The sequence below is a fragment of the Xanthomonas sp. NCPPB 1128 genome, from assembly GCF_001043115.1.
Lineage (GTDB): Bacteria > Pseudomonadota > Gammaproteobacteria > Xanthomonadales > Xanthomonadaceae > Xanthomonas_A.
This window is the reverse complement of record NZ_LFME01000031.1, coordinates 1-56613: the sequence shown is the minus strand read 5'-3', so window position 1 is coordinate 56613 and position 56613 is coordinate 1. Positions and strand designations below refer to the sequence as shown.

Below are 56613 nucleotides of genomic sequence, written 5' to 3'. Positions count from 1 at the left end.
GACGAGGTCATCACCGGCTACGGCCGCGTCGGCCACGCCTTCGCCGCGCAGCGCTTCGGGGTGACCCCGGACATGATCACCACCGCCAAGGGGCTGACCAATGGCTGCGTGCCGATGGGCGCGGTGTTCGTCTCCCACGCCATCCACGAGGCGTTCGCGCACGGCCCGGCCAACGCCATCGACCTGTTCCACGGCTACACCTACTCCGGCCATCCGCTGGCCTGCGCTGCCGCGCTGGCGACGCTGGACACCTATGCCGAGGAACAGTTGTTCGACAAGGCGATCGAGCTGGGCCCGGTGTGGGAAGAGGCGATCCACGCGCTGCGCGATCTGCCGCACGTCATCGACATCCGCAACTTCGGCCTGATCGGCGCGATCGACCTGGCGCCGCGCAAGGGCGCGCCCGGTGCGCGCGCCTACGAGATCTTCGAGCGCTGCTTCCACGAAGGCGACCTGCTGATCCGCGTCACCGGCGACACCATCGCGCTGTCGCCGCCGCTGATCGTGGAGCCCACGCACATCGAGCGCATCTTCGCGGTGCTGGCGGACATGATCCGCAGCACGCCCTGATCCCCCCTCACCCAACCCACCGCCCGCGCTCCCCACGCGCTGCGTCTGCCTGGAGAACCGCTCATGCTGGTCGGCGTTCCGAAAGAGATCAAGAATCACGAATACCGGATCGGACTGACCCCGTCCGGGGTCCGCGAACTGGTGCTGCACGGCCACCAGGTGCTGGTGCAGCGCGGCGGCGGCCAGGCCATCGGCCTGACCGATGCCGAGTACGAGCGCGCCGGCGCGCGGATCGCCGAGGATGCGGCCAGTGTGTTCGCGCAGGCCGAGATGATCGTCAAGGTCAAGGAACCGCAGCCGGAGGAATGCGCGCTGCTGCGCCCCGGGCAGTTGCTGTTCACCTATCTGCACCTGGCGCCGGATCCACAGCAGGCCGCGGCGCTGCAGCGCTCCGGCTGCACCGCCATCGCCTACGAGACCGTCACCGACGGCCACGGCGGCCTGCCGCTGCTGGCGCCGATGAGCGAGGTCGCCGGGCGCATGGCGATCCAGGCCGGCGCGCATGCGCTGGAGAAGGCGCAGGGCGGCTCGGGTGTTTTGCTTGGCGGCGTGCCCGGGGTCAAGCCGGCGCAGGTGCTGGTGATCGGCGGCGGCGTGGTCGGCATCAACGCCGCGCGCATGGCGATGGGCCTGCATGCGCGGGTGACCGTGCTGGACCGATCGCTGGAGCGGCTCAAGTACCTGGACGAACTCTACGGCCAGCAACTGACCACGCTGTACTCCACCCGCGATGCGATCGAGCAGTGCCTGCCGCACACCGACCTGGTGATCGGTGCGGTGCTAATCCCCGGCGCCGCCGCGCCCAAGCTGGTGTCGCGCGCACAACTGGCGCTGCTGCGGCCCGGCTCGGTGCTGGTGGACGTGGCGATCGACCAGGGCGGCTGCTTCGAGACCAGCCACCCGACCACGCACCAGCAGCCGACCTACGAGGTCGACGGCATCGTCCACTACTGCGTGGCCAACATGCCCGGCGGCGTGGCCCGCACCTCCACCTTCGCCCTGACCAACGCCACCCTGCCGTTCGTGCTGCTGCTGGCCGAACACGGGCTGCAGGCGCTGCGCGACGACCAGGACCTGCGCAACGGCCTCAACGTGCACGCCGGCAAGCTCACCCATCGCGCGGTGGCGCAGGCGCTGGGCCAGGACTTCGTGCGGCCGCTGGACGCGCTGGGCTGACGCTGTCCATCCGAGGATCGAGCACCATGCGCGACACCCTGTCCCACTACATCGACGGCCACCACGTCGCCTTCCGCGGCGACGAACATGCCGAGGTCTTCGACCCGGCCACAGGCGCCGTCCAGCGCCACGTGCCGCTGGGCGCCGCGCATGCAGTGGAGATGGCGGTGCGCGCCGCCAGTGCAGCCTTCCCCGGCTGGGCGGCAACACCGCCGCTGCAGCGCGCGCGGGTGCTGTTCCGCTTCCGCGAGCTGCTGGAACGCCATGCCGACGACCTGGCCCGCTGCATCAGCGCCGAGCACGGCAAGACCGTGACCGATGCGCGCGGCGAGGTGGTGCGCGGCATGGAGGTGGTGGAGTTCGCCTGCGGCATCCCGCACCTGCTCAAGGGCGAGCATTCGCACGACGTCGGCCGCGGCGTGGACGCCTGGAGCGAATACGCGCCGCTGGGGGTGGTGGCCGGCGTCACTCCGTTCAACTTCCCGGCGATGGTGCCGCTGTGGATGCTGCCGGTGGCATTGGCCTGCGGCAACAGCTTCGTGCTCAAGCCCTCCGAACACGCGCCCTCGGCGTCGCTGCTGCTGGCCGAATGGCTGCACGAGGCCGGGTTGCCGGCCGGCGTGTGCAACGTGGTGCACGGCGCCAAGCCGGCGGTGGACGCGCTGCTGGCGCACCCGCAGGTGCAGGCGCTGAGCTTCGTCGGCTCCACCGCGGTGGCCGCCGACCTGTACGCACGCGGCAGTGCGCTGGGCAAGCGCGTGCAGGCGCTGGGCGGGGCCAAGAATCACCTGGTGGTGCTGCCCGACGCCGACCTGGACGATGTCGCCGACGCCCTGCTCGGCGCCGGCTATGGCTCGGCCGGCGAACGCTGCATGGCGATCTCGGTGGCGGTGTGCGTGGGCGACGCGCTGGCCGATGCGCTGGTGGCCAGACTGGCCCCGCGCGTGGCCGCGCTGCGCCTGGGCGCGGGCCAGGCCGACGCCGGCCACGACGAGCCGGACATGGGCCCGCTGGTCAGCGCCGCGCACCGCGAGCGCGTGCTCGGCTACATCCACAGCGGCGTGGCCGAGGGCGCGCGCCTGGTGGTCGACGGCCGCCCGGCACGGGCGTCCGACCACCCGGACGGCTTCTTCCTCGGCGGCAGCTTGTTCGACCACGTGCGCAGCGACATGCGCATCTACCGCGAGGAGATCTTCGGCCCGGTGCTGTGCGTGGTGCGGGTGGCCGATGCCGCCGCCGCGCTGCGCCTGATCGCCGAGCACGACTACGGCAATGGCGCGGCGGTGTTCACCCGCGATGGCGGCGCCGCGCGCGCGTTCGCGCGGCAGGTGCAGGCCGGCATGGTCGGCATCAACGTGCCGATCCCGGTGCCGATGGCCTTCCACAGCTTCGGCGGCTGGAAGCGCTCGCTGTTCGGGCCGCTGCATGTGCACGGCCCTGACGGCGTGCGCTTCTACACCCGGCTCAAGACCGTCACCGCGCGCTGGCCCGAGGCCGCGGGCGGCGCCGAGTTCGCGATGCCGACGATGCGATAGAGGGCTGGGAATGGGGAATCGGGAATCGGGAATCGAAAAGCGCCGTCTCGTGCACATCAGGCGACGATGCAGCCGCAGCCGATGCTGTTGCCATTCCCCATTCCCCAGTCTCGAATCGCAGTCGTGCCCGGGTGTAGCCTTGCCCCACCCTGGCGTCCGGCCGGGGTCCACCGCCGCCACAGGAGCCGCTCCATGATCAAGGTCAGCGTGATGTACCCGTACACGCCAGGCGCTCGTTTCGACCATGCCTACTACCGCGATACGCACATGCCGCTGGTACAGGCGCGCATGGGCGCCGCCTGCCTGCGCTACACCGTGGACAAGGGCCTGTCCGGCGGCACCCCCGGCAGCGATCCGACCTACGTCGGCATGTGCCACATCTTCAGCGACTCGGTAGACGCGTTCCAGGCCGGCTTCGGCCCGCATGCCGACGAAATCCTCGGCGACATCAAGAACTACACCGACCTGACGCCGGTGATGCAGATCAGTGAGGTGGTTGTCGGGTAAGGCTCGCTACGCGAGCCGGGATTGGAGATTCGGGAGTAGGGATTCGGACAGCGCGCGGCAGTGTCGGACAGGCAGCTTGGCGCTCTTACGAATCCCGAATCCGCCAATCCCCAATCCCAGCCCTCTACAATGCCGCCCCACTCGCCACACCGTGCCGCCCCGTTGATGAACATCGTTGTCAAAGAAGACCTCAAGGCCTACATCGATCCGCTGACCGCCGACGAGTACGCCGCCCTGGAACGCAGCCTGCTGGCCGAGGGCTGCCGCGATGCGCTGGTGCTGTGGGGCGACATCCTGGTCGACGGGCACAACCGCTACGGCATCTGCCAGAAGCACGGGTTGCCGTTCCAGACCGTGCAGAACACCCGCTTCCAGTCGCTGCAGGACGTGCACCTGTGGATGATCGACCAGCACCTGGGCCGGCGCAGCGTCTCCGATTTCCAGCGCGGCGTGCTGGCGCTGCGCAAGCGCGAGATCCTCGCCGAGCGGCGCGCCAGCGCGACCGCTGCGGACGCGCGCGTGGCCGACGCCGCCGACCCGGATGTCGCTGCCGCCGAGGCCGCGAGCGACACCGATACGCCGCCCTGGGCCGATGCGCCGGCGCCGCTGAGCCGCGCCGAGCTGGCGCGCGTGGCGCGGCTCAGCAACAGCCAGGTGGTGCAGATCGAGAAGATCCAGAAGCAGGCCGCCGCCGAGGTGGTGGAAGCGGTCAAGTCCGGCACGATTTCGATCAATGCCGCCGCCGCGGTGGCCAGCCTGCCCGAGGAGGAACAGCGTGCCGCGGCCATGGCCGGCAAGGACGAACTGAAGCAGGCCGCCAAGCGCGCCCGCGAATCCAAGCGCAAGCCGAAGCAGACGCCGCCGGCCGAGGCCGAGGACGCGGCTCCGACAGCGGACGCCGCTGGCGACGCGACGGCAGCGCTGCGCCAGCGCGTGGCCGCCCTCGAAGCCGAGAACCAGGCGCTGCGCGAGGAAGTGGCGGCGCTGCGCGCGCAGTTGCCGGACTGATCCACGCACACAGGCAAGCCCTGCCCTGGCCGGATACCGGGGCCGCCGCATGCAGCCGCACTCACCGTGCACTGCGTAGACTCGCCGCATGAGCGCGTCTCCCAACCTCGCCCTGCCCCCCGATCCGCGCCGCGCGCAACTGCGGCGCATGAAGCTGCTGGCGGTGCTGTTGCTGCTGGCCATGCTGTGCGGCTTCCTGCTCAGCCATGCCATGGGCCTGCACGGCGTGTGGGCCTGGATCGGTGCCTTCTGCGAAGCGGCCACGGTCGGCGCACTGGCCGACTGGTTCGCGGTGGTGGCGCTGTTCCGGCATCCGCTGGGCCTGCCGATTCCGCACACCGCGATCATCCCGCACGGCAAGGCGCGCATCGCCGACAGCCTGGCGATGTTCGTGCGCGATCAGTTCCTGGAGCCGGGCGCGCTGCTGGCCAAGCTCAGCGCCTTCGATCCCGCGGCACGGCTGGGCCAGTGGCTGGCCGAACCGGCGCAGTCGGCGCGGCTGGCCGATCTTGCCCGCGGCTGGGCGTTGCAGGCACTGGACCTGTTGGACGAAGCCGCGGTGCGGCGTCGCATCCACGGCTTCGTGGTGGCGCGGCTGCGCGACTGGGACGCCGCCGCCACCGCCGGCGAGATCCTCGGCCTGCTCACCGCCGACGGCCGCCACCAGGCGCTGCTCGACGAGGCGCTGACCCGGCTCGGCCGCCACCTGGACGATGCCGCGGTCAAGCAGCGGGTCTCGGCGATGATCGTCAAGTACGCCCGCCGCGAGTGGCCCAAGCTGGTCGGTACCGTGGAGTGGGTGAAGCCGGTCGAGGGCATCGCCGACACCCTCGCCGAGCGCCTGGCGCATGCGCTGCTGGAGGAACTGCAGGACGTGCTGTCGCAGCCGCAGCACCCGCTGCGCCAGGACTACGAGCGCTGGCTCGGCGGCTACGTGCAGCGGCTGCGCGCCGACCCGGCCACCGCCGAGAAAGTGCAGGCGCTGAAGCAGCGACTGATCGAACACCCCGGCGTGCAGGAGTACGTGCAGGGCCTGTGGGACCAGATCCATACCGCGCTGCGCGAGGATCTGTCGCGCCAGGACGGCGCGCTGGTGCAGCACCTGCAGCGCGCCCTTGGCGCGCTCGGCCAGTCGCTGGCGCAGGATCCTGCCCTGCGCGAGGCGCTCAACCAGCACCTGCTCGGCGGCGCCGAGCGGCTGACCCAGCGCCTGCGCAGCGGCGTCACCGAGCACATCGCGCAGACCGTGAAAGGCTGGGACGAACGCCATCTGGTCGAGCAACTGGAACTGAGCGTGGGCCGCGACCTGCAGTACATCCGCTTCAACGGCACGCTGGTCGGCGGGCTGATCGGGCTGGCGCTGCACGCTGCCGTCACGCTGCTTGGCTGAGCGTGGCTGTCGAGGATGCAATGCCCCGCTCGCGCGGTCGGCCAGGCGCCGGCGCACGATGCGATGCGATGCAGACACACCGTGTCGCGGACCGCTTGCCCACGACACACCGTGCCATCCACGCAGCAAGGTGTAGACACGCCTCGGCTCTTTCGCCGGCAGGGCTGGCGCGACCGCACCACCCGCGCTAGCGTTGGGGCACGGCCCGCGGGACGTTCGCCGTCACTGTGAACGCCATTCCGCAACCGGCCGGGGGAGTGCCGATGCGCGTGCCGAACGCGCGTTCGCCAAAGGAAGGGGGAGCATGTCAAAAACACGCCGGACACCTGTCGCCGGCCCTGCGCGACTGGCGCGGCTCGCCGCCCTGGCCGTGCTGGCCGTCGGGTTGCTCGCCGCCCTGCTGATCGCGCACGGCGTGCGAGAACGCAACCGCGCACAGGCGCAGGCGCGCTTCCAGCAACTGGCCTCGCACGTGGCCAGCGATCTGCGGCAACGCCTGGACACGTACGAGCACGGCCTGCGCGGCGCGCGCGGCGCGGTGATTGCGGCCGGTGGCGACCGCATCTCCCGCGCGCGCTTCGCCCGCTACAGCGCCTCGCGCGACTACCCGCGCGAATTCCCCGGGGTGCGCGGCTTCGGCTACATCCAGCGGGTGCCACGCGTCGAGGAGGCCGCGTTCCTGCAGCAGGTGCGCGCCGATGGCGCGCCGTCGTTGCAGATCGGCGAAGTGGCCCCGCACCCCGGCGACCGCTTCGTCATCGTCTACATCCAGCCGATACGCTCCAACAATCCTGCCGAGGGCTTCGACATCGCCTCCGAGCCGGCGCGGCGGACGGCGGCGATGGCCGCGGCGCGCTCGGGCGCGCCCACCATTACCGCGCCAATCCGCCTGGTCCAGGCACCGGGGCTGGGCAACGGCGGCTTCCTGCTGCTGTTGCCGGTCTACCGCGAAGGCCTGCCGCTGCAGACCGCGGAACAGCGCTGGCAAGCCACCAGCGGGTGGGCCTACGCGCCACTGAACATCGCCGAGGTGCTGGCCTCCTCCGACGACCACAGCAACGACCTGCGCCTGAGCCTGGCCGACAGCCGGACCCCGACGCAGCCGTTCTACCGCGACGACGCCACGCCGATGCTGGCCGGCGGCCCCGCCGCCGAGCGCACCCTGTCGGTCTATGGCCGCCAATGGCGGCTCAGCGCGCAGGCCACGCCGGGCTTCGTCCGCTCGCTCGACCAGACCTCACCGCTGTTCGCCGGTGCGCTGGCTGCCGGCATCGCCCTGTTGCTCTCCGCCCTGCTCTACGTCTTCCTGACCAGCCTGCGCCGCCGCGACCTGATCCTGCGCGAGCAGGGCCAACTGGCCGCGCTGGTCGCCGGCACCAGCGAGGCGATCGTCGCCGAGGACCTGCAAGGCCGGGTCACTCACTGGAACCCGGCGGCCATGCGCATCTTCGGCTACACCCCGGAGCAGGCGATCGGCCAGCCGCTGCAACAACTGCTGGGCGCGCAGATCCGCGCCCCGGTCGACAGCGGCGATGGCGTGCGCGAACTGCGCCACCGCGACGGCCACCCGGTCAACGTGCTGGCCAGCGTCTCGCCGATCGTCGGCACTGGCGGCGGCACCATCGGCCATTCGCACCTGCTGCACGACGTCACCGAGCAGGTGCGCGCGCAGGCGCGGGTGCTGGAACTCAACGCCACGCTGGAGCAACAGGTGGCCGAGCGCACCAGCGAACTGGTCACCTATTCGGCGCTGCAGCGCGCGATCCTGGCCAATGCCGGCTACGCGATCGTCGCCACCGACCCGGACGGCGTCATCACCCTGTTCAATCCGGCCGCCGAACTGCTGCTCGGCTATGCCGCGCACGAACTGATCGGACGCAAGGCCACCGGCCTGTTCCTGGATCCGCAGCAACTGAGCGCACGCGCCGAGCGCATGGCCGCGCAATCGGGCATGCCGGTGCAGCCCTCCTTCGAGTCGGTGGCGGCGCTGTCCACGCTGGGGCGCAGCGACACCCGCGAGTGGACCTACCTGAGCAAGGACGGCCATGCCTTCCCGGTGCTGCTCACCCTGAGCACGCTGCGCGACGACGACGACCGGGTGATCGGCTACCTCGGCATCGCCGTCGATCTCACCGAGCAGAAACGCCGCGAGCGCGAGCTGCGCCTGGCCATCGACGCGGCCGAGAGCGCCAACCAGTCCAAGAGCGATTTCCTGGCCAACATGAGCCACGAGATCCGCACGCCGATGAACGCGATCCTGGGCATGCTGTACCTGTTGCGGCACAGCGCCCTGTCGCAGGCGGCGCAGGACATGATCCAGAAGATCGAGCTGTCCGCACGCAACCTGCTGGAGATCATCAACGACATCCTCGACTTCTCCAAGATCGAGTCCGGGCGCATCGACCTGGAATCGGCGCCGTTCGATCTCAACGAGTTGCTGGAGAACATCGCCGCACTGATGACCTCGGCGACCAGCGCCAAGCCGGTGGAGATGATCGTCGAGCCGTTGCCGCCGGGCTGCCGCTGGCTGCGTGGCGATGCGCTGCGCCTGAACCAGGTGCTGATCAACCTGGTGGGCAACGCCATCAAGTTCACCGAACAGGGCGAGGTGGCGCTGTCGGTCCGCGCCTTCCCCGGCGCCGAACCCGGCAAGCTCAAGCTGCTGTTCTCGGTGCGCGACACCGGCATCGGCATCCCGCGCGAGAAGCAGAGCCTGATCTTCTCGCCGTTCCTGCAGGCCGACACCTCCACCAGCCGCCGCTACGGTGGCAGCGGCCTGGGCCTGACCATCAGCCGTCGCCTGGTGGAGCTGATGGGCGGGCAACTGGAAGTGCAGAGCGCACCCGGCCAGGGCAGCGATTTCTACTTCGTCATTCCGTTCGCGGTGGCGCCGGCACCAGCCGCCGAGGCCGAACCGGCGCAGGCGCGGCGGGTGCTGATCGCCGACGACCACGACCTGGTGCGACGCAGCCTGACCGACATCGCCAACGGCTTCGGCTGGCAGGTGGAAGCGGTGTCCAGCGGCACCGCCGCACTGGCCGCGGCCGCGCCGGAACGTGCCGAGTTCGACGTGATCCTGCTGGACTGGCGCATGCCGGACCTGGACGGGCTGAGCGTGGCCCAGCGCATCCGCGCGCAATCGGCGCCGGACCGGCAGCCGATCATCGTCATGGTCACCGCCTACGAGCGGCGGATGATCCAGGAGCAGCAGCCTGGCGTCGCCGACGTGGATGCGGTGATGACCAAGCCGGTCACCGCCTCGGCCCTGCAGCGCACCATCGGCATGCTGCTGGCGCGCCGCAACGGCGACCATCCCGCGCCGCAGCCCGGCGACGGCGTCGCACGCCTGGCCGGCGCACGCTTGCTGGTGGTCGACGACAGCGACATCAACCGCGAGGTCGCGCAGCGCATCCTCGAAGGCGAAGGCGCGCTGGTCGACCTGGCGCAGGACGGCGCGCAGGCGCTGCAGCGGCTGCGCCGCGATCCCGGCCGCTTCCACGTGGTGCTGATGGACGTGCAGATGCCGACCATGGACGGCTACGAAGCCACCCGGCAACTGCGCGCCGATCCGGAACTGGCGGCCGTACCGGTGATCGCCCTCACCGCCGGCGCCTATCGCCAGCAGCAAGAACTGGCGCTGTCCAGCGGCATGAACGACTTCATCGCCAAACCGTTCCAGGTCGAGGAACTGATCGCGGTCATCCGCCGTTTCCTGCCGCCGAACCTGGCCGCGCTGCCGCTGCTGCCGCTTGCCCCGCCCCCGTCCGCGCTGCCGGCGGACGACTGGCCGATCAGCGATCCGGCGTTGCTCGATACCGTCCAGGCGCAGCGGCTATGGGGCGAGCGCGATCCGTATCGACGCTATCTGCTGAAGCTGCTGCAGGAGTATCCCGATCCAGCGGCGAGCGTCCGTACCCTGCTGGAGACGCAGCGGCTGGCCGAGGCCATCTCCCTGGCGCACAAGTTGCGCGGTTCGGCCGGATCGCTGGCATTGCCAGCGTTGAGCGTCGCCAGCGCCGCCCTCGAAGAACGGTTGAGCACGGCGCCGACGCAGGCGCAAGCCGAGATCGCCGCGCTGGCCGCGGCGATGGCCGATACCGCCGCCGAAGTGCTGCGCTTCGCCGACGCCACGCAGGTCCCGACGACACCCGCGGCAACAAGCGGCACGGCGGTGGACCCGGCGACACTGCAGGCGTCCTGGTATCAGGTGCTGCAGGTGCTGGACAGCGACGACCCGGACCGCATCGAGCAGACGCTACGGCAACTGGCGCCTGTCCTGCCGCCGGCGCAAACGGCCGAGCTGCAGCAGTTGCTGGAGAACTTTTCCTTCCGCGAGGCCGAGGCCAACGTCAGGCGATGGCTGGCCGATGCACACGATTGAGCGCGCGTAACGAGAGATCACCATGACCCTGCCGTGCATTCTCTGTGTCGACGACGAACCCAGCAACCTGGCGCTGATCCGGCAGCTGCTGCGCGAGGACTACGCGCTGGTGTTCGCCAAGAACGGCGCCGAAGCCTTGCGCGGGGTGGCCAAGCACCGCCCGGCGCTGATCCTGCTGGACGTGGACCTGCCCGACATCGACGGCTACACCCTCGCCCGCACCCTCAAGGAAGATCCGCGCAGCGCGACGATCCCGATCATCTTCGTCACCGGCAAGGACAAGGACACCGACGAGAGCATCGGGTTCGACGCCGGCGGCGTCGACTACATCACCAAGCCGTACTCGCCGAGCATCCTGCGCGCACGCGTGCGCACCCACCTGTCACTGGTCAGCGCCACCAGCCTCGCCGACAGCCACCGCGACGCGATCGAGATGCTGGGCATGGCCGGCCACTACAGCGACTCGGATACCGGCACCCACATCTGGCGCATGGCCGCCTATGCCCGCGCGCTGGCGCTGGCCGCCGGCTGGTCGCGCGAGGACGCCGACCTGCTGGAGCAGGCCGCGCCGATGCACGACACCGGCAAGATCGGCATCCCCGATGCGGTGCTGAAGAAGCCCGGGCCGCTGGATGCCACCGAGTGGCAGGTGATGAAGCGGCATCCGCGGATCGGCTACGACATCCTCAGCCGCAGCAGCGCGCCGCTGTTCCGCCTCGCCGCCGAGGTCTCCCTGTACCACCACGAGCACTGGGACGGCGGCGGCTACCCGGCCGGCGTCTCCGGCACGCAGATTCCCGAATCGGCGCGCATCGTGGCGCTGGCCGACGTGTTCGATGCGCTGACCTCGCCGCGCCCGTACAAGGACGCGTGGCCGCTGGAACAGGCAATGGCGCTGTTCCGCGACAAGGCCGGCAGCCAGTTCGAGCCGCGCCTGGTGCAGTTGTTCGAGGCGATCCTGCCGCAGATCCTGCAGATCCAGCACTACTGGAACGAGCGCGAGGCGGAGGAAGACCCGCCGCAACGCGGCAAGGCGCAGGCCACGCTGCGGCATCACGGCAGCTGATACAAGCCCCTCTCCCCCCCCGGGAGAGGGGTTGGGTGAGGGGACGGCGCGAAGCGACTCGCAGAGATTGAGGACGCGAGGCTTCGCCCGTCCCCTCATCCGCCCCTTCTGGCACCTTCTCCCGGATGGAGAGGAACAGCGCACTACGCTCCGCGACGGGCGTTACCGGTAACGCCCATCGCGGCCGAAGCTGCTCCTACAGAAAGACACACGAGGCACCGCTTTTCAGCGCCGCTGCAGGCGCCAGGCGCGGTGGATGCGCGGGTTGCGCTCGAAATCGGCGTCGATGGTCTGCGCGCTGATCTCCTCGCACACCGCGAACTCGGCCAGCGCGTTCTCGTCCAGCTTGAAGCGGCGGAAATTGTTGGAGAAGTACAGCACGCCCTCGGGCATCAGCCGCGCCACCGCCGCGCGCAACAGCCGCACGTGCTCGCGCTGGATGTCGAAATCCTCGGCGCGCGCGGAGTTGGAGAAGGTCGGCGGGTCGCAGAAGATCACGTCGTAGCGGTTCTTCTCCGCCTCCAGCCAGCTCAGCGCGTCGGCCTGCACCAGCCGGTGCTGGGCGCCGCCCTTGCCGTTGAACGCCAGGTTGTCGGCGCACCACTGCAGGTAGGTGCCGGACAGGTCCACGCTGGTGGTGGAATCGGCGCCGGCCACCGCTGCCTGCACGCTGGCCACGCCGGTGTAGCAGAACAGGTTGAGGAAACGCTTGCCGCGCGCCTGCTGCGCCATCACGCCGCGCAGCGGGCGGTGGTCGAGGAACAGCCCGGTATCCAGGTAGTCGAACAGGTTCACCCGCAGCAGTGCGTCGTGCTCGCGCACCACCAGGAACTCGCCGCGCTGCTCGAAACGACCGTACTTGCTGCCGCCCTTGCCACGCTCGCGGGTCTTCAGCGCCACCTGTTCGGCCGGCACCGCGAACACCTCGCGCGCGGCGGCCAGCAATTCGTTGCGGCGGCGGCGCACGTCCGCGTCGGGAATGCTGTCCGGCGCCGCGTACTCCTGCACGTGCAGGAAGGTACGCGCCTGGCCGCCGTCCTCCTGGTACACGTCGATCGCCGCCGCGTACTCGGGTAGGTCGGCATCGTAGGCGCGATAACAGTCGATGCGCTCGCGCGTGCACCAGGTCTTGAACTTGCGCAGGTTCTTGCGCAGGCGGTTGGCGACCATCTGCGCGCCATCGCTGAGTGCGCGTGGTTCCTCCGTGGCGCCGGCCCGTGGCGCGACCGCGATCGGGTCGCAGACGATCAACGGGCACTCCAGCGCACCGTTGAACATCTGGTACTTCTTGGCTGCGCGCAGGCCGGTGGCATAGGCCAGTTCGTCGCTGCCGCACAGCAGGCTGGCGCGCCATTGCGGCACCGCGCGCTTGAGCGCATCGCCCAGGCGCCGGTACAGCGCCGCGTCGGCGGCCAGGCGCTCGTCGTAGGGCGGGTTGCACACCACCGTGCCCAACGCCTGCGCCGGCGCAAGCAACGCGGCGACGTCGTGCACGGCGAAGGCGATCGCCTCGACCACGCCCGCGGCCAGCGCGTTCTCGCGCGCCGCGCGCAGCGCATGCGGGTCGATGTCGCTGCCGTACAGCACCGGCCGCAACGCGGCGCGACCGGTCTGGGCACGCTGCCGCGCCTCGGCCAGCAGCGTGCGCCATGCCGCCAAGTCGAACCCCAACCAGCGGCTCGGCGTGGCGTCGGCATCGGCGTCGCCGCGCTGCTGCGCCGCCTGTTCGCCGCGCAGCAGGCCCGGCGCGACATCAGCGGCCATCAGCGCGCCTTCGATCAGCAGCGTACCGCTGCCGCACATCGGATCCAGCAGCCCGCCGCCCTGTGCATACAGCGCCGGCCACTGCCCGCGCAGCAGCACCGCCGCGGCCAGGTTCTCCTTCAGCGGCGCCTCGTTCTGCGCCTGGCGCCAGCCGCGCCGGTGCAGCGAGCCGCCGCCCAGGTCCACCGACAGCGTGGCGCGGCCCTTGCGCAGCGACAGATTGAGGCGCAGGTCCGGGTGCTCCACGTCCACCGAGGGCCGTTCCAGGCCCTCGCCGCGCAGCGTGTCCACCACTGCGTCCTTGACCCGCTGCGCGGCGAAGCGCGCGTGGGTGATGCCGGTGCCGGACACATGCGCGTCCACCGCCAGGGTGTGCTGCGGCGCCAGATGGCTGCGCCATGGCAGCGCCGCGACGCCGGCGTACAGCGCCGCCTGGTCCGGGCAGTCGAAGGACTGCAACGGCCACAGCACGCGGCTGGCCAGGCGCGACCACAGCACCGCGCGCTGCGCGTCCTGCAGGGTGCCCTCGGCATTGACCCCGGCAACAGTGGCAGTGGCCTGGGCCACGCCGAGCGCGAGCAGCTCATCGACGAGCAGATATTCCAGGCCCTTGGCGCAGGAGACGAAGAATTTCACGGGATTCGGACCACAACGGACGGGAGAAGGGCGCGACGGGCGCTGCGGCCACATGGGCCATCAGGGCGCACGGCAGACTGCGGGCGGTGCGCAGCGCCTGCGGCGGCGCCGGTGCCGGTTGCCGCGGAATGCGCGACGGAAGGCAACCGCATGCCGTCGAAACGCCGCGCAGAATAGCACAGCGCCGCGACCGCCCCGCCCCATCCCGGCGCCGCTGCAGCGCAAGGCCCGCATTCAATCCGTCGCCGCGCTGCCCCGTGCCTTCAGGACCGTTCCGTCGCGGCCGACCCAACATTGCTGCAGATGGTTCGCACGCGCGAGGCGCTGCAGCCGCGACGGCTGCGCCAGATGCTGCATGAACGCGTCATAGCTGGCCAGGCTCTGCTGCATCAGCCATGAGGGCCGCGGCAACACGAACACCCACGGCGTGCGGACCGGCAAGCTGCGCAGCACCAGGGCCGGGTCGCCCTCGGCCCCGGCGGGCGTCAGCGGCCAGTGCGCACGCACGAATGCGCTGTCGATCGCCCCGTCCTGCGGCAGTCCCTGCTCCGCTCCGTCCAGCGCATCGTCCAGCACGTAACGCGCGCCGTGCTGCTTGAGCACGCCGCCGTTGAGCAGCAGGAACCCCTGCCATTGCCGCAGCAGTTGCAGGAACGGAAAGGCCTGCAGCGGCGCGGTGGTGCCGTCGGCGGCTTGCAGCAAGCGTTCGGCGTGCACGCTGAAGCCATGCAACCACTGCAAGATCTGCTTGAACGTGGTCGGCAACGCCACCAGCCTTTCGCACAGCGGCAGGTGGAACGGAAAATGCCCACTCGCCGGCGTCCACAACGTGGCGGTCAGCGACTGCAGGAACGAGGCATCCCGGTCGACCTCCTTCGGCAGCGGATAGCGCTGCGCGAAAGCCGTCTCGAAAAAATCGGCAGGCAGCGAGAAACGGGTCGCGTCGCACAGCGCCAGCGCGGCCTCAATATCGCGCCTCAGCGCGCCCAGATGCGGTGACATGGATGTCCAGATTATCGGTCGATCAGGCGATGCGGGAATCCTGCCCGGTTGCGCGCAGCGCGGCCAGCGCCAGGCGCTACCGCCAATGGCGCGGACCGGCGACACGCCCTCAATGCGAGGCGACAAAGGCCGCGCCAGGCATGGCCGGCGGCACCGCGAAATCGGCGCGCAGGCGCCGTGCCTCCGCCATCGGTGGCCGGCCGAACAGACGTTTGAACTCGCGGGTGAACTGCGATGGGCTCTCATACCCCACCGCGTGACCGGCGGCCGCGGCGGTCATGCCCTCGCGTGCCATCAGCAGGCGTGCCTGGTGCAGGCGGATCGACTTCAGATACTGCATCGGCGCGACCTGAGTGACCGCCTTGAAATGCGCATGGAACGACGCAGTGCTCATCCCCGCCTCGCGCGCCAGCTGCGCGACGTCGAGCCGCCGGGCATGATCGCGATGGATGCGTTGCAGGGCGCGACCGATGCGGCCGAAGTGGCCTTGCTGGGCCAAGGCTGCGCGCAGCCCGTGGCCTTGCGGCCCGGTCAGCACGCGGAAGTACAGCTCGCGCACGAGCGCGCGGCCGAGGATCGCCGCGTCCAGCGGGCGGCTCAGCGCCTGCAGCAGGCGCTGCACGATCTGTCGCATGGTGTCGTCCATCGGGCTGGACAGCATGCTCGCCGGCGCCTGCGCCAGCGGCACCGGACCGGCCTGGTCGAGCTCGACCAGCAGCCCCGCCGCGAGCTGGAAGTCCAGATGCAGGTACAGCGCCAGCAACGGCCGCTCCGCGCTGCCGTCGGACTGCATGGTGAAGGGCACCGGGACGGCGACGGACAGATAGTGCTGCTCGTCGTAGACGAACACCGACTCCCCAAAATGGCCACGCTTGGCGCCCTGGCAGACGATGACGATGCCCGGGTCGTACAGCACTGGCGTCTCGGTCAGCGGCCGGTCCGAACGCAGCACCCGCACATCCGGCAACGCGGTCAGGTTGTAGCCCTCCTGCGGCGCCAGCGCGCGCAGCAGGTCCACGGAACTGGCGGCAGCAGTCATAGAAACAGGCAAGGATTGCAGAGATCGCGGCATCGGCGCAGCGCATCGATCATCGCATCATTCGCCGCTCATCCCCATCAGGAGCGTGCCATGGCACAGCAGAAGACCTTGCTCATTACCGGCGTCAGCAGCGGCTTCGGCCGCGCGCTGGCCCAGGCGGCACTGGCGGCCGGACATCGGGTCGTCGGCACCGTGCGCAGCGCGCAGGCGCGGCAGGAGGTCGAGGCGCTGGGCGCCGGGGCAGCCGGCCGCGTGCTGGACGTCACCGACGTCGACGCCATTCCCGGCATCGTCGCCGAGATCGAAGCCACGGTCGGGCTGCTGGACGTGCTGGTCAACAATGCCGGCTACGGCCACGAGGGGATCCTGGAGGAATCGCCGCTGGAGGCCCTGCGTCGCCAACTCGAGGTCAACGTGGTCGGCGCCGTGGCGATGATGAAGGCCGTCCTGCCCTATATGCGGCAGCGACGCCGCGGCCACATCGTCAACATCACCTCGATGGGTGGCTTCATCACCCTACCCGGCATCGCTTACTACTGCGGCAGCAAATTCGCATTGGAGGGCATTTCCGAGGCGCTGGGACAGGAGGTCGCCGCGCTGGGCATCCACGTGACGGCGGTGGCGCCCGGGTCGTTCCGCACCGACTGGGCGGGCCGTTCGATGGTCAGGACGCCGCGCAGCATCGCCGACTACGACGCGCTGTTCGATCCGATCCGCGACGCCCGCCGGGCCAAGAGCGGCCACCAGCTCGGCGACCCGGACAAGGCCGCCCAGGCCATGCTGGCGTTGATCGATGCGCCCGCGCCGCCGGCGCACCTGCTGCTGGGCAGCGACGCGCTGGCCCTAGTGCGTGACAAGCTCGACTGCCTGAAGGCGGACATCGCCGCATGGGAGGCGGTGAGCCGTTCCACCGATGCCTGAGCGGCAGCCGCCGCGCCGGCTCTGCGACGTGCAACGTCGGCAACAGCACGGCATCGATGAAGGCGGCAGGCTGCGCAAATCACCGCGCCGAGGGGCTGATGCTGTCGCCGCCCTCCCCCGCCCGCCGCTCGCCGCACCGTGCCCGGCGGCCGACACGTCGACGGCAGCGCATGCCACTCACCACGGCGTCAGCCGCCACGCTTCGGCATCGGCCTGCAAACGCTGCTGCAGGCGCAGCGTGTCCAGGAACTCCGCATCGTGCGACACCACCAGCAGCGCGCCGGGATACTGCAGCAGCACCGCGCGCAACGCGTCGCGGGCCTCGCGGTCCAGGTGATTGTCCGGCTCGTCCAGCAACAGCAGTTCGGCCGGCGGTGTGCGGTAGAAGGCGCAGGCCAGCGCGGTCTTCAGCCGTTCGCCACCGCTGAGCTGGCCGCATGCCACGCCGATGCGCGGCGCGTCCAGGCCGAGCAAGGCCAGCCGCATGCGCAGCTCGGCGAGCGCGAGGCCCGGCGCTACCGCCTGCACCTGCGCCAGCGCGGTGGCGGCCGGGTCCAGCGACGCCAACGACTGATCCAGGTAGGCGCTGGCGGCGTGCACCCGGCAGGTGCCGGACAGCGCCGCCACCTGCCCGGCCAGCGCGCGCAGCAGGGTCGACTTGCCGCTGCCGTTGGCCCCGACCACGCCGATCCGTGCGCCGCCGTGCACCACCAGATCCAGCGGCTGCCGCGTCGCCGGCGCGAACGGCAGTTGCAGCGCCTGCAGCTCGACCAGACGGCGGCTGGCCGCATCGGTCGGCGGCGGCGCGAACAGCGCCACCGGCGCCTCGGGCTGCACCTGGCGCACGGCCTCGGCGATCCGCGCCAGGCTGCGCGCCTGCGTGGCCTGGTGGTCGCGTAGGCGCTTGCCGGCGCTGTCCTGGCTGCGCTGCTTCTGCCGGCCGAGCAGGATCGGCGCCTGGTTGGCCGTACCGGCCTGCTGTCGGCCGCGCGCACTGCGCCGCTGCTGTCGATCGTGCTGCGCCTGCCAGGCGGCGCTATCGCGCGCGTGTTGCAGCTTGTGCTGCGCCAGTTCGGCCTGCGCGGCGTCGCGCTCGCGTGCCCGGCACTGCAGGTAGAACGCGTAGTCGCCGCCGTAGTCGCGCAGCCCGCCAGGCGACAGTTCCAGCGTGCGCTGCATGTCCTGCAGCAGCAGCGCATCGTGGCTGATCACCAGCAGGCCGCCCGGCCAGCGCTGCAGCGCCTCGCGCAGGCGCTGCCGCTGCGCCGCGTCCAGGTGCAGGGTCGGCTCGTCCAGGATCAACACGTCGGCATCGGCCAGCCAGGCGCCGATCAATGCCACCCGCATCGCTTCGCCGCCGCTGAGCGTGGCGGCCAGTCGTTGCGGCTCCAACGCGCCCAGGTCGTGCGCGTGCAGTTGCGCCTGCAGGCGCTGGGCGATGTCCCAGCGCTCGCCGAGCGCGTCGAAATCCGCCACGTCGGCACTACCGGCCTCGATCCGTGCCAACGCCCGCAACGCCGCGCCCACGCCGGCCAGGTCGGCGACCGTGGCGTGCGGCGCCGGCGCGATCTGCTGCGGCACGTAATGCAGGCGGCCGTGGCGCACGCAGCGTCCGGCGCTGGGCGTCAGTTCGCCAGCGAGCAGGCGCGCGAACACGCTCTTGCCGACGCCGTTGCGCCCGACCAGGCCGGTGCGGCGCGCATCGAGCGCGAAGTGCAGATCGGAAAACAGGATCCTGCCGTCGGGCAGAACATGGGTTGCGCTGTCCAGCGCAAGCAGCGGATGCGTCATGGGAACCTCCATGGATGCCGGTCGTGCCCGCCGAGAGATCGGCAGGAAGGACGAAGGCCGTCGCGAAGACGGCGGCATCAATGGCGCATCGGCGGAGTTCCTCGATTGGTGGGACGCGAGACGATGCTAGCGCACCCTGGCCGCGACGGGCCACGGTGCGCCGTGCTGGCTCAGGCCGCGGACAGGAACGCCGCGTGGTAGTCCACCTCGGCCATCGGCGGCAGGCGCTCGCCAAAGGCCAGCGCCTGGAAGTACTCCGCCGGCACGCCCGGCAGGGTCAATCCGGGTTCCGGGCGGAAGCCGAAGCGCGCGTAGTACGTCGGGTCGCCCAAGACCACGCAGCCGGCCGCACCCAGCGCCTGCAGCTGCGCCAGCGCCTCGCGCACCAGCCATGCGCCCAGGCCCTGCCGTTGGTGTCCTGGCCCCACCGACAGCGGCCCCAGGCCGTACCAGTCACGGCTGCCGTCGGACAGGCGCACCGGCGACACCGCAACGTGGCCGACGATGTAGCCCTCGTGCTCGATCACCAGCGACAGGGTCAGCGCGCCGTCCGCGCGCAGCCGTTCGATGATGTCCTGCTCGTCATGGCGGCTGTGCGCCACGCGGAAGAAGGCGACCAGGGTCAGCGCCTCGATCGCTGCCGCGTCGGCCGGCCGCTCGGCGCGCAGCAGCATGTCGTTGCCGGAAGCGCTCACAGGCGCTCCAGCAACTCGGCGAAGGCCTGCGCCGAGGTCGCCACGTGCTCGCCCAGGCGATGGGTGTCGTCGACCAGCAGCAGCCGCGCGGCACGCGCCTGCGCCCAGGCGATCACCTCGCTCGCGGGAATCAGTTCGTCCCGCCATGCGTGCACCACCGAGATCGGCACCGCTGCCGCATCCAGCGCCGGCATGTGGCCCATCCGCGTCGGCGGCACCATCAGGAACAGGCCGCGCACCGGCACGTGCAGCGACACCTGCGCGGCGATGTAGGCGCCGAGGCTGGACCCGGCCAGTACCAGCGGCCCGCGTTGCGCCGCCGCCTGCGCCAGATCGAGCAGACGCTGCAGGCGCGTCGGCACGTCGCCGAGCGGGCTGATGTCGCGGCGCGCGTCCAGGTCGGTGTAGTCCGGGCGCGAGTGGCTCCAGCCCAGGCGTTGCGCGACTTCGGCCAGCGCAGTCACCTTGATCGCGTCCGGCCCGCTCTCGAAGCCGTGCGAGAGGATGCAATGGCCGCGGCTCACAGCGCCACCACCGCATCGCCCAGGCGCAGCGTGCCGCCCTGCACGATGCGCGCGCACAGGCCGCCGTGGCCGCGCATGGCGTTGTAGCCGCCCGGCCCCAGCGCCTGCTCCATGCGCGAGCACGGATCGCACGGCGCAATGCCTTCCAGCTCGATCTCGCCGATGCGGAAGCGGCGCCCCTTCAGCGCGATCAGCGGGATACCAGACACCACCACATTGCGCCGCAGCGTCGCCGGCGCCACCGCGGCATGCCCGGCCAGCGCGGCGATCGCCAGCAGGTGTTCAGCCTGGATCAGGGTCACACCGCGCTTGCCGTTGCTGCCGGCGTAGCGGTCGCCGAACAGGCCGCCCTCGGCATGCGCCACGGCGGCCTCGACTTCGAGCATCGGCACATCGCGTGCCGGGCGCAGGCCGATCCAATCCACGCGTCCGGCGCGCGGCAGTGTGGCCAGCAGGGTCGCCAGCGGGCTTTCGGAATTCAGGGTCATCGGCGAATGCTAGCATCCGCGCATGCCGCCCACCTCGCCGTTGCCGATCCACGATACGCCCCTGCCCTACGTCGGACGGCTGGAAGAGCGCGCGCCGGACAGCATCACGCTGGCGGTGATCCACTGCACCGAGTTGCCGGACCTGGCCAGCGCGCGCCTGTACGGCGAGCGTGTGCTGTATCCGTCGGGCACCGGCAACAGCGGCCATTTCTACATCGACCGCGACGGCAGCGTGCACCGCTACGTGCCGTTGCAACGCATCGCGCATCACGTGCGCGGCTACAACCGGCAGTCGCTGGGCATCGAACTGGTCAACCGCGGGCGCTATCCGCTGTGGCTGGATTCGCGCCACCAGGCGATGACCGAGCCCTACCCGCCGGCGCAGGTGCAGGCGCTGATCCGACTGCTGCAGCAACTGCGTGCGGAACTGCCGCAGCTGCGCCACATCGCCGGACACGACGCGCTGGACCGCAGCCTGGAACCGGCCAGCGACGATTCGACGCGGCAGGTGCAGCGCAAGCTGGATCCGGGGCCGCACTTCCCGTGGCCGCAGGTGCTGGCGGCGGTGGCGCTGGCGCCGTATGCGCCGTCGCCGTGACCGCCTCGGAGGCGGTGGATTGGAACGGCTGATTCGGGCCGCGATGGAGTACCAGACAACGTCGTATTCGCACGCCCCGTAGGAGCGGCTTCAGCCGCGACCTGGCTTCACCAGCAACGGCGCGGTCGCGGCTGAAGCCGCTCCTACGAGATTTTCCACGCGCGCTCAGTGCGCGCCGACGTAATTCTTCTCGCCGGCGGTCACTGCCACGTCCAGGCGATTGCCCACCGGCGCCAGCGGGCACACCACGTGCGGGGTGAACGCGCACGGCGGGTTCTGCGCCAGATTGAAGTCCAGCACGATGCGGTCGCCCTGCGGCGCCGGCACGAACAGATAGCGGGCACCGCCATAACTCTCACGGCCGCTGGTGCGATCGGAGAACGGCAGGAACAGACGCTGGCCGGCGCCATCGCGCAGCACCTGCAGGCGGTAGCGCCGCCCCTGCAGCACGAAGTCGGCACTGCCGACCAGGGCCAGCGGCTGCGGCGTGCCGATCGAGGTCAGCAGCACCATCGCCTGCGGCGCCGGCACCGGATGCCAATCGGCCACCACCCGCCACTGCGGATCGATCGGAAAATAGTCGATGCCGCGGAAGCGCGCGCGCGCCGGTGCCTGCGGATCGCGGAAGCGCCAGCCGAACAGGTTGCCGGTGCGCACCACGTAGAATTCCTGCGCACCCAGCATCAAGCGGGTTTCGGTGCCATGCGCCGCGTCGGTCTCCAGACGCCCGTCGGCGAACGGCTGGCCGTTCACCTGCACCGTCGCGGCCGCCGCGGCCTGGAAATGCACACCCTCCTGCGGATCCACCTGCAGCACGCCCAGATGCGCCGGACCGGCCGGCAACTGCACGTCGTTGTCGGCAGCGCTGCCGACGCTGTGCGCGCCGCTGTGCAGGCGGCCGGAGCCGGTGTAACTCAGCCAGCCAGACGGCGCGCGCAGCGTCGCCAGGCGCTGCGCACGGCCACGCTGCACCGCCTCGCGATAGTGCGTGGCCGATTGCGCGCGCGGCGAGGCATCGGCGCCATCGGCCGCCGCGCGTCGGTCGCCGCAGGCGACCAGGCCCAGCAGCATCGCCAGCCCGCACGCCTCACGCCAGCGCATGGTGCCGCCCCTGTCGCGTGCCATCGTGCATGCGTTCCCGTGTGTGCCGGCGCCGGCCCTAGCCGAGGGCGCGCGGCCGCGCCGGATCGGCGATCCAGCCGCTCCAGGAGCCGGCATACACGCGCGCACCTTGCAGGCCGGCGTGCTCCAGCGCCAGCAGCAGATGGCAGGCGGTGACGCCGGAGCCGCACATCAGCACTACCTCGCGCGGATCGCGGCCCTGCAGCAGCAGCTCCAACTCCGCACGCAGCTCCTGCGCCGGGCGCAGGCGGCCGTCGCGCAGGTTCTGCGCCAACGGCCGGTTGAGCGCGCCGGGCACGTGCCCGGGCAGCGGGTCGATCGGCTCCACCTCGCCGCGAAAGCGTTCGCCGGGGCGCGCATCGAACAACCAGCCCGGCGCTTCGTGCAGGCGCGCGGCGACCTCGTCGGCGCAAACGATGCGTGCCGCATCGAAGGATTGCGGATACGGCGGCAGCGGCGATGGCACGGTGGCCGCGTCGGTTTCCGGCAGGCCCAGCCGGCGCCATTCGGCCAGGCCGCCGTCGAGCACGGCAACACGGCGATGGCCGAGCAGGCCCAGCATCCACCACAACCGCGCCGCGGCCATGCTGCCATCGCCGGCGTCGTAGACCACCACCTGATGCTGCGGGCCGATGCCCCATTGCCCCAGGGTGCGAGCGAAGGCCGCCTCGTCCGGCAATGGGTGCCGGCCCAGGCCGGGACGGCCGAGATCGGACAGATCCGCGTTCAGATCGGCGTAGACCGCCCCGGGCAGGTGCGATTGCACATAGGCCTCGCGCGCGGCCGCAGCCGCGGCGGGGTCGAGCAGCGCCGCCGGCGCGAACCGCGCATCGACCAGGCGCAGCGCGGGATCGCCGAGCGCGGCGGCCAATGCCGGCGCCTCGACCAGGGTGTGCCATGCGGGGGACGTTGCGGTCATGCGGCTTGCTCCAGTCGGCGGCGCAGGTTGAGCAGGATCGCCGCGGTCGCGCCCCAGATCCGCTGGCCTGGCCAGCCGTACTCCAGCACGACACGTGGGCGTCCGCGGTAATCGGTCTCGATGCTGCGCAGGTTGTCCGGCGCCATCAGATAGGCCAGCGGCACCTCGAACACCTCCGCCACCTCGCCCGGGTGCGGCTGCGGCACGAAGCGCGGATCGATCGCCGCGACCACCGGCATCACCCGGAAGCCGCTGATGGTGACGAACGGATCCAGGTAGCCCAGCGGCTCGGCCTGCGTCGCCGCCAGCGCGATCTCTTCCTCGCTCTCGCGCAGCGCCGCGGCCACCGCATCGGCATCGCTGGCCTCGATGCGGCCGCCGGGAAAACTGACTTGGCCGCCGTGGTGGCGCAGGCTGTCGGTGCGCCGGGTCAGCAGCACATGCGTGCCATCGGCGCGCGGCACCAGGCCGGCCAGGACCGCGGCTTCCACCGGCGCGCCGTCCGGCAGCAGATCCTGCAGTTCGTGATGGTTCCAGCCCGGCCCCGCCGGCGGCTGCTGCAGCGGGTGCAGCGCGCGCAGCAGATGCGCGCGTTCGGCCAGGCGCTGTCCCGGCGACGGCGACCAGCCGCGGCCCGGCAGCACCTCGTCCATGTAGCGGCGGCGTTCGGCGTCGCTCATGCCGCGCCAGCCTGCGATCTCGTCGCCGCTGCGCAGGCAGCCGGCGCAATAGCCCTGCGCATCGAGACGGCAGACACCGATGCAGGGCGTGAGCGGGGCATGCGCAACGGGATCCATCGGATTCGACACCTTGCCAGCCTAGCGCGATTCGCCGCGGCCGTCGTTGCCTGCCCAAAAAGATTGCGCCGGCATCGCTGCCGGCGCAATCGTCGTGCACTGAAACAGCGTGCTTACTTGACGCTGACCAGCTTGATCTCGAACTGCACCGCCACGTTCGGCGGGAACGGCGTGCGCGGGTCGGCACCGTAGGCCTTGTCCGGCGGCAGGGTCACTTCCCACTTGGAACCGGCCGGCATCTGCAGCAGCGTGTCGCGCATGGCCTGCATCTCGACTTCGCTGACCTTGATCGCCGGGATCTGCTGCGCCGGACGCGCCTGCGCCGGGCGCTGGCCGAACGGGTACGGACCGGCCACTTCCAACTGCACGGTGCTGGCCTGGGTCGGCTTGGCGCCGGTGCCGGCCTCGATCACGCGGTACTGCACGCCGCTGGGCAGGGTCTGCACGCCAGCCTTGGCCTTGTTCTGGGCCATGAACTGGTCGCTCTTGGTCTTGTTCTCGGCGGCGGCCTTCTCGTAGTCGGCCTTGGCCTGCTGGGCGCGGGCCTGCTCGCGCTTCTGGAACGCTTCCACCGCCGGCTTCAGCTGGTCGGCGCTGACCGCCGGCTGCTTCTTGGCGTAGGCGTCCTGCAAGCCCTTCACCACCGCATTGATATCGAGCTGCTCGCCGCGACCGGTGAGTTCGGCAAGGTTGTTGCCGTAGTCGTAGCCGAAGTAATAGCTCAGCTTGCCCTTCTCGGACGAGGTGTCCTGGGCGAACGCATTGCCGCTCAGGGCGAGGGCCGCGACAGCGACCGCAATAGAACGCAACTTCATCAAACAATTCTCCAGGGTGGTGGCACAGGGCGGCCCGTGCCGCCTGAGATGACGCGTTAGGATAGCCGCCGCGGCGCGTAACCGCTACCGACGACGCTGCTCTGACTGCCGCGGCCCGTCCAGAGTTCCCATTACTTTTTTTTAACAACCAGGAATGCACATGTCCGGCACGCCGGTCCTCGCCGATACCCAGGGTGCAATCCGCATCCTCACCGTGAATCGAGCCGACAAGCTCAACGCCTTGAATCGCCAGGTTTTGCAGGCGCTGGATGCGGCCTTCGCCGCGGCCGCGGACGACCCGCAGATCCGCGTGGTGGTGCTGACCGGCGCCGGCGAGAAAGCCTTCGTGGCCGGCGCCGACATCGCCGAAATGAACGAACTGACACCGGTGCAGGGCCGCGATTTCTCGCAACTGGGCCAGCGCCTGATGCGCCGGATCGAGCGCATGCCCAAGCCGGTGCTGGCGATGGTCAACGGTTTCGCCCTCGGCGGCGGGCTGGAACTGGCGATGGCCTGCCACCTGCGCGTGGCCGCCGAGGGCGCCCGCCTGGGCCAGCCGGAGATCAATCTCGGGCTGATTCCCGGCTTCGGCGGTACCCAGCGCCTGCTGCGGCTGGTCGGCCGCGCCGCGGCGCTGGAACTGTGCCTGCTCGGCGCGCCGATCGATGCGGCGCGCGCACTGCAATTGGGACTGGTCAACCGCGTGGTGGCCGCCGACGACCTGCGCGCGACCACGCTGCAGTTGGCGCAGCAACTGGCCGACGCCGCACCGCTGGCCCTGCGCGGCATCCTCGATGCGATCCAGATCGGCGGCGAAAGCGCGATCGAACAGGGACTGGAGTACGAGACCGCGCAGTTCGGCCTGCTGTTCTCCAGCGAGGACATGCGCGAAGGCACCCGCGCCTTCCTGGAGCGGCGTCCGCCGCAGTTCCGCAACCGCTGAGCCCGCGCACGATGTCGCACGCCCCCACCTCCGCCACGCCGCTGCAGTTGTTGCGCTGGATCCTGGACGACGATCTGGATGCCGCGATCGACGGCGGCCTGATGGACTACCGCGGCACCGATCCCGGCGACGATCGCCTGGACCCGGCGCATCCGCAGCTGCGCGCGCAGTTGCTCGCCGCGCGGCAGCGCCTGCACAATGCGTGGGACGCGCGTGCGCGCTACCGGGCGCGCACCGCGCGGCTGGAACGCCGTGCCAACGCGCGCCAGGCGCGACGTGCGGCAGCGACACCGATCGCCTCGACTTCGACCACGGCCACACCGAGCGCGCCGGCCCTGCCCGCGGCGGCCGCGGCGATCCTGGCCCGCGCCAAGGCCAAGGCCGCGCAGCGAGGCGGCCGATGAGCGCGACCACGAGCACGAACGCAAGCACGCCTGCACGGCGCGGACGCCTGCTGAGCAAGGACGAGATCCACGAGTTGTTCTCGCGCCTGTCCGAACTCAACCCCACCCCGACCACCGAGCTGGAATACGACAGCCCGTTCGAACTGCTGATCGCGGTGATCCTCTCCGCGCAGGCCACCGACGTCGGCGTCAACAAGGCCACGCGGCGCCTGTATCCGGTGGCGAACACGCCGGCCGCGATCCTGGCGCTGGGCGAGGACGGACTGAAGCGCTACATCTCCACCATCGGCCTGTTCAACGCCAAGGCCAAGAACGTCATCGCCACCTGCAAGCTCCTGGTCGAGCAGCACGGCGGCGAGGTGCCGCGTTCGCGCGCCGCACTGGAAGCCCTGCCCGGGGTCGGCCGCAAGACCGCCAACGTGGTGCTCAACACCGCCTTCGGCGAGCCGACCATGGCGGTGGACACGCACATCTTCCGCGTCGCCAACCGCACCGGACTCGCCCCGGGCAAGGACGTGCGCGCGGTCGAGGATTCCCTGCTCAAGCGCGTGCCGGCGCAGTTCCTGCACGACGCGCACCACTGGCTGATCCTGCACGGCCGCTACGTGTGCAAGGCGCGCAAGCCCGACTGCCCACAATGCGCGATCCGCGACCTTTGCCGGTACAAGGACAAGACGCCGGCGAGCGCCTGAGCGCCGCACCGCGCGACATGCGCAGCGCGTACTCCGCGACTCCGCCGCAGGCATGAAAAAAAGAAAGGCGGCGCAATGCGCCGCCTTCCGTACAGCCAGTGGAACTGCGCGAATCAGAACGACAGGTCGCCCCAAACGCCGAATTCCTTGGTTTCCACGTCGGTCTTCTTGCTGGCGTTGTCCTGGTGCGTGTACTTGTACACGGTGGCCAGCTTGAGGTTCTTCAGCACCGGGAACTCGACGCCGACGTTCCAGTACTTGTCGGCCAGGGTCGGGTCGATGGTCTTGCTCAGGTCGGTCTTGTCGTAGCGGGCGAAGGCGTTGATGCCGCCGTCGGTCAGCGCCACGCTGCCCCACACCGACCAGCCGCTGGACTTGTCGGTGGCCGGGGTCAGCACGTTGTTGAGGTTCTTGGCCTGGAAGTACTCGCCGCCCAGGCGGAAGTTGGAATCGGCGTAGGCGACCATCGCATCGGCGCGGGTGTAGTCGTGCTGCGCGTCGAGGATGTCGGTTTCCTTGCCCAGCTTGCCCGAGTAGGCGCCGACGGCGATGGCCAGGTTCTGCATCGGCATGTAGGCCACGCGGCCTTCCACGTCCATGCCCTTGCCGCGGGTCGGGTTCTTGTAGCCGGCACCGTTGACCACCGACATCGCGTAGTTGACCTGCGAGCCCAGGTCGCCGAAGGCGTGCAGACCCCAGTCGGAGGAGTTGGCGTACTTCAGGCGGTCGGTCAGGGTGTTCTCGACGTAGCGGTAGCCGTAGAACTTCTCGACGAACGGCACCCACGGCATGTCGGCGGCACCGATGCGCAGCGCGAAGGCGTCGTCGAACTTGCCCTGCACGTAGGCCTTCTTGACGAACAGCTGGGTGTTGGACAGCGCCGAGCTGTACTGGAAGTCGGTGGTCAGGTTGGCCGACCAGATCTCGTTGAAGCTGTGGTCGACGGTCAGGTAGAAGCGCTTGACGTCCAGCCCGGTGCCGCTGGCGGCGGTCTTGGCGCCGCCGCTGGTGCGGTCGATGTTGGTCAGGTCGAAGAACATGCGGCCGCCGATCTTGTTGTCGTTGACCAGCTTGGCGAGCTTGTCGACCTTGGCGGCGCTGGCCTGCGCCGTTTCGGTCGCCTGGGCCTGCACGACATTCACTTCCGACTGCGCGTCGGACTGCGCCTGCAGGGCTTCCGACTGCGCCTGCAGCTGCTGGACCTGGGTCTGCAGCGCTTCGATCTGCGCCTGCAGCTGCTGCAGCTGGGCAGCGCTGACGGCGGGCGGGTTGCTGCTGGCCTTGGCCTTCGCCGCGAACGCCTGCGGCGCCGACGCGAGGCCGAGGCTGGCGAGGATCGCCGTGGCGAGAAGATGGGAACGCATTAGGATGTCTCCGATGGGTGGTGGCAGGGTGGTATGGGTGCGGTGCGGCCGCAGTGCGATGGCCCGACCATTTGTAAAGATTCCGTCAAAGACATGACGGTTTTGAGTCAGCTTCGTGTCGGAACGAAGGCATCCCGTCCGGGCAGGGTTGTCACCGGACTGACATCTGATTTTCTTCAGACGTTCATGAAAAAGTCTTGGAATGCAGCCGATGCCGGCAGGGGTGCCGGCATACCACCTATTTCAGGAGTTCTCCCGATGCGTTCCCTCAAGCTCCGACTGCTGGCAGCCGCCGCGGTCGCTACGTTTTCGCTCGCGGCGCAAGCCACCGATGTCACCGGCGCAGGCTCCAGCTTCGTCTATCCGGTGCTGTCGAAGTGGTCGGCTGCCTATGCCGAGAAAAGCGGCAACCGCGTCAACTACCAGTCGATCGGTTCCGGCGGCGGCATCGCGCAGATCCAGGCGGCCACGGTCGATTTCGGCGCCTCCGACAAGCCGCTGAGCGGCGCGGAACTGGAGAAGTTCGGCCTGGGCCAGTTCCCGGTCGTGATCGGCGGCATCGTGCCGGTGTTCAACGTGGCGGGCGTGGCCCCGGGCGCGATGAAGCTCGACGGCACCACGCTGGCCAACATCTTCCTCGGCAAGATCAGCAAGTGGAACGATCCGGCGATCGCCGCGCTGAACCCGGGCCTGGCCCTGCCCGACCTGAAGATCACCATCGTGCACCGCTCCGACGGTTCGGGCACCAGCTTCAACTTCACCAACTACCTGTCCAAGGTCAGCCCGGAGTGGAAGAGCAAGGTCGGTGAAGGCACCGCCGTGCAGTGGCCGGCCGGCATCGGCGGCAAGGGCAACGAAGGCGTGGCCGCCTACGTCAAGCAGATCCGCGGCGGCATCGGCTACGTCGAGTACGCCTACGCGCTGCAGAACAAGCTCAGCTACGCCGGCATGAAGAACGCCGCAGGCCGTTTCGTGATGCCGGACGACAAGACCTTCTCCGCTGCCGCCGCCACCGCGGACTGGAAGTCGGCCAAGGACTTCAATCTGATCATGACCAACGCGCCGGGCCAGGACGCGTGGCCGATCACCGCCACCACCTGGGCCATCATGTACAAGAAGGCCAAGAAGCCGGCGTCGTCGAAGGCCGCGCTGGACTTCTTCAAGTGGTCGTTCGAGCAGGGCCAGCCGCAGGCCAAGGCGCTGGACTACGTGCCGCTGCCGGAGCCGCTGGTCAAGCAGATCGAAGCCTACTGGGCGCAGAACATGAAGTAAGCCGGTATCTCGCCCGTGCCGGCGCGCGCCGGCACGGCGATACCCCGAAGGCGCGGACCGCAGGGTCCGCGTCTTTTTTTGTCCTGGAGTATCGAGTCCGCGTCGGCCAGTCATTGACACGCATCCCCTGCCCTGCCGCGGCTCTGCGGGACCAAGCGCCGACTGCATCCTGGGATGGCATCCGCCAACCAATCCGCAAGTCATCTGGCTGTAACAAAAATATCATTTCATAGCGAGCATCCGCCGGATGTCCCGGCGCTCTTCGCTACGGAGTGACCCCCATGAAACTGCAGCCGGCGCGCATTGCCGTTCTGTCCCTCGCCCTGGCCTTCGCCGTCACCGCCTGCCAGCCCGGCAACGGCGACAAGCAGGGCGCCGCCGATGCGGCGGGCGGGACGCCCGCTGCCGCGCCGGCCGCTGGCGCCAAGACCGCCGCGGAGATTTCCGGTGCCGGTGCCTCCTTCATCTACCCGCTGATCTCCAAGTGGTCGGCCGACTACAACGCGGCCACAGGCAACAAGATCAACTACCAGTCGATCGGCTCCGGCGGCGGCATCGCCCAGATCAAGGCCGGCACGGTCGATTTCGGCTCCTCCGACAAGCCGCTGGACAGCGCCGAACTGGCCGCCGCCGGTCTCGGCCAGTTCCCCTCGGCGATCGGGGGGGTGGTGCCGGTGGTCAACCTGGACGGCATGGACGCGGGCAAGCTGCGGCTGACCGGCCCGGTGCTGGCCGACATCTTCCTGGGCAAGATCAGCAAGTGGAACGACCCGGCGCTGACCGCGCTGAACCCGGGCGTGACCCTGCCCGACACCAAAATCAACCTGGTGCACCGCTCCGACGGCTCGGGCACCAGCTTCAACTTCACCAACTACCTGTCCAAGGTCAGCCCGGAGTGGAAGGGCAAGGTCGGCGAAGGCACCTCGGTGCAGTGGCCAGGCGGCGTCGGCGGCAAGGGCAACGAAGGCGTGGCCTCGTACGTGCAGCAGATCAAGGGCTCGATCGGCTACGTCGAACTGGCCTACGCGCTGCAGAACAAGATGCCGTACGCGTCGATGCAGAACGCCGCCGGCAACTGGGTGCAGCCCAATGCCGAAAGCTTCGCCGCGGCCGCCGCGTCGGCCGACTGGGCCAACGCCAAGGACTTCAACCTGGTCATCACCAACGCCGCGGGCGCGCAGGCGTGGCCGATCACCGCCACCAACTTCATGCTGATGCACAAGCAGGCCAAGGACCCGGCGCGCAGCAAGGCGACCCTGGAGTTCTTCAAGTGGGCCTTCGAAAAGGGCCAGGCGCAGGCCGACGCCCTGCACTACGTGCCGCTGCCGCCGGAGCTGGTGCAGCAGATCGAGGCGTACTGGAGCAAGGAGTTCAAGTAAGCGCCAGGGCGGTGCGCGCTGCGCGCACTGCCGCGGCACGCGGCGACCGGCGGTGCGCTCCAGGCGCCGCCGGTCGCCGTCTCGGCATCTTGTGATCCGGACTTTCGGGTTCCCGCCTGTGCGGGAGCGATGCAACCACCCACCGCGCGCGGCCACCCCCGCCGCGGCCACGATCGGAGCGCGCAGGCGCGTGCTCCGGCGACGACCGAGCCCATGAACAGCACTGTCCTTCCCGAAGCGATGTCGGCGCCACGCGGACGCGACCTGCGTGACGCGCGTGCCGACCGAGTGTTCCGCTGGATCCTCACCGCCACCGTCGTGTTCGTGCTCGTCGCCTTGGGCAGCGCTGCGCTGTCGATGCTGTGGGGCGGCCGCCACGCCCTGCAGCTGCAGGGCCTGAGTTTCTTCTACTCCAGCGAGTGGAACCCGGTCGAGAACAAGTACGGCGCGCTGGCGCCGATCTACGGCACCCTGGTGACCGCGCTGATCGCGATGCTGATCGCGGTGCCGGTGAGCTTCGGCATCGCCTTCTTCCTGACCGAAGTGGCGCCGCGCTGGCTGCGCGGCCCGGTCGGCACCGCGATCGAACTGCTGGCCGGCATCCCCTCGATCATCTACGGCATGTGGGGTCTGTTCGTGCTGGTGCCGATGATGACCGAGTACGTCACCCCCTGGCTCAACGACCACCTCGGCACGCTGCCATTGATCGGCCCGATCTTCCAGGGTCCACCGCTGGGCATCGGCCTGCTCACCGCCGGCTTCGTGCTGGCGATCATGGTGATCCCCTTCATCTCCTCGGTGATGCGCGAGGTGTTCCTGACCGTGCCGACCCGGCTCAAGGAGTCGGCCTACGCGCTCGGCTCCACGCGCTGGGAAGTGAGCTGGGACATCGTGCTGCCCTACACCCGCTCGGCGGTGATCGGCGGCATCTTCCTGGGCCTGGGCCGCGCGCTCGGCGAGACCATGGCGGTGGCCTTCGTGGTCGGCAACACGGTGCGCCTGTCGCCCTCGCTGCTGGAGCCGGGCACCACCATCGCCGCGCTGATCGCCAACGACTTCGGCGAGGCCACCGAGACCTACCGGTCGGCGCTGCTGCTGCTCGGCTTCGTGCTGTTCATCGTGACCTTGATCGTGCTGGCGATCGCCCGCCTGATGCTGGCGCAACTGTCGCGCAAGGAGGGCAACTGAGATGGCCGCCGACGTCGCCCACCGCCTGTACAACCGCCGCCGCGTGATCAATGTCGTCGCGCTCACCCTGTCCTGCCTGACCGCGCTGTTCGGGCTGGTGTTCCTGGCCTGGATCCTGTGGACCCTGGTGGCCAAGGGCATCTCCGGCATCAACGTGGACCTGTTCACCCGCATGACCCCGCCGCCGGGCGAAGAAGGCGGCCTGGCCAACGCGTTCTTCGGCAGCGCGGTGATGTGCGGCCTGGCGCTGCTGATCGGCACCCCGCTGGGCGTGGCCGCCGGCACCTGGCTGGCCGAGTACGGCAACGCGCGCAAGACCGGCCAGGTGGTGCGCTTCGTCAACGACATCCTGCTGTCGGCGCCGTCGATCGTGCTCGGTCTGTTCGTCTACACCCTGTACGTGATGCAGACCGGCGGCCGCTTCTCGGCGCTGGCCGGCGCGCTGTCGCTGGCCTTCATCGTGCTGCCGGTGGTGGTGCGCACCACCGACGAGATGCTGCGGCTGGTGCCGGCGCAGATGCGCGAGGCGGCGCTGTCGCTGGGCATCCCGCAGTGGAAGGTGACCATGCAGGTGCTGTACCGCAGCGCCTCGGCCGGCATCGTCACCGGCGTGATGCTGGCGCTGGTGCGCATCAGCGGCGAGACCGCACCGCTGCTGTTCACCGCCTTCGGCAACCAGTACTGGAACAACAACATCTTCCAGCCGATGGCCAGCGTGCCGGTGGTGATGAACTCCTTCGCCGGCAGCCCCTACCCGAGCTGGCAGTTGCTGGCCTGGTCGGGTGCGCTGGTGCTCACCGTGTTCGTCCTGCTGGTCAGCCTCGGCGCGCGCGCCCTGCTGGTGCGCAACAAGATCTCCAACGATTGATACCCCTATGGACCCGGCCATGAACGATCACCACAACGCCGCACCGATGCACCGCATCGCCATGCCCAACGGGCACACCGCGCTGGCGCCGTCGCCGGTCAAGATCGCCGCGCGCGGCCTGGACTTCTACTACGACAAGTACCACGCGCTGAAGAGCATCAACCTGGAAGTGCCGGAGAAGCGCGTCACCGCGCTGATCGGCCCGTCCGGCTGCGGCAAGTCCACCCTGCTGCGCATCTTCAACCGCATCTACGCGCTGTACCCGAAGCTGGAGGCGCGCGGCGAAGTGCTGCTGGACGGCGAGAACATCCTGTCGCCGAAGTACCCGATGAACCGCCTGCGCAGCAAGGTCGGCATGGTGTTCCAGAAGCCGGTGCCGTTCCCGATGACCATCTTCGAGAACGTCGCCTACGGCATCCGCCACCACGAGAAATTGTCCAAGGCGGACATGGCCGACCGCGTCGAACACGCGCTGCGCCAGGGCGCGCTGTGGGACGAGGTCAAGGACAAGCTCGGGCAGAGCGCGCTGGGCCTGTCCGGCGGCCAGCAGCAGCGCCTGTGCATCGCCCGCGCGGTGGCGCTGCGCCCGGACGTGCTGCTGCTCGACGAGCCGACCTCGGCGCTGGATCCGATCTCGACCAGCCGCATCGAGCAACTGGTGGAAGAGCTGAAGAACGACTACACCATCGTCATCGTCACCCACAACATGCAGCAGGCCGCGCGCGTGTCCGACTACACCGCCTTCATGTACCTGGGCGACCTGATCGAGCACGACCGCACCGAAATCATTTTCTCGCAGCCGAACAAGCAGCAGACCGAAGACTACATCACCGGCCGTTTCGGCTGAGCCGCTGCGGCCGCCGCTGCCTCGTCGCAGCGGCCGCGCCCGCCGCCCTCCGGGCGGGCGCCCGGCGACGCCAGCACCGCACCGCCAGGCATGGCCGCGGCGACACCAACGCACCTATTGGACCTACGACATGAACACTCAGCCCAACGAGCACATCGTGAAGAGCTACGACGAAGAACAGCATCGCCTCGCCGCCGAGATCGTGCGCATGGGCGAAACCGCGGTGGCGCAGTTGGAAGCGGCGCTGGACGTGGTCGAACGCCGCGACGACAACGCGGCACTGCGCATCGTCGTCAACGACGAGGCGATCGATGCGCTCGAGCATTCCATCAGCCATGACGTGATGCGCCTGGCGCTGCGCGGGCCGATGGCGCGCGACCTGCGCGAGATCCTCGCCGGCCTGCGCATTCCCGCCGACGTCGAACGCATCGGCGACTACGCCGCCAACGTCGCCAAGCGCTCGATCGCGCTGAACATGTCGCCGCCGATGCCGCAGACCCTGGGCCTGCGCCAGCTCGGCAAGCTCGCCGCCGAACAGGTGCGCGCGGCGCTGGCCGCCTACCAGAACAACGACGCCGACGCCGCGCTGCTGGTGCGCCAGGGCGACGCGCAGCTCGATGCGCAATACACCGCGCTGTTCCGCGAGCTGCTGACCTACATGATGGAAGATCCGCGCAACATCACCCCGTGCACGCACCTGCTGTTCATGGCCAAGAACCTGGAGCGGATCGGCGACCACGCCACCAACATCGCCGAGAACGTGTGGTTCCTGGTGCACGGCGACGAGCCGCTGCCGCCGCGCGACAAGCGCGACGAGACCAGCTCCACCAGCGGCATCTGAAGCGTCACGGGCGGACCGGCCGCGCGCCGGTCGCCGCTGCGCCTTTCCGAAGGCTCCGTGCATGTCGCGGAGCCTTTTTGTTGCAGCCTGCATCGACGCCAGGCAATGCCATGGCAGCGCGGTTCTCCACCCGCGACCGTGGAGCGCGAGACGGAAGCCCTGAACCCGGCAGCGCGCGACGGCAGCGCCAACCGCGTTGCCTGTCGATTGACGCGGGCCGCACCGCGCGATGCCTGCCCGATGGGTCAGGTCAACCCGAAGGTCCGTCGGAGGCCTTTCTCGACCGGACCTGCAGGCAGGAAGCGGCGCAGCGCGGCCAGACGCGCGGCCTCGCCCCTGGGCGTGCGGCGCATCTTCCATGCTCCCAAGGCGGCCGCGAGGATCGCGTCGACGACGCCGTCGGGCGCCGGCGCGTTCTGCACCTGCTGCTGGATGGCCTTGGACACGACGGCAAGCGCCTGGCCATAGGCGGGGATGCTGGCGACGGCCCGGGGCGCGTTGCGATCCAGATTGGTCCTGGTGAAGGACGGTTCGACCAGCGACACGCGGATGCCGAATTGGCGGACCTCGTGATCGAGGGATTCGGACAGTCCCTCCACCGCATGCTTGGACGCCGAGTAGACCGCCATGTAGGGCGCGGGCAGGAACCCCAGCACCGAACTGATGTTGACGATCCGGCCAGCGCGTCGCTCGCGCATGTGCGGCAGCACTGCCTGGATCGTGCGCAACAGGCCGAAGAGGTTGGTATCGAACACCGCCTGCGCTTCGGCCACCGAGGTTTCCTCCAGCGCGCCGAGCAAGGTCACCCCGGCGCTGTTGATCAGTACGTCGATCGCGCCGGCTTGCGCTATGACGCCACGGACCGCCCGCTGCACGGAGGCGTCGTCGCGCACATCCATTTCCACGAGCGCAACGCCCGGCAACGCCTCCGCTTTTTCGACATCGCGTACGGTTCCGAACACCCGGCACCCCCGCTCGGCAAAGGCCAGGGCGGCGGCGCGCCCGATGCCCGATGAAACGCCGGTCACGACAACGACCGTGGAATTCGACATGGCAGTTCCTTTCCTGTGGCGATGGAGGACGATGGTCAACGCTGTTGCGCAGGCGCGGGCGTGATCCTGAACCAGATGGCGTACATGGCTGGCAGGAACACCAGCGTCAGCACCGTGCCGGCCAGGGTGCCGCCGATCAGGGTGTACGCCAGCGTTCCCCAAAACACCGAATGGGTCAGCGGAATGAAGGCCAGTACCGCCGCCAGCGCCGTCAGGATCACCGGCCGTGCGCGCTGTACGGTGGCCTCGACCACGGCATCGAACGGACTCGATCCGTCGCGTTCGTTGTGATGGATCTGCCCGATCAGGATCAAGGTGTTGCGCATCAGGATGCCCGACAGCGCGATCAGCCCGACCAGCGCATTGATGCCGAACGGCTGCCGGAACAGCAGCAGGGTCGGCACCACGCCGATCAGGCCGAGCGGACTGGTGGCGAACACCATGACCATGGCCGCGATCGAGCGCACCTGCAGGATGATGATGAGCAGGGTGAGCGCGATCATGATCGGGAACAGCGGCAGCATCGCCGTCGTGGCCTTGGCCGATTCCTCGATGGAGCCGGCCTGTTCGATCCGGTACCCGGACGGAAGCGCCGCGACGATCGGCTGCAACTGTTTCAGGACCGCGGTGGACACGTCCGGGGGTTGCAGCCCGTCGGCGATGTCGCCGCGCACCGTGATGGTCGGCGTGCGGTCGCGGCGGCGCAGGATGGGATCCTCCATGCGCACTTCGACCCTGCCCACCTGCGCCAACGGAATGCGTTGCCCTGCCGAGCCGACCAGCGTCAGGCCGGCGATCTTCGCCGGATCGAGGCGGATGGCGCCCGCCGCGCGGCCGACCACCTGCACCGACCGGATGTCCTCGCGCACCTCCGTCAACGGCACCCCGCTCAGCAGAAACTGCAATTGCTGCGCCACCGAACTGGAGGTCAGGCCGATCGCCTGCAGGCGCTCCTGATCGAGGGTGAAGTGCAAGGTGGGGACGCGGTTTCCCCAATCGCTGTTGACGGTGCGCAGCATCGGGTTGGCGCGCATCACGCCCGCGACGCGATGCGCGATCGCACGCAACGTGTCCGGGTCGGGCCCCATCACGCGGTAGGCCACCGGGTAGGGCGACGGAGGACCGAACACGATCTGGGTGACGCGCACCTGCGCCTCGGGCACCAGCCCGTCGGCCACGGCCTGGCGCAACCGGAACTTGAGGGCTTCCCGCTGCTTGTCGTCGCCGGCGAGCGCGACGATCTTGGCGAACGAAGGATCGGGCAATTCGGGCGCCATGGCCAGGAAGAAGCGCGGCGCGCCCTGGCCGATGTACGCCGTCACGATCCTGGCTTCCCGCTGCCGCGCCAGCCAAGCTTCCACCGTCGCCGTCGCCGCGCTGGTCTGCGCGATGGACGTGCCGTACGGCATCTGTACTTCGACCAGGACTTCCGGCCGGTCGGAGGTGGGAAAGAACTGCTTCTTGACCAGGCCCATGCCGACCACCGCCAGCGCGAACGTTCCCAGCACCGCGCCGGCCACCAGCCACTTGCGGGCGATGATGCGCCCCAGCACCCGGCGGAAGCGGTTGTAGTGGCGCGTGTCGTAGATGGCGGCGTGCCCGCCCTCGACCTTCTGGATGTCCGGCAGCAGCTTCACGCCCAGGTAGGGAGTGAACGCCACCGCCACCACCCACGACGCGATCAGCGCGATGCCGACGATCCAGAACATGTTACCGGTGTACTCGCCCGCGGTGGAGCGCGCGAAGCCATTGGGCATGAAGCCGATGGCGGTGACCAGCGTGCCGGACAGCATGGGCGCGGCGGTGTGGCTCCAGGCGTAGGCGGAGGCCTTGATGCGGCTGTAGCCCTCCTCCATCTTCACCACCATCATTTCGATGGCGATGATGGCATCGTCGACCAGCAGGCCCAATGCCAGGATCAACGAGCCGAGCGTGATGCGGTCGAAGTTCTTGCCGGTGGCCGCCATGATGACGAACACCGCCGCCAGCGTCAGCGGCACCGCCGCCGCGACCACGACGCCGACACGCCAGCCCATGCTGAGGAAGCACACCACCATCACCACCAGCAGCGCGACGAAGAACTTGACCATGAACTCGTCGACCGCCGCGCGGATGTTCACCGCCTGATCGGTCACCTTCTCGAGGGTCATGCCCAGCGGCAGCGCGGCATTGATGCTGCCGACTTCCGCCTCCAACGCCTTGCCCAGGTCGAGGCCGTTCCAGTCGTCGCGCATCACCACGCCCAGCAACAGCGCCGGCTCGCCGTTGTTGCGCACCAGGAAGGTGGCAGGATCTTCGTAACCGCGTTCGACGGTCGCGACATCGGACAGCTTCAGGGTGCGGCCCTGCGCCACGATGGGGGTCTGGCGGATCTTGTCCAACGTGTCGAGCGCGCCCTCGATGCGCACCACCACCTGTGGTCCCCGAGTCTCGATGGACCCGGCGGGCGTCAGCGCGTTCTGGCCGTTCAGCGCAGCGAAGATCTCCTGCGGCGTGACCCCCAGCGTCGCCAGGCGGTCGTGCGAGAACGAGACGAAGATGCGCTCGGGCTGCTCGCCGATGATGTTGACCTTCTTCACCCCGGGCACATGCAGCAGCCGCTGGCGCAGCGACTCGGCATCGCGCACCAGCAGGCGCTGCGGTTCGCCCTTGGCCTTGAGCGCAAACAGCGCGAACGTCACGTCCGCATACTCGTCGTTGAGCATCGGGCCGATGACGCCGGCCGGCAGCTTCCCGGCCTCGTCCCCAAGCTTCTTGCGCGCCTGGTAGAACTGCTCCTGGACTTGCGACGGCGGCGTTCTGTCGAGCAGCGACAGCATCGTCACGGCCAATCCCGGACGCGTATAGGTTTCCGCCCGGTCGTACCAGCGCAGCTCCTGCAGGCGCTTTTCCAGCGGCTCGGCGACCTGGTCCTGCATCTCCTGCGCGGTCGCGCCCGGCCAGGCGGTGACGACGGTCATCTGCTTGATCGTGAACGGCGGGTCTTCCGCGCGCCCGAGCTGGAGGAACGCGACGATCCCCGCGACGGAAATCAGGAGGATCAGGAACAGCGTGATCGAGCGCTCGCGCACAGCGAGCGCGGACAGGTTGAAACGTCCCGCGCTCATGGACGCGCTCCGACCGCGCCCGCCCTGGCCGGATCGATCGGTCTGACGATCTCGCCCTCGCGCAGCAGATGCGCGCCCAGCGCCACCACCCGATCGCCGGTCTGGAGCTTGCCCGTCACCTGCAGGGCGTCGTCCGCCACGCCCAGTACCTGCACGGGTCGCCAGACCGCCCTCGCCGGCGTCCCCTCGACCGCCCAGACACCCGGCCCCTTGCCGGCGTCGAACAAGGCGCCGATCGGGACCTGCAGGGCAGACGGCGCATCGGCATGGCCAGGCAGCTGGACGCTGACGGTGGCCCCGAGCGGCGCCTGGGCGAGCGCTCCGCCGAGCACGTAGCGGGCTTCGTACGTCCGCGTCGCTGGATCCGATGCGTCCGACAGCTGCCGCAGCGTGGCCGGCACCGTTGCCTGTCGGTTGCCGTACAGCGTGGCCTGGGCGCTCGATCCGAGTGCGGGCCGCAGCGTCTCGGGCAACTGCACGACGGCTTCGCGCTGGCCTGCCCGCGCCAGGCGCACCACCGGTTGCCCGGCACTCACCACTTGGCCAGGCTCGGCGAGCGTTGCCACGACCACGCCATCCGCATCAGCGCGCAGCAGCGCGTAGCCGGAGGCGTTCGTGGCCACGTCGGCCTGCGCCTCGGCCGCCTTCAGCTGCGCCTGCGCCGCGTCGGCGGCGGCCCTGATCTGTGCGTACGCGGAGGCGGAAACAGCGCCCTCGGCGACCAGGTCGCGATAGCGCACCTCGTCCTCGGCGGTCTGCCTGGCGCGCGCTTTCGCCGCCGCCACGGCTTGCTGTTGCGCACGCGCCTGCAGCCCGAGATCGACCGGATCCATGCGCATCAGCGGCTGCCCGCGCTTGACCGTCTGCCCGGTGTCGACCAGGCGCTCCAGCACCTTGCCGGACACGCGGAACCCGAGGTCGCTCTGGATCCGCGCCGCGACCACGCCAGAGAACGACGGCGAGGACGCGATGGCCCCTCGCACTATCCCGATCCTGACCCGCGGTGCCTCGGTGCGTGGATCGGAGGCGTGATCGCTACCGCAGGCCGCGAGGGCAAGCGACAACAGGCAAATGAGAGGCGAAGCAAACCGGCGCCGACGCATGGGAACCCTTCTGAGGAAGAACTGGCGCCCCCATTCTTTTACTTGTGACTAAATTAGTCAATAGTCACAACGCGTCAATCAAGGCGCCAGGCTCCGCAGGATCAGGCTGGACAACTGCGCCGTCGCGTCTACGGCGTTGTCCAGGTTGTGCTGCAGCAACAGCGGATTGACGTACGGGCGCATGACTAGGTAGATGGCATTGACCGCCTCGTCCAGCGGGGTCTTGCGCTCGAACTCCCCCGCTTCGCGGCCATCGCGCACGATCTGCAGCACCAGCGCCTTCAGATGGGCCTCGTAGGCACCGACCGCCGGCCAGGACTCACTGGCGGAGGTGGCCGCGAGGTCGTAGAGCTTGCGCTCCTGGAAGAACAGATGACTGCCGGCCTCGGCCAAGGCCTTGAACATCCGGCGCAGCCGCTCCGCCGCCGCAGGCACGTCGGCCACGGCGGCGTCGACCGCCGCCATGATGGCGCTCAGGCGATTGGAGCAGATGACCTCGCCGATCGCCTGCTTGGAATCGAAGAACTTATAGATGTAGGCCTTGGAAAACCCGATCGCCTTGGCCAGTTCGGACACGGTGGTCTTGCCATAGCCATAGCGGCCGAAATAGTCGGTCGCCGCCTCGACGATCTGGTCGCGGACGTCATGGTCCGAAGGCCCGCGGAGTTGGGGCGCAGGCGTGTGTGCTTTGCTCATTTCGGCAGCTTACGTGGAGCGCTGCGGCTTGACAACGAGTGACCAAATAATAATATGGTCACAACCGCATTACCCCAAAGGCTTCAGCATGCCGCCCCGTCGCTCCCTCGTTCTGTCGCTCTGTGCCGGCCTGCTGGCGGGGTGCGTCGCAGGCCCGGACTATCGCCGCCCCGATGTTCCCGTGCCCACCCACTACCTGGGAAGGACGGCGACGGATCGAGGCGATGGCGCGCCTGCCGCCGACCTGGCGACGTGGTGGCAGGGGTTCGACGACCCGCTGCTGACGCACTTCGTCGCAACGGCCCTGGAACAGAACCTGGACATCGCCCAGGCGACCGCCCGTGTTGCACAGGCGCGCGCCGCCGTCGGCGCCGCCACGGCGGCGCTGCTGCCGTCCGCGCAGATCAGCGGTTCGGCTGCGCGCGCCTATCAATCGATCGAGACGCCACTCGGTCAAGTACTCGCGGCGACGCCCGGCCATGATCGTTGGGGCAATGCCGAGGAGGCCGACCTCGGCGCAAGCTGGGAAATCGATCTGTTCGGCGGCCTGCGACGCGGCCGGGAAGCAGCGCAGGCCGATTACCAGGCCTCGCAGGCCGGCGCCGCGGCAACGCGGCTGGCGGTGGCCGCGCAGACGGCGGACCTCTACATCGCCATCCGTGGCATGCAGGCCCGCCTGGCGATCGCCGAGCGACAGGCGCAGACCCAGCGGGATCTGCTGGCGAAAGTGCAACGGCTGTACGACAAGGGACTGGCCGCCGATTACCAGGTCCGGCAGGCAGAAGGCGCGCTGGCGACCGTGCAAGCGAGCGTTCCCGCGCTGCAGACGGGCCTGGATGCGACGATGAACGCCTTGGACGTGATGCTGGGTGTCGCACCGGGGACGCATCGCGGCGAGCTGGAGGCGGTGGCACCGATTCCCTCGACGCCACGGATCGCCGACATGGGATCGCCTACCGACCTGCTGCAGCGGCGCCCGGACCTGATCGTGGCCGAACGCCGGCTGGCGGCCGCCAACGCCCGCATCGGCGCAGCGATCGCCGCCTATTACCCCACGTTCTCGCTCAGCGGCCTGCTGGGAAGCGCCACGGCGATCCCCGGCGGCACGCTGTTCGGCAGCGGCGCGAAGCAGGCGTCGGCCGTGCTGGGGCTGCGCTGGCGGCTGTTCGACTTCGGCCGCATCAATGCGCAGATCGCACTGGCGAAGGGGCAGGACGCAGAAGCGCTGGCGGCCTACCGCCAAGCCGTTTTGCGCGCGACCGAGGACGTCGAGAACGCGTTGTCGGCCGTGCTCAACCGTGGCGAACAGAGCGCGAGGTTGACCCAAGGCGAAGCCGCGCTCTCCCGTGCCAGGCAATCCTCGTTCGCGGCGTATCAGCACGGAACGGCGAGCCTGATCGACGTGTTGCAGGCCGACGCGACGCTGCTGCAGGCATCGGACGCGAGAGCCCAGGCCCAGGCCGACGCCGCGCATGCCGCCGTGGCGGCGTTCAGGGCACTGGGAGGAGGCTGGCAACCCGCGCCACCCGTGCCGCCCGCAGCGACTGCAGCACGTTGAGGCGCGCCTGCGTCGTGGGGACGCCGCAGGGATGGCGTGCCGCGGCGCAGCGAGCGCGCATGCAGGGCGCTTTGCCGCAGGCGAGCCCCAGCGGGTAGGCTTGGCCCACCGCCGGCCACGGCCGCTGCCATCCCATCGCCAGGAGTTCGTGCATGTCCAGATCGCCCCGTCCGTCCCCTGCCCTCGCCGGTGCGGTCCTGCTCGGCGGGATCGGCCTGTCCGCCTCCGCGCTGGCCATGACCGATCTCGCCCAGGGCTATGCGCTGGGCGCGCAGGCGGCCGTCACCCCGCCGCAAAGCACCGAGGCGACCGCGCCGGCAACGCCGACGCCCGCGCCGCCGGCGCAGGCCAGGCAGGCCGCCGATCCGGCCAAGGCCAGCGAAGGCGGCTGCGGCGCCAAGGCCGGCGACGGCGGTTGCGGCGCGCACGCACCGGCGGCGACGCCGGCCAAGCCCGAGGCAGCCGGTCGCGCCGCCACGCCCCAGGCCAAGCACGACGACAAGGCCATGGCCGAAGGCAAGTGCGGCGAGGGCAAATGCGGTGGCAGCCTCTGAATCGAGCCCCCTTGCTGCGGCCAGCGCCGGCCTCGGGCTGCGTCGCGGTTTGCTGCCGGACCTGCTGCAAGCAGCAACCGATGCGTTTGATTTCCTCGAATGCGCACCGGACAACTGGATCGGCGTCGGCGGCCGGCCCGGGGAACTGTTGCAGACGCTGAGCGCGCGGCATCCGCTCAGCTGCCACGGCCTGTCGTTGTCGCTCGGCGGTGTGGCCGCACTGGACACCACCCTGCTGCAGCAGACCCGCCAGTTCCTCGACCGGCACCGGGTCGCACTGTACAGCGAGCACCTCAGCTACAGCGCCGACGACGGCCAACTCTACGAACTGCTGCCGCTGCCGTTCACCGACGAGGCCGTGCGCCACGTCGGCGCGCGCATCGCCCAGGTGCAGGACGCGCTGGGCCGGCGCATCGCGGTGGAGAACGTCTCCTACTACGCTGCCCCCGGCCGGGCGATGAGCGAAGCCGCCTTCGTGGCCGCGGTGCTGGACGAGGCCGACTGCGACCTGCTGCTGGACGTCAACAACGTGCACGTCAACGCCTGCAACCACGGCGACGATGCCCTGGCCTTCCTCGCCGCCATGCCCAGCGCGCGCATCGCCTCGTACCACGTCGCCGGCCATCGCGACGACGCCGCCAGCGGGCTGAAGATCGACACCCATGCCGCGCCGGTGGTCGACCCGGTGTGGGACCTGCTCGCCGCCGCCTATCGCCTGCACGGCGTGCGTCCCACCGTGCTGGAGCGCGACGGTCAGTTCCCGCCGCTGCACGAACTGCTCGACGAAGTGCAGCGCATCCGCGCCGTGCAGGCGCAATCGCTCGACGCATGAGCGACACCCTGCGCGCGCAACAGTTCGCGCTGACCCGGCACCTGCGCGATCCGCAGCGGTACCCGCCGCCGGCGGATATCCCGCCGCAGCGCCTGGCCGTGTACCGCGCCCTGTTCTTCGACAACCTGGCGCAGTTGCTCGGCGGCCAGTTCCCGGTGCTGCGCGCCACCCTCGGCGACGCCGACTGGACGGCGCTGCTGCGCGCGTTCTGCGCCGACCACCGCGCCCGCACGCCGCTGTTCCCGCGCCTGGGTGAGGAACTGGTGGCGTTCCTGGCGCAGCGCGCACCCGATCCGCAGCGCCCCTGGCTGGCCGAGCTGGCGCACTACGAAACCGTGGAACTGCAGGTGCAGATCGACGATGCCGCGCTGCCGCCGCACGATCCGCACGGTGACCTGCTCGACGGCATCCCGCTGCTGTCGCCCTGGCTGCGCCTGCTGCGCTACCGCTGGCCGGTGCAGCGCATCGGCCCGGCCTGGCAGCCGGACACGGCGCCGGCACAACCGACCTGCCTGCTGGCGCGACGCGAGACCGACGGCCAGGTCCGCTTCGCCGAACTGGCGCCGCTGGCCCATGACGTGCTGGCGGCGCTGCACGCCGGCACGCGCAGCGGGCGGGCGCTGCTGCTGGACCTGGCTGCCGCGCACGGCCTTGCGCCGGCCGCTCTGCTGCACGAGGGCGCGGCCCTGCTGGAACGGCTGCGCGCGCAGGGCAGCGTGCTCGGCACGCGCTTGTCGGAGTGACGCCGCGGCGGCCGGCGGCCGCGCTCTGCTAACCTTGGCGGATGAACGATTCGGTCGACAGCCCCTCGCAACCCCTGGTCATCACTCCGATGTCGCGGCGTTTCCGCGGCTATCTGCCGGTGGTGGTGGACGTGGAAACCGGCGGGTTCGACTGGAACAAGCATGCGCTGCTGGAGATCGCGGTGGTGCCGATCGAGATGGACGATTTCGGCCAGCTGTATCCCGGCGTCACCGCCAGCGCGCATGTGGTGCCGGCGCCGGGCACCCTGATCGATCCGAAGTCGCTGGAGGTCACCGGCATCGTCCTGGACCATCCGTTCCGCTTCGCCAAGCCCGAACGCGAGGCGCTGGACCACGTGTTCGCGCCGGTGCGCGCGGCGGTGAAGAAGTACGGGTGCCAGCGCGCCATCCTGGTCGGCCACAACGCCCATTTCGACCTCAACTTCCTCAATGCCACGGTCGCCCGCTGCGGCCACAAGCGCAATCCGTTCCATCCCTTCAGCGTGTTCGACACCGTCACCCTGGCCGGCATCGCCTACGGCCAGACCGTGCTGGCGCGGGCGGTGCAGGCCGCCGGCTTCGACTGGAACGCCGCCGACGCGCACAGCGCGGTCTACGATACCGAGCAGACCGCGCGCCTGTTCTGCAAGATCGCCAACGCCTGGCCGGCCCCGCCGATCGCCGCGGCACCATGAACCGCGGCGCGTCTTGCACGGCATGCGCGCGACGCCGTCGTGTCGGCCCGGCGGCACTGCGACCGAACGGCGGGTGATAGCGCCGCACGCACGCCGGCAGCGCGCCGCATGACCCGCAACGTGCTGTTCGTATGCAGCCGCAATCGGCTGCGCAGCCCCACCGCGGAACAGGTGTTCGCCACCTGGCCCGGCGTGGAGACCGCCTCGGCCGGCGTCGACCACGATGCGGATACCCCGGTCACGCCGGAGTTGCTGGAGTGGGCGGACCTCATCTTCGTCATGGAACCGATGCATCGCGCCAAGCTGTCGCGCCGCTTCAAGCGCCACCTCGGCCGCGCTCGCATCGTCTGCCTCGACATCCCCGATGACTTCGCCTACATGGATCCGGCGCTGGTACAGCTGTTGACCGCGAAGGTATCGCGCCACCTGCCTGCATGCTGATCCTGGTCATCGGCCGCGGCTCCGAGCCGTGCATTCGCACAAGCATGGTCGCCATCCCGAGACACGTCGGCATGCGTGCTACGCTCGCCGCCGCGCCGGCCAAGGCGCCCGCATCAGGACGACCGCGTCATGCAAGCATGGAAGCGCCGCAGCATCGGCATTCTCGACATCGGCGGCGCCGGCATCGGCGTTATTGCCATCATCAGCCAGGTGCCGAATCTGCGGCAGCCGACCGACTGGATCATCTGCGCCGCATTTGCCGCGCTCTACAGCTGGGGTATCTATTGCGGCATCCAGTTGCTGGAAGGCCGGCCCGACGCGCTCCGCGTCAACCGGGCGTTCTGGCTGGCGCAGGTGCCGGCCTTCGGCAGCCCGCTCGCCAGCTACGCGTTCAACTGCGGCTTCCACCTCACCGCCGTCGTGCAGTTCGCCCCGTTCAAGGCCAGCGCGAACTTTCTGCTCGGCAGCCGCTTCACGTTCACCCTGTTCCAGTCGGGCGCAACGCTCTTCTTTGGCGTGAACCTGTTCGCGCTGGCGATCGTGCTGTTCCTGACGCAGCAACTGCGCAACCGTCCTGGCGCCGCCACTGACGCTGCAGCGACTGAAGCGGGCCCTGCACCACCGCAGCACAACGCGCCTCATGGCGAGCCGTGACGCCGAACGCCTCCCAGTGAACACGACCGATGCCCTGACCTTCCTGCGCGCGCAGCAACCGCTGCCCGACGACGACCAGCTCACCCAGGACCTGGTCGATGCCTACGACGCGGCGAGACGCCTGTTCCTCGCCGATCCCGATCGCGACGTACTACCCCTGTTCCTGCGCTCCTTCGGCAACGGCGACGGCTGGCGCATCTATCCGCTGGTCGAGGACATGTTCCATGCCTGCGACTGCGGCGACGCCAGTGCCGCGATCCGGGAGGCGCTGGACGATCCCGCGCTACCTGACGGTAGCCGCCACTGGGTCACGCAGTTGGCCGCCGCCTTTGCGGATCCGGCCTTGCGCGAGGGGCTGGGCCTGTCGTTGCGGTCGGAACATCCAGACACCCGCGAGGCAGCGCAGATGGCGCTGGAGATGCTGGACCGTCACGCCACACGCTGAAACGCGCGCGTCTGCGATTCACGCTACAAGGCAACGACAGCACCGATCCGCATCCGGACGCATGCCCTCAGCCCGCGCACACCCGATCGCGCCCCATGCCCTTGGCCCGGTAAAGGGCGCCGTCGGCGCGCTCCAGCCACTGGCTCGGCGTCTCGTCCGCGCGCAGCGCGACCAGGCCGCCGCTGAAGGTGACGCGCAACGCCGGCGCCTCGGGCGCCCACTGCAGGCGCGCGTGGAACAGGTCGCGCAGGCGCGTGGCGAAGCGCTCGGCATCGGCCAGCGGCGTGTCGCCGAGCAACACCGCGAACTCTTCGCCGCCCAGCCGCGCCGGCAGGTCGGCGGCGCGGCAGGCACTCAGCAGCAGTTGCCCGACCTCGCGCAGCACCGCATCGCCGGTAGCATGCGAATAGCCGTCGTTGATCTGCTTGAAGCGGTCGATGTCCATCACCAGCAGGCAGAGCGGCGCGCCGCTGCGCTGCGCGCGCTGCACGCTGTGCACCAGCACTTCGTCGAAGTGGCGCCGATTCGGCAACGCGGTCAGCGCGTCTTCGTGCGCCAGGCGCTCGAAGGCAGTGGCCTGGCGCTGCAGTTCCGCCAGCAACTGGCTCTTCTCGGCATCGGCCTGCAGCAGGCGTTCGGTCTGCAGCCGCAACGCACTGGTGCGCCGCTCCACCAACCGTTCCAGGCGCAGGGCGCGCCGCTTGTAGCGCGCGATCAGGTAGCGGTACAGCAGCACCAGCGCCAACACCAGCACCGCCACCGCCGCCGCGTGCACGCTGTGCCGCTGCCACCACAACGGCGCGACGCTGAAATGCCACACGGCCTCGCGGGTGCTCCAGGCGCCGTCCGGATGCGCTGCGGCCACGTGCAGGGTGTAGTCGCCCGGCGGCAGGCCGATGAATTCCACGCTGCGCTGGTTGCCGCGGTCGATCCAACCGCTGTCCAGGCCATCGAGCCGGGTGCGATAGCGGATGCGCTCGGGCAGCAGATAGCTCAGGCCGACATAGGACACGCTGATGCGCTTGGCACCAGGGAGTTCCGTCTTGCGCTGCCAGGGGAAGGGCTGGCCATCCAGCAGCACGCTCTCGATCGCCGCCGGCGGCGGCAGGCGATCGCGGAAGCGCGCCAGGCGCCGCGGATCGACGGTGCTGACACCGCCGGCGGTGACCAGCCACACCGTGCCGTCGTGACGCAGGATCATCGACGGCCCGGAGCTGCCGTTGCCCTGGGCATTGGACATGCCGTCGATCTCGTCGTAGCGGCTCACCTGCAACCGCGCCTGGCGGCCGTCGGCAACCGCATCCAGCGCCGCCGCGGTGGTACGCAGCACGCCGCGGTTGCTGCTGATCCAGACATTGCCGAGGCGGTCGCGGACCAGTTGGAACACCGCATCCACCGGCATGCCCTGCTCCAGCCCGACCCGCGCCAGGCGGCCATCGCGATCGCGGTGCAGGCCGCGGTCGGTGGAGATCCACATGTCGCGGCCCAGCGCCTGGAATCCGAACACGGTGCGCGCGCCGCCCAGTGGCTCCAGCGCCAACTGCCGCACCCTGCCGTCGCGCAGCACGGACACGCCTTCGACCGAGCCGATCCACAGCGCACCGTCGACGCTGGCCAGGGCGGTGATCAGGCCGTGCGGCAGGCCGGGCACGTCCGGCACCGACAGCCGCTCGCCGTCGATGCGCATCACCCCGCTGCGCGTGCCGATCCATACCGTGCCGGCGGCATCGACGCTGAGCGCACGCACCTGGCCGCTGGGCAAGCCCTCGTCGGTTCCGTAATGGCGCACGACCCGGCCGTCGCGCAGGCGGAACACGCCATCGGCGTAGGTACCCATCCACAGGTCGCCGTCGCGGCCGCGCGCCAGGCTCAGCACCGATGGCGCGTCGCGCAACGCGACCGGGGCGATGTGCCCGTCAGGCGCCATGCGGTCCAGGCCGGCGGCGCTGCCGATCCACAGCGCGCCATCCGGGGTCTCCAGCAGCGCGCGCACGTAGTCGCCGCTAAGTCCGTCGCGGCGGGTATAGCCGGCGAACAGCGTCTCGCGCAAGCGGAACAGGCCGCCATTGGCGCCGATCCAGATGCTGCCCTCGGCATCCTGCAGCAGGCTGACGATGCGCCCGTTGGGCAGCACGTCGCCCGGCAACATGCGTTCGACGCCGTGCGCACTGATCCGCAACAATCCCTGGTTCTCGGTGCCCAGCCAGATCGCGCCATCGCGGTCGCGCAGCATCGAGGTGAAATGGCCGTAGCCCGGCAGGTGCTGCACCAGTACCGCGCGCTCGCCCTGCAAGCGATACAGGTTCTCCCCGGCGACCAGCCACAGCGAGCCATCCGGTGCCCGGTATGGCCAGGCCAGCCCCGGTGGCAGGCCGAAGGCGGCCGGCGCGCGCCGCAGCACGCCCTGCGGGTCGCGGTACAGCAGGCCGTCGAGGCTGCCGATCCAGAGCCGTCCCTGGTCGTCGGCGGCCAGGTGCGGAAAGCTCGCCGCCAAGGGCAGATCGCGCGGCGCCGGCTGGTAGTCGAAGCGGCCATCCGGCCACAGGCAGCCCAGGCCATTGCCCTCGAACAGCAGCCACATGCGGCCGTCGCGGTCCTGGGTCATGGCGTGGATCAGCGCATGCGGCCAGCCCGGCGGCTGCCGCCAGAAACGCCACTGGCCCGCCGCATCGTGGCGACCGAGATTGCCGCGCGAATCGCTGAGCCACAGCGCGCCGGCGCGGTCCACGTACAGCGAGCCGACGCCGTTGTCCGGCAGGCCCGGGCGGGTGCTGCGGTCGATGACGGTGAAGTCCAGGCCGTTGTAGCGCACCAGCCCTTCCCAGGTGGCGAACCAGAGGCGGCCGTCCGGGGTCTGCGCCAGATCGCGCAGGGAGTTGTGCGGCAGGCCGTTGCGCGAGGTCCAGGAGTCGATCGCGTAGTCGCGCAGCGGCGGCACCCCGTCTGCAGCGCCGTCGGCGGCGATGGCGCGCCAGGCCACGCCCAGCGCCAGCAGCAGGACCAGCAGCAGCGGCCACGCGACCGGCCACGCGCGCCCGCGGCCGCGTGCGAGCACCGCTTCCCCCCTCCCCCTGGCGACGTTCACTGTCCCGACCCGATCCGACGCAGGCGGGGCGCGACAGGACCCTGGCGCGGGGTGCCAGAGTCGAGGGGACGGGGGCGACGCAGACTCATTACCGGAGCGGAACACGGGACGAGCGCCCATGGTAGGCAAAAAACAGGCGCTGCGGGTGCAGGCGGTAACAGGGCAGTGGAAAAGGACGCGTGAAGATTGCGCGGCGGTTAAGCCGGGGCGACTTGCGCAGAGGACAGTGCCGACCGCGCTGGATCGCAGTGATTCCTTTCTCCCACCGGGAGATGCCCCGAAGGGGCGGATGAGGGTCCGGGCGAAGCCTGGGGAGAAGTCGACTGCAGTGGCTTCGGGAAGGTCTCGGTGAAGCCTGGTGTTGCCAACGATGCCCTCGAGGGGCTTCGCCCGCACCCTCACCCCAACAACCCCTCTCCCGCGGGGAGAGGGGCTTCCAGGCGTCAGACGCTCCCCTTCTCCCACCGGGAGAAGGTGCCCCGAAGGGGCGGATGAGGGTCCGGGCGAAGCCTGGGGAGAAGTCGATTGCAGTGGCTTCGGGAAGGTCTCGGTGAAGCTTGGTGTTGCCAGCAATGCTCTCTAGGGGCTTCGCCCCCGTACCCTCACCCCAACCCCTCTCCCGGGGGAGAGGGGCTTAGGTTGCTCCCAGCGCTGAGGGGCGCCGCCGGCGTCACAGACGCGGCGCCGGGCGCTTAGCCCATGCGCTGCCGCACCGCCTCGAACAGGGTCACGCCCGCGGCGACCGAGACGTTGAGGCTCTCGATCTCGCCCGGCATCGGAATGCGCACCAGGCCGTCGCAATGCTCGCGGGTCAGCCGGCGCAGGCCGTCGGACTCGCCGCCCAGCACCAGCGCCATGTTGCCGCGCAGGTCCTGCGCGTACAGCGAGGTTTCGGCCTCGCCGGCCAGGCCGTAGATCCACACGCCCTGCTTCTGCAATTCGCGCAGGCACCGCGCCAGATTGGTCACCGCCACGATCGGCAGGCGGTCGGCGGCACCAGCCGAGGTCTTGCGCACGGTGGCGTTGACCGGCGCCGACTTGTCCTTTGGAATCACCACCGCCGTCACCCCGGCGGCGGCGGCGCTGCGCAGGCAGGCGCCGAGGTTGTGCGGGTCCTGTACGCCGTCCAGCACCAGCAGCAGGGCGCGGCCCTCGGCGGCGCTGACCAGGCCTTCCAGTTCGCTCTCGGCCCAGGTCCGCGCCGCGGCGTAGCGCGCGGCCACGCCCTGGTGCCGCACCGAGCCGCCGACGCCGTCCAGCGCCTGCGTGTTCACCCGCCGCACCTCGATGCCCTTGCGCCGCGCGTTCTCCTCGATTTCCTGCAGGCGCGGATTCTTGCTGCCCGCCTCCACCAGCACCTCGCGCACGTTGTCGGCGTCGTTCTCGATCGACGACGCCACGGCGTTGACGCCGACGATCCACTGGTTCTGCTTGCTCATGAGGCGGGACTACGTGAAAGGAAAGCGGGCATGGTAGGGGTTGTGGCCGCTGGCGTCATGCCTGGGGGCCGGGATTGGGGATTGGAGATTCGGGATTGGCAGAAGCGGCATGCCTGCGATGTCCTGCTTCCCTGCTGCCCTGAGATACCCGCGTTGCGGCTGCATGACTACGAACGCCTCTCTCAAATAGCCAAGCCGTGCGCAGCACGCCGTTGTGGGAGGGACTTCAGTCCCGACTGCAGGCAGCCTGAACTCCTTGCCTGCCCTGACCTGTCGCGTTCGAAGGCCAGAGTGACCGCAGGATCGCCAGCAACGCGACGCGCCCATTGGTACAGCCCCGGCAACTTCAGCCCGGCCAGCGCTCGGTATCGTGGTCCGGATGCTGGCGCGAGACGACATCGGCCAGGAACGGCGCGGCGGCCAGATCGCCCTCGGTGCGGGTGGCCGGCAGGCGATGCAGCGCATCCACGAACGGCAGCTTCGCTTCGATGCCGTACTGGATGGTGGGCGGCAGGTCCTGAGGACGATCGAAGGCGCCGGCCGCCACCGCGATGCCGTCCGGCGCTTCGTAGGTCAGTGGGGTGCCGCAGTCGGCGCAGAAGCCGCGCTGCACCAGGTTGGACGAGGCGAAGCGCTTGGGCGCGCCGCGGGTCCAGCTCAGCTCCTCGCCGCGGGTGGAGACCAGCGGCGCGTAGTAGGCGCCGAATGCCTTCTGGCACATCCGGCAATGGCAGATCGAGGCATCGTGCAGGTGCCCGCGTACCCGGAAGCGCACCGCGCCGCATTGGCAACCGCCGCTGTACTGCTGCTCCATGTCTGCTCTCCGCTGCGGACCGCATCGCGCAGGGGTCGCCCCCGCACGACGCAAGGGATGCGCGATCGCGGCGGCCGCCACGCGGCCGGCCGCGACGCTGCGCCGTCAGTACTTCTTTTTCTTGCGCTTGGCCGGCTGCCCACGCGGTGGCGGCGGCGGCAACTCGTCATGTGCCGACGCACCTTCCTCGACCAGCCGGAAGTCGATCTTGCGCTCCTCCATGCTCGCCTTCAGCACCACGATGCGCACGCGGTCGCCCAGGCGGAACTCGCGGCCGCGGCGCTCGCCGGTCAGGGTCTTGCGGGTGGCGTCGAAGTGGTAATAGTCCTGCGGCAACTGGGTCACGTGGATCAGGCCGTTGACCTTGGACTGGTCCAGCTCGACGAACAGGCCGAAGCTGGTCACGCCGCTGACCACACCGTCGAACTGCCCGCCGACGTGCTTCTCCATCCACGCCGCGCGGTAGCGCTCGTCGACCTCGCGCTCGGCCTCGTCGGCGCGGCGCTCGCGCTCGGAGCACTGCAGCGCCAGCGCCGCCATCACGCGCGGCGCATACAGGTATTTGTCCGGCGCGCCGCGGGTCAGCGCGTACTTGATCGCACGATGCACCAGCAGATCCGGATAGCGGCGGATCGGCGAGGTGAAGTGCGCGTAGGCCTCCAGCGCCAGGCCGAAGTGGCCGGCGTTGTCGGGCGAATACACCGCCATGCTCTGGCTGCGCAGCAGCACCGATTCCAGCAGCGCCGCGTCCGGACGCTCGCGCACCTTCTTCAGCAGCTTGGTGTAGTCGCCCGGTACCACCTTGCTCCACGCGGGCAGGCTCAGCTTGAACTCCTTGAGGAACTCCAGCAGGTCGGCGTACTTGGATTCCGGCGGCCGCTCGTGCACGCGGAACGGCGCCGGGATATGCGTCTCCAGCAGGTAGCGCGCCGCGGCCACGTTGGCGGCGATCATGCATTCCTCGATCAGCTTGTGCGCGTCGTTGCGCACCAGCATGCCGGCCTGGGTCACCTCGCCGGTGTTGTCGAGCACGAAGCGCACTTCCGCGGTCTCGAACTCGATCGCGCCGCGGCGCGCACGCGCCTTGGCCAGGATCTGGTACAGCTGATGCAGCCGCTCCAGCTGCGGCAGCACCGCCGCCACGTCCTTGCGCACCTGCTCGTCTTTTTCGCCCACCGCCTGCCACACCTGCTCATAGGTGAGCCGCGCGTGCGAGTTCATCACCGCCTCGTAGAAGCGCGCGCCGGCCACCTCGCCCTGGCGGTCGATCTGCATGTCGCAGACGAAGCACATGCGGTCGACCTTGGGGTTGAGCGAGCAGATGCCGTTGGACAGCGTCTCCGGCAGCATCGGCACCACGAAGCCGGGGAAGTACACCGAGGTCGCGCGCTTGACCGCCTCGGTATCCAGCGGCGTGCCCGGACGCACGTAGTGCGACACGTCGGCGATCGCCACCACCAGGCGGAAGCCGTCGGCGTTGGACTCGCAGAACACCGCGTCGTCGAAGTCCTTGGCATCGGCGCCGTCGATGGTCACCAGCGGCGTCTGCCGCAGGTCCACGCGGCCCTTGATCGCCGCCGGCTCCACCGTCAGCGGCACCGCCGCGGCTTCGTCCAGCACGTCCTGCGGGAATTCGTAGGGCAGCTCGTGGCCGTGGATCGCCGCTTCCACCAGCAGCGACGGGGTCAGCTTGTCGCCGAGTACCGCGATGATCTTGCCGATCGGCGGGCGCCGCGCGTCCGGCGCGGAGGTCAGTTCGCACACCACCAGTTGCCCGTCGCGCGCCTCGCCGACGGCGTCGGCGGGGATCTGCACGTTGCGCTGGATGCGCTTGTCGTCCGGCACCACGAAGGCGATGCCGGCTTCCAGGCTGAAACGCCCGATCATCCGCGTCAGACCGCGCTCGAGCACGCGCGCGATGCTGCCCTCGCGACGGCCGCGGCGGTCGATGCCGGTGACGTTGGCCAGGGCGCGGTCGCCATGCAGCACCTTGCGCATCTCGTACGGCGGCAGGAACAGGTCGTCGCCGCCCTCGTCCGGACGCAGGAAGCCGAAGCCGTCCGGGTTGGCGATCACCACGCCCGGGATCAGGTTGGTCTGCTGCAGCGGCGCGTAGCCGCCGCGGCGGTTCTGCACCAGCTGCGCCTCGCGCAGCATCGCGCCCAGGCGCTTGCTCAGCGCTTCCTTGCGCGTGGGCTCGGTCAGGCCGAGCTGTTCGGCCAGTTCGTCCAGGGTCTGCGGGCCGTCGCAGCGTTCGAGCAATTGCAGGATCGCCTCGCGGCTGGCGATGGGCTGCGCGTAGCGCTCGGCCTCGCGTGCGGCATAGGGATCCTGGATCGGCGCGGCGGTGTCGGGCGCGGCCGCCGGCGGTGGCGTCGGCGGGTGCAGCGGTTGCAGCGGCGGCTTGGGGCCACGGCGCAGGAAGCTGGGCATCCAGGCGGGCAGACGCGATTTCTTCGGCGTATCGGGGGAGTGCGCGTCGCTGGACGCGGATTTGCCGGGCTTGCCGGACTTGCTTTTGCGAGTTGTCATCCGTGCATGGTACTCCCATGCAGGTGGCCCCCACCCGAACCGGGCGGTGCAGCCGCCGCGAACGCGCCCCAGAAACGACGAAGCCCGCGTCAGCGGGCCGGTCGGTGCGAGAGTTCAGCGCTCTCGCGATGTTGCCTGTGGTGCCCAGGAGAGGACTCGAACCTCCACGGTTTTACCCGCTAGTACCTGAAACTAGTGCGTCTACCAATTCCGCCACCTGGGCGCTGAAGGCCGCGAATTCTGCGGTGCCGCCGCGACCTTGTCAACGCCTATTTCGCGCCCGGTCGCGATCGATCACGTCGATGACGCGATTCGACCGCGGCAGACAGCGGTGCCCCGCACGCGCCGACCGCGGCGCGACTGTGCACGCGTGCACGCTTCGGCGGCATGCGGATTCGGCAAAAAACCGCATGTGCGATGCCGATTCCGACACAGCGCCCGCGCAAGCGGACCTGCTTCGAAGATCCGCCGTGACGGCGCCGGAAGTTCGCAATTTTGTCGGTTGACCCGGATCGGCGCCCCGCTAGTTTGCATCCGGCAATCCGTCGCCCTCCCCCACGCTCCGGAGCCTCCACCATGCATCCCCTGTCCGCTTCCCTGCTCGCCGCCACCCTGTTCGCCAGCGCCACCAGCGCCTCCGCCGCCACGGCCGGCGCCGACGACGCCACGCTCAACTCCCTCACCGAGATCCAGCGCGCCCTGGACAGCGGCGCCTCGGTCGCCGTGGCGATCGACCTGAGCCAGTGCACGCCCACCTCCGGCGGCGCCACGCCCAGCCAGACCCGTGGCGGCCTGCGCATCGGTGCCTACCGCGTCACCGCCGACGGCACCCTGTCCTTCGCCGACGAGCACGTCACCGTCGGCCGCGACGGCAAGCCGATCCAGCAGTTCCTGCGCTACCAGGTGCACCCGGACAACAGCATCGACTTCAGCATGTTCGTGTTCGCCCTGCCCAGCTACCAGCAGACCGGCAGCACCCTCGGCTACCACTGCGCGATCAACCAGGGCCTGCGCTTCAACGTCGGCTACTGAGGTCGTGACGGATGTGCATGCGACGGCGGTGCAACGCCGCTGTCGCAAAACGCTTGACAGCGCCCGCCGCCGCACGCACAATTCTCGTTCTGAGTTGCCCAGGTGGCGGAATTGGTAGACGCACTAGTTTCAGGTACTAGCGGGTAAAACCGTGGAGGTTCGAGTCCTCTCCTGGGCACCACGACCGACAGGTCGAGAAAGATCTCAAAACCCGCTTCGGCGGGTTTTTTGTTGGCTGCGTGCAGGCCGCAACGCTCAGCGCTGCGGCGGACGCAACGGACCGATGTCCACGCGCACGCCCTTCACCCACACCGCCACCTTGTAGGCACGGTAGCCCGGATTATGGCGTTCGGCCGCACGCGCGGCCAGATAGGCATTGGCGGCATGCACCAGCACCTGCAAGGACGGCTCCAGTTGCGCGATGCGCCGGAGCCTCACTTCGTAGGTGGCCATGCGCCCTCCCCCACGCACGGGCATGCGCCGCGTCGTGCCGCGATCGGCCAGCGCATGGCGGCGCAGCGCGGCGCCGACACCCTGGTGTCCCCAACGTCCATGTCCTGCATGCGCATCCTCGCGCGTCCGTGCATTCCGCACCGCACGAGTATTGAATTTCCGAACAATCGGAGTCAAGCGAGACTGTACGACAAGCCGGCGGATGCTCCATATCTTGGTAGGCCCGCCGTCCCCCAGGGCCCACCGCAATGAATAGCTTCGGCGACCGTTTGCGCGAAGCCAGGAAAGCCGCCGGGCTCACCCAGGAACAGTTGGGCTTCGCGCTGGACGTGACCAAGTCGTCGGTGTCCGCCTGGGAGAACGACCGCGAAACCCCGAGCTTCCGCCTGCTGCCGACGCTGCGCAACGTACTGAACCGCTCGCTCGACGAACTGGTCTGCGGCGTAGGCCCGGGCAAGCGCGTGCAGGACCTGCCCTCCGACTATCCGCTGCTGGCGCAGGATGCGCAGGAGCGCGCGTTGCTGGCGCGCTATCGCAACGCACCGCCGGGCCACCGCGACGCCGTGCTGGAACTGCTCAAGCCGAGCAGCGGCTGACTCGCACTGGTGGCGGGTGTGGCTTTCGGGCACCGCCAGTAACCAAGGCATGCCATTCGTAGGAGCGGCTTCAGCCGCGACGAGGCGTGACCGATAACGCTCGTCGCGGCTGAAGGGCACCTCTAAAAACCTCGGCTTTGGCATCATTGGCTTAAAGGACACGCCGAGGAGGCCATGATGATCAGCCTGTTTGCCGGTCACGAACGGGAAGCCAAGCGGCAGCAGATCGGCGATCCGCTG

Annotated in this window: 50 protein-coding genes and 2 tRNA genes (1 of these 52 only partly in view); 30 read left to right on the top strand and 22 right to left on the bottom strand. The window is 69.8% G+C overall.

Annotation, left to right across the window (positions count from 1 at the left end; translation table 11 throughout):
* The 8 genes from ACP93_RS16995 to ACP93_RS16960 form a co-directional block, all read left to right on the top strand.
* A protein-coding gene (locus ACP93_RS16995; RefSeq protein WP_048491846.1) for an omega-aminotransferase AptA crosses the window boundary here: on the top strand, positions 1 to 570 show its 3' end. 807 nt of this gene lie to the left of the window's left edge; the window shows 570 of its 1377 coding nt (coding positions 808-1377); the start codon falls outside the window, past its left edge; it ends in the stop codon at positions 568 to 570.
* Between the two features lie 63 nt (positions 571 to 633).
* Positions 634 to 1746, top strand: a complete 1113-nt coding sequence (ald, locus tag ACP93_RS16990) for an alanine dehydrogenase (protein WP_048491845.1) — start codon at positions 634 to 636, stop codon at positions 1744 to 1746.
* A 26-nt stretch (positions 1747 to 1772) separates the two neighbouring features.
* Entirely contained in the window at positions 1773 to 3281 is a 1509-nt protein-coding gene (locus tag ACP93_RS16985) for a CoA-acylating methylmalonate-semialdehyde dehydrogenase (RefSeq protein ID WP_048491844.1), read from the top strand.
* A gap of 192 nt (positions 3282 to 3473) precedes the next feature.
* Positions 3474 to 3788, top strand: a complete 315-nt coding sequence (locus ACP93_RS16980; protein WP_048491843.1) for an EthD family reductase — start codon at positions 3474 to 3476, stop codon at positions 3786 to 3788.
* A gap of 165 nt (positions 3789 to 3953) precedes the next feature.
* Positions 3954 to 4796: a ParB N-terminal domain-containing protein gene (locus tag ACP93_RS16975; RefSeq protein WP_048491842.1), complete on the top strand. Its 843-nt coding sequence runs from the start codon at positions 3954 to 3956 to the stop codon at positions 4794 to 4796.
* Between the two features lie 148 nt (positions 4797 to 4944).
* Positions 4945 to 6186, top strand: coding sequence for a DUF445 domain-containing protein (locus ACP93_RS16970; protein ID WP_053069787.1), 1242 nt, complete (start codon positions 4945 to 4947; stop codon positions 6184 to 6186).
* Between the two features lie 304 nt (positions 6187 to 6490).
* Entirely contained in the window at positions 6491 to 10567 is a 4077-nt protein-coding gene (locus ACP93_RS16965; RefSeq protein WP_048491840.1) for a CHASE domain-containing hybrid sensor histidine kinase/response regulator, read from the top strand.
* Between the two features lie 22 nt (positions 10568 to 10589).
* Complete coding sequence (locus ACP93_RS16960; protein WP_048491839.1) at positions 10590 to 11633, top strand: response regulator; 1044 nt, start codon at positions 10590 to 10592, stop codon at positions 11631 to 11633.
* Between the two features lie 225 nt (positions 11634 to 11858).
* Here the strand turns inward: ACP93_RS16960 and rlmKL are convergent, their stop codons facing one another.
* The 3 genes from rlmKL to ACP93_RS16945 form a co-directional block, all read right to left on the bottom strand.
* Positions 11859 to 14033: a bifunctional 23S rRNA (guanine(2069)-N(7))-methyltransferase RlmK/23S rRNA (guanine(2445)-N(2))-methyltransferase RlmL gene (gene rlmKL, locus ACP93_RS16955; protein ID WP_048491838.1), complete on the bottom strand. Its 2175-nt coding sequence runs from the start codon at positions 14031 to 14033 to the stop codon at positions 11859 to 11861.
* Between the two features lie 234 nt (positions 14034 to 14267).
* The gene (locus ACP93_RS16950; RefSeq protein WP_048491837.1) at positions 14268 to 15035 is read right to left on the bottom strand and encodes a hypothetical protein; all 768 of its coding nucleotides are present in this window, start codon (positions 15033 to 15035) and stop codon (positions 14268 to 14270) included.
* A gap of 109 nt (positions 15036 to 15144) precedes the next feature.
* Complete coding sequence (locus ACP93_RS16945) at positions 15145 to 16074, bottom strand: AraC family transcriptional regulator (protein ID WP_053069786.1); 930 nt, start codon at positions 16072 to 16074, stop codon at positions 15145 to 15147.
* Positions 16075 to 16164: 90 nt separating this feature from the next.
* Here ACP93_RS16945 and ACP93_RS16940 point away from each other — a divergent pair, with 90 nt between their 5' ends.
* A complete protein-coding gene (locus tag ACP93_RS16940) occupies positions 16165 to 16995 on the top strand; it encodes an oxidoreductase (protein ID WP_048491835.1) in 831 nt (276 codons plus the stop codon).
* Positions 16996 to 17172: 177 nt separating this feature from the next.
* Here ACP93_RS16940 and ACP93_RS16935 read toward each other — a convergent pair whose 3' ends face one another.
* The 4 genes from ACP93_RS16935 to ACP93_RS16920 all read right to left on the bottom strand — a co-directional run bounded on the left by ACP93_RS16935 (position 17173) and on the right by ACP93_RS16920 (position 20493).
* The gene (locus ACP93_RS16935; RefSeq protein WP_048491834.1) at positions 17173 to 18786 is read right to left on the bottom strand and encodes an ABC-F family ATP-binding cassette domain-containing protein; all 1614 of its coding nucleotides are present in this window, start codon (positions 18784 to 18786) and stop codon (positions 17173 to 17175) included.
* Positions 18787 to 18956: 170 nt separating this feature from the next.
* Positions 18957 to 19460, bottom strand: a complete 504-nt coding sequence (locus ACP93_RS16930) for a GNAT family N-acetyltransferase (RefSeq protein ID WP_048491857.1) — start codon at positions 19458 to 19460, stop codon at positions 18957 to 18959.
* Positions 19461 to 19477: 17 nt separating this feature from the next.
* On the bottom strand, positions 19478 to 20005 hold the full coding sequence (locus ACP93_RS16925) for an alpha/beta fold hydrolase (RefSeq protein ID WP_048491833.1): 528 nt from the start codon (positions 20003 to 20005) through the stop codon (positions 19478 to 19480).
* On the bottom strand, positions 20002 to 20493 hold the full coding sequence (locus ACP93_RS16920) for an MOSC domain-containing protein (RefSeq protein WP_048491832.1): 492 nt from the start codon (positions 20491 to 20493) through the stop codon (positions 20002 to 20004). The genes ACP93_RS16925 and ACP93_RS16920 overlap by 4 nt, the downstream gene beginning before the upstream one ends.
* A gap of 22 nt (positions 20494 to 20515) precedes the next feature.
* Here ACP93_RS16920 and ACP93_RS16915 point away from each other — a divergent pair, with 22 nt between their 5' ends.
* Positions 20516 to 21091, top strand: coding sequence for an N-acetylmuramoyl-L-alanine amidase (locus ACP93_RS16915; RefSeq protein ID WP_048491831.1), 576 nt, complete (start codon positions 20516 to 20518; stop codon positions 21089 to 21091).
* Positions 21092 to 21256: 165 nt separating this feature from the next.
* Here the strand turns inward: ACP93_RS16915 and ACP93_RS16910 are convergent, their stop codons facing one another.
* The 4 genes from ACP93_RS16910 to ACP93_RS16895 form a co-directional block, all read right to left on the bottom strand.
* Positions 21257 to 22216 carry a DUF1684 domain-containing protein gene (locus tag ACP93_RS16910; RefSeq protein WP_106407127.1) on the bottom strand — a complete coding sequence of 320 codons (960 nt, stop codon included), beginning with the start codon at positions 22214 to 22216 and terminating at the stop codon, positions 21257 to 21259.
* Positions 22217 to 22250: 34 nt separating this feature from the next.
* A complete protein-coding gene (locus ACP93_RS16905) occupies positions 22251 to 23132 on the bottom strand; it encodes a sulfurtransferase (protein WP_048491830.1) in 882 nt (293 codons plus the stop codon).
* Positions 23129 to 23929, bottom strand: coding sequence for an NUDIX hydrolase (locus ACP93_RS16900; protein WP_048491829.1), 801 nt, complete (start codon positions 23927 to 23929; stop codon positions 23129 to 23131). The genes ACP93_RS16905 and ACP93_RS16900 overlap by 4 nt, the downstream gene beginning before the upstream one ends.
* A 113-nt stretch (positions 23930 to 24042) precedes the next feature.
* Positions 24043 to 24744, bottom strand: a complete 702-nt coding sequence (locus tag ACP93_RS16895) for an FKBP-type peptidyl-prolyl cis-trans isomerase N-terminal domain-containing protein (protein ID WP_010343966.1) — start codon at positions 24742 to 24744, stop codon at positions 24043 to 24045.
* A gap of 160 nt (positions 24745 to 24904) precedes the next feature.
* On the opposite strand from ACP93_RS16895, the gene ACP93_RS16890 reads away from it, so the two are divergent.
* From ACP93_RS16890 to nth, 3 genes are read left to right on the top strand one after another with little or no spacing between them, the layout of a single operon-like run.
* Positions 24905 to 25687 carry an enoyl-CoA hydratase/isomerase family protein gene (locus ACP93_RS16890; RefSeq protein WP_048491855.1) on the top strand — a complete coding sequence of 261 codons (783 nt, stop codon included), beginning with the start codon at positions 24905 to 24907 and terminating at the stop codon, positions 25685 to 25687.
* An 11-nt stretch (positions 25688 to 25698) separates the two neighbouring features.
* The gene (locus ACP93_RS16885) at positions 25699 to 26091 is read left to right on the top strand and encodes a hypothetical protein (RefSeq protein ID WP_048491828.1); all 393 of its coding nucleotides are present in this window, start codon (positions 25699 to 25701) and stop codon (positions 26089 to 26091) included.
* Positions 26088 to 26783, top strand: coding sequence for an endonuclease III (gene nth / locus ACP93_RS16880; RefSeq protein ID WP_048491827.1), 696 nt, complete (start codon positions 26088 to 26090; stop codon positions 26781 to 26783). The genes ACP93_RS16885 and nth overlap by 4 nt, the downstream gene beginning before the upstream one ends.
* Positions 26784 to 26896: 113 nt before the next feature.
* On the opposite strand, the gene ACP93_RS16875 is transcribed toward nth, so the two are convergent.
* A complete protein-coding gene (locus ACP93_RS16875; RefSeq protein ID WP_017910158.1) occupies positions 26897 to 28147 on the bottom strand; it encodes a porin in 1251 nt (416 codons plus the stop codon).
* A 258-nt stretch (positions 28148 to 28405) separates the two neighbouring features.
* Between ACP93_RS16875 and pstS (ACP93_RS16870) the strand changes: the two genes are divergently transcribed.
* The 6 genes from pstS (ACP93_RS16870) to phoU all read left to right on the top strand — a co-directional run bounded on the left by pstS (ACP93_RS16870) (position 28406) and on the right by phoU (position 34542).
* On the top strand, positions 28406 to 29419 hold the full coding sequence (gene pstS, locus ACP93_RS16870; RefSeq protein ID WP_048491826.1) for a phosphate ABC transporter substrate-binding protein PstS: 1014 nt from the start codon (positions 28406 to 28408) through the stop codon (positions 29417 to 29419).
* A 281-nt stretch (positions 29420 to 29700) separates the two neighbouring features.
* Positions 29701 to 30798: a phosphate ABC transporter substrate-binding protein PstS gene (pstS, locus tag ACP93_RS16865; protein ID WP_048491825.1), complete on the top strand. Its 1098-nt coding sequence runs from the start codon at positions 29701 to 29703 to the stop codon at positions 30796 to 30798.
* Positions 30799 to 31011: 213 nt separating this feature from the next.
* Positions 31012 to 31986 carry a phosphate ABC transporter permease subunit PstC gene (pstC, locus tag ACP93_RS16860; RefSeq protein WP_048491824.1) on the top strand — a complete coding sequence of 325 codons (975 nt, stop codon included), beginning with the start codon at positions 31012 to 31014 and terminating at the stop codon, positions 31984 to 31986.
* Position 31987: 1 nt separating this feature from the next.
* Entirely contained in the window at positions 31988 to 32854 is an 867-nt protein-coding gene (gene pstA / locus ACP93_RS16855; RefSeq protein ID WP_048491823.1) for a phosphate ABC transporter permease PstA, read from the top strand.
* A 19-nt stretch (positions 32855 to 32873) separates the two neighbouring features.
* Positions 32874 to 33701: a phosphate ABC transporter ATP-binding protein PstB gene (gene pstB, locus ACP93_RS16850; RefSeq protein WP_048491854.1), complete on the top strand. Its 828-nt coding sequence runs from the start codon at positions 32874 to 32876 to the stop codon at positions 33699 to 33701.
* 130 nt (positions 33702 to 33831) lie between these two features.
* Positions 33832 to 34542, top strand: a complete 711-nt coding sequence (phoU, locus tag ACP93_RS16845) for a phosphate signaling complex protein PhoU (protein ID WP_017914020.1) — start codon at positions 33832 to 33834, stop codon at positions 34540 to 34542.
* Between the two features lie 245 nt (positions 34543 to 34787).
* Here the strand turns inward: phoU and ACP93_RS16840 are convergent, their stop codons facing one another.
* The 4 genes from ACP93_RS16840 to ACP93_RS16825 form a co-directional block, all read right to left on the bottom strand.
* Complete coding sequence (locus ACP93_RS16840) at positions 34788 to 35594, bottom strand: oxidoreductase (RefSeq protein ID WP_048491822.1); 807 nt, start codon at positions 35592 to 35594, stop codon at positions 34788 to 34790.
* 35 nt (positions 35595 to 35629) lie between these two features.
* Positions 35630 to 38701, bottom strand: a complete 3072-nt coding sequence (locus tag ACP93_RS16835; RefSeq protein ID WP_048491821.1) for an efflux RND transporter permease subunit — start codon at positions 38699 to 38701, stop codon at positions 35630 to 35632.
* Positions 38698 to 39804, bottom strand: a complete 1107-nt coding sequence (locus ACP93_RS16830; RefSeq protein ID WP_048491820.1) for an efflux RND transporter periplasmic adaptor subunit — start codon at positions 39802 to 39804, stop codon at positions 38698 to 38700. The genes ACP93_RS16835 and ACP93_RS16830 overlap by 4 nt, the downstream gene beginning before the upstream one ends.
* Positions 39805 to 39882: 78 nt before the next feature.
* The gene (locus ACP93_RS16825) at positions 39883 to 40500 is read right to left on the bottom strand and encodes a TetR/AcrR family transcriptional regulator (RefSeq protein ID WP_048491819.1); all 618 of its coding nucleotides are present in this window, start codon (positions 40498 to 40500) and stop codon (positions 39883 to 39885) included.
* Between the two features lie 88 nt (positions 40501 to 40588).
* On the opposite strand from ACP93_RS16825, the gene ACP93_RS16820 reads away from it, so the two are divergent.
* The 8 genes from ACP93_RS16820 (at position 40589) to ACP93_RS16785 (ending at position 46422) form a co-directional block, all read left to right on the top strand.
* Complete coding sequence (locus ACP93_RS16820) at positions 40589 to 42058, top strand: efflux transporter outer membrane subunit (protein ID WP_048491818.1); 1470 nt, start codon at positions 40589 to 40591, stop codon at positions 42056 to 42058.
* Positions 42059 to 42210: 152 nt separating this feature from the next.
* Positions 42211 to 42612 (top strand): HvfA family oxazolone/thioamide-modified RiPP metallophore, encoded by a 402-nt coding sequence (locus ACP93_RS16815; RefSeq protein WP_048491817.1) that lies wholly within the window; start codon positions 42211 to 42213, stop codon positions 42610 to 42612.
* On the top strand, positions 42599 to 43444 hold the full coding sequence (locus ACP93_RS16810; protein WP_048491816.1) for an HvfB family MNIO-type RiPP peptide maturase: 846 nt from the start codon (positions 42599 to 42601) through the stop codon (positions 43442 to 43444). Before ACP93_RS16815 ends, ACP93_RS16810 begins: the two co-directional genes overlap by 14 nt.
* A complete protein-coding gene (locus ACP93_RS16805) occupies positions 43441 to 44187 on the top strand; it encodes an HvfC family RiPP maturation protein (protein ID WP_048491815.1) in 747 nt (248 codons plus the stop codon). Before ACP93_RS16810 ends, ACP93_RS16805 begins: the two co-directional genes overlap by 4 nt.
* Positions 44188 to 44228: 41 nt before the next feature.
* On the top strand, positions 44229 to 44882 hold the full coding sequence (gene rnt / locus ACP93_RS16800) for a ribonuclease T (protein WP_048491814.1): 654 nt from the start codon (positions 44229 to 44231) through the stop codon (positions 44880 to 44882).
* Between the two features lie 108 nt (positions 44883 to 44990).
* Positions 44991 to 45323, top strand: coding sequence for a low molecular weight protein tyrosine phosphatase family protein (locus ACP93_RS16795; protein WP_048491813.1), 333 nt, complete (start codon positions 44991 to 44993; stop codon positions 45321 to 45323).
* A gap of 129 nt (positions 45324 to 45452) precedes the next feature.
* The gene (locus ACP93_RS16790) at positions 45453 to 45977 is read left to right on the top strand and encodes a hypothetical protein (protein WP_048491812.1); all 525 of its coding nucleotides are present in this window, start codon (positions 45453 to 45455) and stop codon (positions 45975 to 45977) included.
* Between the two features lie 16 nt (positions 45978 to 45993).
* Complete coding sequence (locus tag ACP93_RS16785; RefSeq protein ID WP_048491811.1) at positions 45994 to 46422, top strand: hypothetical protein; 429 nt, start codon at positions 45994 to 45996, stop codon at positions 46420 to 46422.
* 67 nt (positions 46423 to 46489) lie between these two features.
* On the opposite strand, the gene ACP93_RS16780 is transcribed toward ACP93_RS16785, so the two are convergent.
* The 5 genes from ACP93_RS16780 to ACP93_RS16760 form a co-directional block, all read right to left on the bottom strand.
* The gene (locus ACP93_RS16780; protein ID WP_228136075.1) at positions 46490 to 49402 is read right to left on the bottom strand and encodes a ligand-binding sensor domain-containing diguanylate cyclase; all 2913 of its coding nucleotides are present in this window, start codon (positions 49400 to 49402) and stop codon (positions 46490 to 46492) included.
* 797 nt (positions 49403 to 50199) lie between these two features.
* Positions 50200 to 50946 carry a 23S rRNA (guanosine(2251)-2'-O)-methyltransferase RlmB gene (gene rlmB / locus ACP93_RS16775; RefSeq protein ID WP_048491810.1) on the bottom strand — a complete coding sequence of 249 codons (747 nt, stop codon included), beginning with the start codon at positions 50944 to 50946 and terminating at the stop codon, positions 50200 to 50202.
* A gap of 346 nt (positions 50947 to 51292) precedes the next feature.
* On the bottom strand, positions 51293 to 51760 hold the full coding sequence (locus ACP93_RS16770; protein ID WP_048491809.1) for a GFA family protein: 468 nt from the start codon (positions 51758 to 51760) through the stop codon (positions 51293 to 51295).
* Positions 51761 to 51865: 105 nt separating this feature from the next.
* Positions 51866 to 54292 (bottom strand): ribonuclease R, encoded by a 2427-nt coding sequence (gene rnr, locus ACP93_RS16765; protein WP_048491808.1) that lies wholly within the window; start codon positions 54290 to 54292, stop codon positions 51866 to 51868.
* Between the two features lie 138 nt (positions 54293 to 54430).
* Positions 54431 to 54515: transfer RNA gene (locus ACP93_RS16760), tRNA-Leu, on the bottom strand.
* A 353-nt stretch (positions 54516 to 54868) separates the two neighbouring features.
* Between ACP93_RS16760 and ACP93_RS16755 the strand changes: the two genes are divergently transcribed.
* Both ACP93_RS16755 and ACP93_RS16750 read left to right on the top strand, forming a co-directional pair.
* Positions 54869 to 55324, top strand: coding sequence for a VirK family protein (locus ACP93_RS16755; protein WP_048491807.1), 456 nt, complete (start codon positions 54869 to 54871; stop codon positions 55322 to 55324).
* 96 nt (positions 55325 to 55420) lie between these two features.
* A tRNA-Leu gene (locus ACP93_RS16750) sits at positions 55421 to 55505 on the top strand.
* Between the two features lie 74 nt (positions 55506 to 55579).
* Here the strand turns inward: ACP93_RS16750 and ACP93_RS16745 are convergent.
* Positions 55580 to 55777, bottom strand: coding sequence for a hypothetical protein (locus ACP93_RS16745; RefSeq protein WP_048491806.1), 198 nt, complete (start codon positions 55775 to 55777; stop codon positions 55580 to 55582).
* A gap of 248 nt (positions 55778 to 56025) precedes the next feature.
* Between ACP93_RS16745 and ACP93_RS16740 the strand changes: the two genes are divergently transcribed.
* Complete coding sequence (locus ACP93_RS16740) at positions 56026 to 56373, top strand: helix-turn-helix domain-containing protein (protein ID WP_048491805.1); 348 nt, start codon at positions 56026 to 56028, stop codon at positions 56371 to 56373.
* Positions 56374 to 56613 lie beyond the last annotated feature (240 nt).

Coding starts and splice junctions, on each gene's coding strand:
- ACP93_RS16945 (WP_053069786.1), bottom strand. CDS start 16,074: ATGACTGCTGCCGCCAGTTCCGTGGACCTGCTGCGCGCGCTGGCGCCG.
- ACP93_RS16960 (WP_048491839.1), top strand. CDS start 10,590: ATGACCCTGCCGTGCATTCTCTGTGTCGACGACGAACCCAGCAACCTG.
- ACP93_RS16805 (WP_048491815.1), top strand. CDS start 43,441: ATGAGCGACACCCTGCGCGCGCAACAGTTCGCGCTGACCCGGCACCTG.
- pstS (WP_048491826.1), top strand. CDS start 28,406: ATGCGTTCCCTCAAGCTCCGACTGCTGGCAGCCGCCGCGGTCGCTACG.
- ACP93_RS16930 (WP_048491857.1), bottom strand. CDS start 19,460: ATGCTGCTGCGCGCCGAGCGGCCGGCCGACGCGGCAGCGATCGAGGCG.
- ACP93_RS16840 (WP_048491822.1), bottom strand. CDS start 35,594: ATGTCGAATTCCACGGTCGTTGTCGTGACCGGCGTTTCATCGGGCATC.
- ACP93_RS16830 (WP_048491820.1), bottom strand. CDS start 39,804: ATGCGTCGGCGCCGGTTTGCTTCGCCTCTCATTTGCCTGTTGTCGCTT.
- ACP93_RS16885 (WP_048491828.1), top strand. CDS start 25,699: ATGTCGCACGCCCCCACCTCCGCCACGCCGCTGCAGTTGTTGCGCTGG.
- ACP93_RS16970 (WP_053069787.1), top strand. CDS start 4,945: ATGAAGCTGCTGGCGGTGCTGTTGCTGCTGGCCATGCTGTGCGGCTTC.
- ACP93_RS16935 (WP_048491834.1), bottom strand. CDS start 18,786: ATGACGCATCCGCTGCTTGCGCTGGACAGCGCAACCCATGTTCTGCCC.
- ACP93_RS16915 (WP_048491831.1), top strand. CDS start 20,516: ATGCCGCCCACCTCGCCGTTGCCGATCCACGATACGCCCCTGCCCTAC.
- phoU (WP_017914020.1), top strand. CDS start 33,832: ATGAACACTCAGCCCAACGAGCACATCGTGAAGAGCTACGACGAAGAA.
- ACP93_RS16770 (WP_048491809.1), bottom strand. CDS start 51,760: ATGGAGCAGCAGTACAGCGGCGGTTGCCAATGCGGCGCGGTGCGCTTC.
- ACP93_RS16745 (WP_048491806.1), bottom strand. CDS start 55,777: ATGGCCACCTACGAAGTGAGGCTCCGGCGCATCGCGCAACTGGAGCCG.
- ACP93_RS16890 (WP_048491855.1), top strand. CDS start 24,905: ATGTCCGGCACGCCGGTCCTCGCCGATACCCAGGGTGCAATCCGCATC.
- ACP93_RS16740 (WP_048491805.1), top strand. CDS start 56,026: ATGAATAGCTTCGGCGACCGTTTGCGCGAAGCCAGGAAAGCCGCCGGG.
- ald (WP_048491845.1), top strand. CDS start 634: ATGCTGGTCGGCGTTCCGAAAGAGATCAAGAATCACGAATACCGGATC.
- pstS (WP_048491825.1), top strand. CDS start 29,701: ATGAAACTGCAGCCGGCGCGCATTGCCGTTCTGTCCCTCGCCCTGGCC.
- ACP93_RS16980 (WP_048491843.1), top strand. CDS start 3,474: ATGATCAAGGTCAGCGTGATGTACCCGTACACGCCAGGCGCTCGTTTC.
- rnr (WP_048491808.1), bottom strand. CDS start 54,292: ATGACAACTCGCAAAAGCAAGTCCGGCAAGCCCGGCAAATCCGCGTCC.
- pstA (WP_048491823.1), top strand. CDS start 31,988: ATGGCCGCCGACGTCGCCCACCGCCTGTACAACCGCCGCCGCGTGATC.
- ACP93_RS16905 (WP_048491830.1), bottom strand. CDS start 23,132: ATGACCGCAACGTCCCCCGCATGGCACACCCTGGTCGAGGCGCCGGCA.
- ACP93_RS16790 (WP_048491812.1), top strand. CDS start 45,453: ATGCAAGCATGGAAGCGCCGCAGCATCGGCATTCTCGACATCGGCGGC.
- ACP93_RS16985 (WP_048491844.1), top strand. CDS start 1,773: ATGCGCGACACCCTGTCCCACTACATCGACGGCCACCACGTCGCCTTC.
- nth (WP_048491827.1), top strand. CDS start 26,088: ATGAGCGCGACCACGAGCACGAACGCAAGCACGCCTGCACGGCGCGGA.
- ACP93_RS16950 (WP_048491837.1), bottom strand. CDS start 15,035: ATGTCACCGCATCTGGGCGCGCTGAGGCGCGATATTGAGGCCGCGCTG.
- pstC (WP_048491824.1), top strand. CDS start 31,012: ATGAACAGCACTGTCCTTCCCGAAGCGATGTCGGCGCCACGCGGACGC.
- ACP93_RS16900 (WP_048491829.1), bottom strand. CDS start 23,929: ATGGATCCCGTTGCGCATGCCCCGCTCACGCCCTGCATCGGTGTCTGC.
- ACP93_RS16940 (WP_048491835.1), top strand. CDS start 16,165: ATGGCACAGCAGAAGACCTTGCTCATTACCGGCGTCAGCAGCGGCTTC.
- ACP93_RS16815 (WP_048491817.1), top strand. CDS start 42,211: ATGTCCAGATCGCCCCGTCCGTCCCCTGCCCTCGCCGGTGCGGTCCTG.
- rnt (WP_048491814.1), top strand. CDS start 44,229: ATGAACGATTCGGTCGACAGCCCCTCGCAACCCCTGGTCATCACTCCG.
- ACP93_RS16825 (WP_048491819.1), bottom strand. CDS start 40,500: ATGAGCAAAGCACACACGCCTGCGCCCCAACTCCGCGGGCCTTCGGAC.
- rlmB (WP_048491810.1), bottom strand. CDS start 50,946: ATGAGCAAGCAGAACCAGTGGATCGTCGGCGTCAACGCCGTGGCGTCG.
- ACP93_RS16965 (WP_048491840.1), top strand. CDS start 6,491: ATGTCAAAAACACGCCGGACACCTGTCGCCGGCCCTGCGCGACTGGCG.
- ACP93_RS16895 (WP_010343966.1), bottom strand. CDS start 24,744: ATGAAGTTGCGTTCTATTGCGGTCGCTGTCGCGGCCCTCGCCCTGAGC.
- ACP93_RS16975 (WP_048491842.1), top strand. CDS start 3,954: ATGAACATCGTTGTCAAAGAAGACCTCAAGGCCTACATCGATCCGCTG.
- ACP93_RS16795 (WP_048491813.1), top strand. CDS start 44,991: ATGACCCGCAACGTGCTGTTCGTATGCAGCCGCAATCGGCTGCGCAGC.
- ACP93_RS16820 (WP_048491818.1), top strand. CDS start 40,589: ATGCCGCCCCGTCGCTCCCTCGTTCTGTCGCTCTGTGCCGGCCTGCTG.
- ACP93_RS16910 (WP_106407127.1), bottom strand. CDS start 22,216: ATGGCACGCGACAGGGGCGGCACCATGCGCTGGCGTGAGGCGTGCGGG.
- ACP93_RS16835 (WP_048491821.1), bottom strand. CDS start 38,701: ATGAGCGCGGGACGTTTCAACCTGTCCGCGCTCGCTGTGCGCGAGCGC.
- ACP93_RS16755 (WP_048491807.1), top strand. CDS start 54,869: ATGCATCCCCTGTCCGCTTCCCTGCTCGCCGCCACCCTGTTCGCCAGC.
- pstB (WP_048491854.1), top strand. CDS start 32,874: ATGAACGATCACCACAACGCCGCACCGATGCACCGCATCGCCATGCCC.
- ACP93_RS16875 (WP_017910158.1), bottom strand. CDS start 28,147: ATGCGTTCCCATCTTCTCGCCACGGCGATCCTCGCCAGCCTCGGCCTC.
- ACP93_RS16920 (WP_048491832.1), bottom strand. CDS start 20,493: ATGACCCTGAATTCCGAAAGCCCGCTGGCGACCCTGCTGGCCACACTG.